Annotated in this window: 48 protein-coding genes and 1 tRNA gene (1 of these 49 cut by a window edge); 19 read left to right on the top strand and 30 right to left on the bottom strand. The window is 71.2% G+C overall.

Annotated elements, in window-relative coordinates; all coding sequences use genetic code 11:
- The 8 genes from tmk to bldG form a co-directional block, all read right to left on the bottom strand.
- A protein-coding gene (gene tmk, locus ACIDOF_RS29985) for a dTMP kinase (protein WP_409009289.1) crosses the window boundary here: on the bottom strand, positions 1–2,520 show its 5' portion. It extends 681 nt beyond the left edge of the window; only the first 2,520 of its 3,201 coding nucleotides appear in the window; its start codon is at positions 2,518–2,520; the stop codon falls past the left edge of the window.
- Positions 2,521–2,663: 143 nt separating this feature from the next.
- Positions 2,664–5,510 carry a type I DNA topoisomerase gene (gene topA / locus ACIDOF_RS29980; RefSeq protein WP_409009288.1) on the bottom strand — a complete coding sequence of 949 codons (2,847 nt, stop codon included), beginning with the start codon at positions 5,508–5,510 and terminating at the stop codon, positions 2,664–2,666.
- A gap of 341 nt (positions 5,511–5,851) precedes the next feature.
- Positions 5,852–6,049, bottom strand: coding sequence for a hypothetical protein (locus ACIDOF_RS29975; protein WP_409009287.1), 198 nt, complete (start codon positions 6,047–6,049; stop codon positions 5,852–5,854).
- A 173-nt stretch (positions 6,050–6,222) separates the two neighbouring features.
- Complete coding sequence (locus ACIDOF_RS29970) at positions 6,223–7,740, bottom strand: methyltransferase (RefSeq protein ID WP_409009286.1); 1,518 nt, start codon at positions 7,738–7,740, stop codon at positions 6,223–6,225.
- 167 nt (positions 7,741–7,907) lie between these two features.
- Complete coding sequence (locus tag ACIDOF_RS29965) at positions 7,908–8,492, bottom strand: small secreted protein (RefSeq protein WP_409009285.1); 585 nt, start codon at positions 8,490–8,492, stop codon at positions 7,908–7,910.
- A gap of 218 nt (positions 8,493–8,710) precedes the next feature.
- The gene (locus ACIDOF_RS29960; RefSeq protein WP_409009284.1) at positions 8,711–11,113 is read right to left on the bottom strand and encodes a sodium-translocating pyrophosphatase; all 2,403 of its coding nucleotides are present in this window, start codon (positions 11,111–11,113) and stop codon (positions 8,711–8,713) included.
- A gap of 353 nt (positions 11,114–11,466) precedes the next feature.
- Entirely contained in the window at positions 11,467–11,904 is a 438-nt protein-coding gene (locus ACIDOF_RS29955) for an ATP-binding protein (RefSeq protein WP_409009283.1), read from the bottom strand.
- 107 nt (positions 11,905–12,011) lie between these two features.
- Positions 12,012–12,353 carry an anti-sigma factor antagonist BldG gene (bldG, locus tag ACIDOF_RS29950; RefSeq protein WP_005475923.1) on the bottom strand — a complete coding sequence of 114 codons (342 nt, stop codon included), beginning with the start codon at positions 12,351–12,353 and terminating at the stop codon, positions 12,012–12,014.
- A gap of 77 nt (positions 12,354–12,430) precedes the next feature.
- Here bldG and ACIDOF_RS29945 point away from each other — a divergent pair, with 77 nt between their 5' ends.
- Complete coding sequence (locus ACIDOF_RS29945) at positions 12,431–14,884, top strand: DEAD/DEAH box helicase (RefSeq protein ID WP_409009282.1); 2,454 nt, start codon at positions 12,431–12,433, stop codon at positions 14,882–14,884.
- Here the strand turns inward: ACIDOF_RS29945 and ACIDOF_RS29940 are convergent.
- The 7 genes from ACIDOF_RS29940 to ssd form a co-directional block, all read right to left on the bottom strand.
- Complete coding sequence (locus ACIDOF_RS29940) at positions 14,881–15,414, bottom strand: Rv3654c family TadE-like protein (protein WP_409009281.1); 534 nt, start codon at positions 15,412–15,414, stop codon at positions 14,881–14,883. The genes ACIDOF_RS29945 and ACIDOF_RS29940 overlap by 4 nt on opposite strands.
- A complete protein-coding gene (locus ACIDOF_RS29935; RefSeq protein ID WP_409009280.1) occupies positions 15,399–15,815 on the bottom strand; it encodes a TadE family type IV pilus minor pilin in 417 nt (138 codons plus the stop codon). Before ACIDOF_RS29935 ends, ACIDOF_RS29940 begins: the two co-directional genes overlap by 16 nt.
- Entirely contained in the window at positions 15,802–16,047 is a 246-nt protein-coding gene (locus ACIDOF_RS29930) for a DUF4244 domain-containing protein (protein ID WP_409009279.1), read from the bottom strand. Before ACIDOF_RS29930 ends, ACIDOF_RS29935 begins: the two co-directional genes overlap by 14 nt.
- A 94-nt stretch (positions 16,048–16,141) precedes the next feature.
- On the bottom strand, positions 16,142–17,050 hold the full coding sequence (locus ACIDOF_RS29925) for a type II secretion system F family protein (protein WP_409009278.1): 909 nt from the start codon (positions 17,048–17,050) through the stop codon (positions 16,142–16,144).
- Between the two features lie 37 nt (positions 17,051–17,087).
- Entirely contained in the window at positions 17,088–17,966 is an 879-nt protein-coding gene (locus ACIDOF_RS29920; RefSeq protein WP_409009385.1) for a type II secretion system F family protein, read from the bottom strand.
- Positions 17,967–17,977: 11 nt separating this feature from the next.
- Positions 17,978–19,126: a TadA family conjugal transfer-associated ATPase gene (locus ACIDOF_RS29915; protein WP_409009277.1), complete on the bottom strand. Its 1,149-nt coding sequence runs from the start codon at positions 19,124–19,126 to the stop codon at positions 17,978–17,980.
- Entirely contained in the window at positions 19,123–20,208 is a 1,086-nt protein-coding gene (gene ssd, locus ACIDOF_RS29910) for a septum site-determining protein Ssd (RefSeq protein ID WP_409009276.1), read from the bottom strand. The genes ACIDOF_RS29915 and ssd overlap by 4 nt, the downstream gene beginning before the upstream one ends.
- Before the next feature lie 497 nt (positions 20,209–20,705).
- On the opposite strand from ssd, the gene ACIDOF_RS29905 reads away from it, so the two are divergent.
- Positions 20,706–21,539 carry an HAD family hydrolase gene (locus ACIDOF_RS29905; RefSeq protein WP_409009275.1) on the top strand — a complete coding sequence of 278 codons (834 nt, stop codon included), beginning with the start codon at positions 20,706–20,708 and terminating at the stop codon, positions 21,537–21,539.
- Positions 21,540–21,923: 384 nt separating this feature from the next.
- Here the strand turns inward: ACIDOF_RS29905 and ACIDOF_RS29900 are convergent, their stop codons facing one another.
- On the bottom strand, positions 21,924–22,739 hold the full coding sequence (locus ACIDOF_RS29900; protein WP_409009274.1) for an oxidoreductase: 816 nt from the start codon (positions 22,737–22,739) through the stop codon (positions 21,924–21,926).
- A gap of 102 nt (positions 22,740–22,841) precedes the next feature.
- Between ACIDOF_RS29900 and ACIDOF_RS29895 the strand changes: the two genes are divergently transcribed.
- Entirely contained in the window at positions 22,842–23,852 is a 1,011-nt protein-coding gene (locus ACIDOF_RS29895; RefSeq protein ID WP_409009273.1) for an ATP-binding protein, read from the top strand.
- Here the strand turns inward: ACIDOF_RS29895 and ACIDOF_RS29890 are convergent.
- Positions 23,821–25,110, bottom strand: a complete 1,290-nt coding sequence (locus ACIDOF_RS29890; RefSeq protein WP_409009272.1) for a hypothetical protein — start codon at positions 25,108–25,110, stop codon at positions 23,821–23,823. The genes ACIDOF_RS29895 and ACIDOF_RS29890 overlap by 32 nt on opposite strands.
- Before the next feature lie 387 nt (positions 25,111–25,497).
- Between ACIDOF_RS29890 and ACIDOF_RS29885 the strand changes: the two genes are divergently transcribed.
- The 6 genes from ACIDOF_RS29885 to ACIDOF_RS29860 all read left to right on the top strand — a co-directional run bounded on the left by ACIDOF_RS29885 (position 25,498) and on the right by ACIDOF_RS29860 (position 33,507).
- Complete coding sequence (locus ACIDOF_RS29885; RefSeq protein WP_409009271.1) at positions 25,498–27,837, top strand: bifunctional SulP family inorganic anion transporter/carbonic anhydrase; 2,340 nt, start codon at positions 25,498–25,500, stop codon at positions 27,835–27,837.
- 47 nt (positions 27,838–27,884) lie between these two features.
- Positions 27,885–29,900: an acetate--CoA ligase gene (gene acs, locus ACIDOF_RS29880; protein WP_409009270.1), complete on the top strand. Its 2,016-nt coding sequence runs from the start codon at positions 27,885–27,887 to the stop codon at positions 29,898–29,900.
- 248 nt (positions 29,901–30,148) lie between these two features.
- Entirely contained in the window at positions 30,149–31,576 is a 1,428-nt protein-coding gene (gene nhaA / locus ACIDOF_RS29875) for a Na+/H+ antiporter NhaA (RefSeq protein WP_409009269.1), read from the top strand.
- Positions 31,577–31,648: 72 nt separating this feature from the next.
- Positions 31,649–32,140: a phage holin family protein gene (locus ACIDOF_RS29870; protein ID WP_409009268.1), complete on the top strand. Its 492-nt coding sequence runs from the start codon at positions 31,649–31,651 to the stop codon at positions 32,138–32,140.
- On the top strand, positions 32,137–33,093 hold the full coding sequence (locus ACIDOF_RS29865) for an alpha/beta fold hydrolase (protein WP_409009267.1): 957 nt from the start codon (positions 32,137–32,139) through the stop codon (positions 33,091–33,093). Before ACIDOF_RS29870 ends, ACIDOF_RS29865 begins: the two co-directional genes overlap by 4 nt.
- A gap of 222 nt (positions 33,094–33,315) precedes the next feature.
- Positions 33,316–33,507: a hypothetical protein gene (locus ACIDOF_RS29860; RefSeq protein ID WP_409009266.1), complete on the top strand. Its 192-nt coding sequence runs from the start codon at positions 33,316–33,318 to the stop codon at positions 33,505–33,507.
- Between the two features lie 144 nt (positions 33,508–33,651).
- Here the strand turns inward: ACIDOF_RS29860 and ACIDOF_RS29855 are convergent, their stop codons facing one another.
- The 3 genes from ACIDOF_RS29855 to nth form a co-directional block, all read right to left on the bottom strand.
- Positions 33,652–34,851 (bottom strand): MarP family serine protease, encoded by a 1,200-nt coding sequence (locus tag ACIDOF_RS29855; RefSeq protein WP_409009265.1) that lies wholly within the window; start codon positions 34,849–34,851, stop codon positions 33,652–33,654.
- Positions 34,852–34,975: 124 nt separating this feature from the next.
- A complete protein-coding gene (locus ACIDOF_RS29850; protein WP_409009264.1) occupies positions 34,976–35,707 on the bottom strand; it encodes an NUDIX hydrolase in 732 nt (243 codons plus the stop codon).
- A 127-nt stretch (positions 35,708–35,834) separates the two neighbouring features.
- Positions 35,835–36,887: an endonuclease III gene (gene nth / locus ACIDOF_RS29845; protein WP_409009263.1), complete on the bottom strand. Its 1,053-nt coding sequence runs from the start codon at positions 36,885–36,887 to the stop codon at positions 35,835–35,837.
- A gap of 298 nt (positions 36,888–37,185) precedes the next feature.
- Here nth and ACIDOF_RS29840 point away from each other — a divergent pair, with 298 nt between their 5' ends.
- Positions 37,186–37,860, top strand: coding sequence for a Crp/Fnr family transcriptional regulator (locus ACIDOF_RS29840; protein ID WP_409009262.1), 675 nt, complete (start codon positions 37,186–37,188; stop codon positions 37,858–37,860).
- 176 nt (positions 37,861–38,036) lie between these two features.
- Here ACIDOF_RS29840 and ACIDOF_RS29835 read toward each other — a convergent pair whose 3' ends face one another.
- The 4 genes from ACIDOF_RS29835 to ACIDOF_RS29820 form a co-directional block, all read right to left on the bottom strand.
- Entirely contained in the window at positions 38,037–38,867 is an 831-nt protein-coding gene (locus tag ACIDOF_RS29835) for an MBL fold metallo-hydrolase (protein WP_409009261.1), read from the bottom strand.
- On the bottom strand, positions 38,864–39,757 hold the full coding sequence (locus ACIDOF_RS29830) for an NUDIX hydrolase (RefSeq protein ID WP_409009260.1): 894 nt from the start codon (positions 39,755–39,757) through the stop codon (positions 38,864–38,866). Before ACIDOF_RS29830 ends, ACIDOF_RS29835 begins: the two co-directional genes overlap by 4 nt.
- A 92-nt stretch (positions 39,758–39,849) precedes the next feature.
- Positions 39,850–40,317 carry a RidA family protein gene (locus ACIDOF_RS29825; RefSeq protein ID WP_409009259.1) on the bottom strand — a complete coding sequence of 156 codons (468 nt, stop codon included), beginning with the start codon at positions 40,315–40,317 and terminating at the stop codon, positions 39,850–39,852.
- On the bottom strand, positions 40,314–40,475 hold the full coding sequence (locus ACIDOF_RS29820; RefSeq protein WP_003975360.1) for a DUF4177 domain-containing protein: 162 nt from the start codon (positions 40,473–40,475) through the stop codon (positions 40,314–40,316). Before ACIDOF_RS29820 ends, ACIDOF_RS29825 begins: the two co-directional genes overlap by 4 nt.
- Positions 40,476–40,617: 142 nt before the next feature.
- Between ACIDOF_RS29820 and ACIDOF_RS29815 the strand changes: the two genes are divergently transcribed.
- A complete protein-coding gene (locus ACIDOF_RS29815; RefSeq protein ID WP_409009258.1) occupies positions 40,618–41,586 on the top strand; it encodes an ArsA-related P-loop ATPase in 969 nt (322 codons plus the stop codon).
- Complete coding sequence (locus tag ACIDOF_RS29810; RefSeq protein WP_409009257.1) at positions 41,583–42,851, top strand: ArsA family ATPase; 1,269 nt, start codon at positions 41,583–41,585, stop codon at positions 42,849–42,851. Before ACIDOF_RS29815 ends, ACIDOF_RS29810 begins: the two co-directional genes overlap by 4 nt.
- A gap of 36 nt (positions 42,852–42,887) precedes the next feature.
- Here the strand turns inward: ACIDOF_RS29810 and ACIDOF_RS29805 are convergent, their stop codons facing one another.
- A complete protein-coding gene (locus ACIDOF_RS29805) occupies positions 42,888–43,250 on the bottom strand; it encodes a WhiB family transcriptional regulator (protein WP_409009384.1) in 363 nt (120 codons plus the stop codon).
- Between the two features lie 476 nt (positions 43,251–43,726).
- Between ACIDOF_RS29805 and ACIDOF_RS29800 the strand changes: the two genes are divergently transcribed.
- Positions 43,727–45,961 (top strand): transglycosylase domain-containing protein, encoded by a 2,235-nt coding sequence (locus ACIDOF_RS29800; RefSeq protein ID WP_409009256.1) that lies wholly within the window; start codon positions 43,727–43,729, stop codon positions 45,959–45,961.
- A 159-nt stretch (positions 45,962–46,120) separates the two neighbouring features.
- Here the strand turns inward: ACIDOF_RS29800 and ACIDOF_RS29795 are convergent, their stop codons facing one another.
- A complete protein-coding gene (locus ACIDOF_RS29795) occupies positions 46,121–46,585 on the bottom strand; it encodes a GatB/YqeY domain-containing protein (RefSeq protein ID WP_409009255.1) in 465 nt (154 codons plus the stop codon).
- A gap of 76 nt (positions 46,586–46,661) precedes the next feature.
- Here ACIDOF_RS29795 and ACIDOF_RS29790 point away from each other — a divergent pair, with 76 nt between their 5' ends.
- The 3 genes from ACIDOF_RS29790 (at position 46,662) to ACIDOF_RS29780 (ending at position 48,771) form a co-directional block, all read left to right on the top strand.
- Positions 46,662–47,606, top strand: a complete 945-nt coding sequence (locus ACIDOF_RS29790) for a metallophosphoesterase (protein WP_409009254.1) — start codon at positions 46,662–46,664, stop codon at positions 47,604–47,606.
- 176 nt (positions 47,607–47,782) lie between these two features.
- A complete protein-coding gene (locus ACIDOF_RS29785) occupies positions 47,783–48,658 on the top strand; it encodes a Pr6Pr family membrane protein (protein WP_409009253.1) in 876 nt (291 codons plus the stop codon).
- 39 nt (positions 48,659–48,697) lie between these two features.
- Positions 48,698–48,771: transfer RNA gene (locus tag ACIDOF_RS29780), tRNA-Pro, on the top strand.
- Positions 48,772–48,911: 140 nt separating this feature from the next.
- On the opposite strand, the gene ACIDOF_RS29775 is transcribed toward ACIDOF_RS29780, so the two are convergent.
- The 3 genes from ACIDOF_RS29775 to ACIDOF_RS29765 are packed head-to-tail and all read right to left on the bottom strand — an operon-like array spanning position 48,912 to position 52,823.
- Complete coding sequence (locus tag ACIDOF_RS29775; protein ID WP_409009252.1) at positions 48,912–50,981, bottom strand: iron ABC transporter permease; 2,070 nt, start codon at positions 50,979–50,981, stop codon at positions 48,912–48,914.
- A 4-nt stretch (positions 50,982–50,985) separates the two neighbouring features.
- A complete protein-coding gene (locus tag ACIDOF_RS29770; RefSeq protein ID WP_409009251.1) occupies positions 50,986–51,966 on the bottom strand; it encodes an ABC transporter substrate-binding protein in 981 nt (326 codons plus the stop codon).
- Positions 51,963–52,823 carry an ABC transporter ATP-binding protein gene (locus ACIDOF_RS29765; protein WP_409009250.1) on the bottom strand — a complete coding sequence of 287 codons (861 nt, stop codon included), beginning with the start codon at positions 52,821–52,823 and terminating at the stop codon, positions 51,963–51,965. The genes ACIDOF_RS29770 and ACIDOF_RS29765 overlap by 4 nt, the downstream gene beginning before the upstream one ends.
- A gap of 539 nt (positions 52,824–53,362) precedes the next feature.
- Between ACIDOF_RS29765 and ACIDOF_RS29760 the strand changes: the two genes are divergently transcribed.
- Positions 53,363–53,800 carry a hypothetical protein gene (locus ACIDOF_RS29760; RefSeq protein ID WP_409009249.1) on the top strand — a complete coding sequence of 146 codons (438 nt, stop codon included), beginning with the start codon at positions 53,363–53,365 and terminating at the stop codon, positions 53,798–53,800.
- Positions 53,801–53,915: 115 nt separating this feature from the next.
- On the opposite strand, the gene ACIDOF_RS29755 is transcribed toward ACIDOF_RS29760, so the two are convergent.
- Positions 53,916–54,455 (bottom strand): flavoprotein, encoded by a 540-nt coding sequence (locus tag ACIDOF_RS29755; RefSeq protein ID WP_409009248.1) that lies wholly within the window; start codon positions 54,453–54,455, stop codon positions 53,916–53,918.
- Positions 54,456–54,569: 114 nt separating this feature from the next.
- On the opposite strand from ACIDOF_RS29755, the gene ACIDOF_RS29750 reads away from it, so the two are divergent.
- Positions 54,570–54,731 carry a hypothetical protein gene (locus ACIDOF_RS29750; protein ID WP_409009247.1) on the top strand — a complete coding sequence of 54 codons (162 nt, stop codon included), beginning with the start codon at positions 54,570–54,572 and terminating at the stop codon, positions 54,729–54,731.
- Between the two features lie 271 nt (positions 54,732–55,002).
- Positions 55,003–56,886: a S9 family peptidase gene (locus ACIDOF_RS29745; RefSeq protein ID WP_409009246.1), complete on the top strand. Its 1,884-nt coding sequence runs from the start codon at positions 55,003–55,005 to the stop codon at positions 56,884–56,886.
- Positions 56,887–56,899: the final 13 nt, after the last annotated feature.

Below are 56,899 nucleotides of genomic sequence, written 5' to 3'. Positions count from 1 at the left end.
CTTGCGCTGCTTCTCCAGGCGGCGCTCCTCGGCCTCGGCGCGCAGCCGGGCCTCCTCCTCGGCCTGCCTGCGGCGGCGCTCCTCCTCTGCGGCGCGCACCTTCTCCTCGGCCTCGCGCCGCTTGCGCTCCTCCTCGGCGAGGCGACGGGCCTCCTCCGCGCGCTGCCTGGCCTCCTCGGCCTGCCGCTCGGCCTCGCGCCGGCGGGCCTCCTCCAGCTCGCGGCGCTTGCGCTCCTCCTCCTCGGCGCGCAGCTTCGCCAGCTGCTCCTGCCGCTCGCGTTCGAGGCGCTCCTCCTCGGCCTTGCGGGCGGCCTCTTCCTCGGCCTTGCGTCGGGCCTCCTCCTCGGCCGCCCTGCGGGCCTCCTCCTGCGCCTTCACCTCGGCGTCGGAGAGCGGCAGCATCTGGTCGAGGCGGTGGCGTACGACGGTGGTGACCGCCTCCGGCTCCTGGCCGGCGTCCACCACCAGGTAGCGGCCGGGGTCGGCGGCGGCGAGGGTGAGGAAACCGGAGCGCACGCGCGCGTGGAACTCGGCGGGCTCCGACTCCAGGCGGTCCGGGGCCTCGGTGAACCGTTCCCGCGCGGTCTCCGGCGAGACGTCCAGCAGCACCGTCAGGTGCGGGACCAGGCCGTCCGTCGCCCAGCGCGAGATGCGGGCGATCTCGGTCGGCGACAGGTCGCGCCCGGCGCCCTGGTACGCCACCGACGAGTCGATGTACCGGTCCGTGATGACGACGGCGCCGCGCTCCAGGGCGGGGCGGACGACGGTGTCGACGTGCTCCGCGCGGTCCGCCGCGTACAGCAGGGCCTCCGCGCGGTGCGAGAGACCGGCGGACGAGACGTCGAGCAGGATCGAGCGGAGGCGCTTGCCGACCGGTGTCGCACCGGGCTCGCGGGTCAGGACGACCTCGTGGCCCTTGGCCCGGATCCACTCGGCGAGCGCCTCGGCCTGGGTGGACTTGCCCGCTCCGTCGCCGCCCTCCAGGGCGATGAAGAAGCCGGTGCTCGACGGCGCCTGCTCGGGCTCACCGCCGCGCAGGGCGTCGCTGAGGTCGCGCCGCAGCGGCACCCCGGAGCGGTCGTCGGTCTTCGCCAGGACGAGGGCGGCGACGGGCAGCAGCAGCGCGCCGACCAGCATCAGCGTGAACGCCGCCCCGCCGTGCGCGAAGACGAACTTGCCGCTCTCCAGGCGGTGTGGTCCGATCGCCGCGGCGAGCAGCGGAGCGGCGAGCGCCCCGAGCGCGACGAGGACGCGCACGACGGCCTGCAGATGCTCGGTCGTACGGACGCGGCGGTGGTCCTCGACCTCCAGGTCGAGCAGCGCGTGCCCGGTGTGGGCGGCGACTCCGGCCGCGTACCCGGCGAGCGTGACGATCAGCAGGACCGTCGTCGTGTCGGGGACGAGGCCCGCGGCGAGCAGGCCGACGCCCGTGACGGCGACGGCGAGCGCGAGCAGCCGGCGCCGCGACAGGGCGGGCAGCACGGCGGGGGCGGTGCGGATGCCGACGACCGTGCCGCCGGTCAGGCCGACGACCAGCAGGCCGAACAGCACCGGTCCGCCGTCGAGGTCCACGGCGTGCAGCACGGACACGGCGACGGCGGCCGAGATCGCCCCGGCTACGGCGGCGCAGGCGAGGACGAGCAGCGGGGCGGCGTTGGTGCGGCCCTTGTCCACGCCGGAGGCGGTCTTCGGGCGGCGCAGCCCCTCGAGCGGCGAGCGGGCGCGCGGCGTCTGCGCGTCCGGCAGCTCCAGGAAGTACACGACGGAGAGGGAGGCGGCGAAGAGTCCGGCCGCCACGTACGAGGCGAGGGCCGCCTGGTGCAGCGCGAACCAGTCGACGCCCGCGCCGATCATGTTGCCGATCAGCGTGACCGCGATCAGGGCGAGCGCGGCGAGCGGCAGCGCGACGAAACCGGTGCGCAGCGAGAGGCGGCGCAGCGCCTCCAGGTGGTCCGGCAGCGGCCGGACCGTGGCCCCTTCGGGCGGCGGCGCGGGCAGCAGGGCGGGGGCGGCGCTCTCCCGGGACACGGTCCAGAAGCGCTCGGCGACGCCGATGACGAAGCCGCTGACGAGCAGCGCCGCCAGGGCGTTGTCCGGCGTCCAGTCGATCCACAGCGGCGCGATGATCAGCAGCACGGCGCGCAGGCCGTCGGCCGCGATCATCGTCCAGCGGCGGTCGAGCGGGCCGGAGGCGGAGGTCAGCGACGTGAGCGGGCCGAGCAGGACCGCGCCGAACAGCAGCGTGGCGAGGACGCGCACGCCGAAGACCGCCGCGACGGCGAAGGCCGCCCCGCGGTATCCGGTCCCGAACGCGCCTTCCGCGACCGCCGCCTGCAGTGCCAGGACGACGAGGACGAGAAGCGCGAGTGCGTCGCCGACACTGCCCACGAGATGTGCGCTCCACAGCCGCTTGAGCGGCGGGTTGCGCAGGAGTGCGCGGACGGCGCGTTCTCGGGAGTCGGCGACCAGGGCGTCGTCGGGGTCGTGGCTCACGACCGTTGGCTGCTCGGCACGCGTCATCCCGTCAGCCTATCGGGAACGACTGACATCCCGAGGGTCCGGCCGAACATACGGCCGTATGCGACCGCGGGGCGGACCGAACATGTCGGCCCGCCCCGCGGTTGTGGATCTTCCGGTTCCCCGACGGGGCCCCCGGTCTGCGCTCAGTCCTCGGAAGGCACCTTCGCGGACGCCGTCTTCTTGGCCGGGGCCTTCTTCGCGGCGGCGGTCTTGGCCGCGGCCTTCTTCGCCGTCGTCTTCTTGGCCGCGGTCTTCTTGGCGGTCGTCGTCTTCTTGGCCGCCGTCTTCTTCGCGGCGGTCTTCTTGGCCGGGGCCTTCTTGGCGGTCTTCTTCTTCGCCGGGCCCTTGGCACGCTTCTCGGCGAGCAGCTCGAAGCCGCGCTCCGCGGTGATCTCCTCGACGGAGTCGGCCGCGCGCAGCGTCGCGTTGGTCTCGCCGTCCGTGACGTACGGGCCGAAGCGGCCGTCCTTCACGACCACCGGCTTGCCGCTCACCGGGTCCTCGCCGAGCTCCTTCAGCGGCGGCTTGGCGGCGGCGCGGCCGCGCTGCTTCGGCTTGGAGTAGATCTCCAGGGCTTCTTCGAGCGTGATGGTGAAGAGCTGCTCCTCGGTCTCCAGGGAGCGCGAGTCGGTGCCCTTCTTGAGGTACGGGCCGTACCGGCCGTTCTGCGCGGTGATCTCCACGCCCTCGGCGTCGGTGCCGACCACGCGCGGCAGCGACATCAGCCGCAGCGCGTCGTCGAGCGTCACCGTGTCCAGGGACATCGACTTGAACAGCGAGGCCGTGCGCGGCTTGACGGCGTTCTTGCCGGTCTTCGGGGTGCCCTCGGGGAGCACCTCCGTGACGTACGGGCCGTACCGGCCGTCCTTCGCGACGATCTCGTTGCCGCTGACCGGGTCCTTGCCGAGCGCGAAGTCGCCGCTGGGCTTGGCGAGCAGCTCCTCCGCGTACGCCACCGTCAGCTCGTCCGGAGCGAGGTCGTCCGGGACGTCCGCGCGCTGGTGGTTCTCCTCGCCCTTCTCACCGCGCTCGATGTACGGGCCGTACCGGCCGACGCGGAGCAGAATGCCCTCCCCTACCGGGAAGGAGGAGATTTCGCGGGCGTCGATCGCGCCGAGGTCGGTGACGAGCTCCTTGAGGCCGCCGAGGTGGTCGCCGTCGCCGTTCCCGGCGTCGGAGGCCGAGCCCGCGGCGTCGCCCTCGCCGAAGTAGAAACGCTTCAGCCACGGCACGGACTGGGCCTCGCCGCGCGCGATGCGGTCGAGGTCGTCCTCCATCTTGGCGGTGAAGTCGTAGTCGACGAGCCGCCCGAAGTGCTTCTCCAGGAGGTTGACCACGGCGAACGACAGGAAGGACGGGACGAGCGCCGTGCCCTTCTTGAAGACATAGCCGCGGTCGAGGATCGTGCCGATGATCGACGCGTACGTCGACGGGCGGCCGATCTCGCGCTCTTCGAGCTCCTTGACCAGGCTGGCCTCGGTGTACCGGGCCGGCGGCTTGGTGGCGTGGCCGTCGACGGACATGTCGTCGGCGGACAGCGCGTCGCCCTCGCTGACCTGCGGGAGGCGGCGCTCGCGGTCGTCCAGCTCGGCGTTCGGGTCGTCCGCGCCCTCGACGTACGCCTTGAGGAAGCCGTGGAAGGTGATGGTCTTGCCGGACGCGCTGAACTCGGCGTCGCGACCGTCGGAGGCGGTGCCGCCGATCTTGACGGTGACGGAGTTACCGGTCGCGTCCTTCATCTGGGAGGCGACGGTCCGCTTCCAGATGAGCTCGTAGAGCCGGAACTGGTCGCCGGTCAGGCCGGTCTCGGCGGGCGTGCGGAAGCGGTCGCCGGAGGGGCGGATCGCCTCGTGCGCCTCCTGCGCGTTCTTGACCTTGCCGGCGTACGTGCGCGGCTTCTCCGGCAGGTAGTCGCTGCCGTAGAGCTGCGTGACCTGCGCACGGGCCGCGGACACGGCGGTGTCCGACAGCGTCGTGGAGTCCGTACGCATATAGGTGATGAAGCCGTTCTCGTACAGCTTCTGCGCGATCTGCATCGTCGCCTTCGCGCCGAAGCCGAGCTTGCGCGAGGCCTCCTGCTGCATCGTCGTCGTACGGAACGGGGCGTACGGCGAGCGGCGGTACGGCTTGGACTCGACCGAGCGGACCGCGAACTGCGCGTTCTCCAGGGCGGCGGCGAGCGCGCGGGCGTTCGCCTCGTCCAGGTGCAGGGTGTCGGACTTGAGCTGCCCGACGGAGTTGAAGTCGCGGCCCTGCGCGATGCGCTTGCCGTCGACGGTGGTCAGCTTGGCGACCAGCTGCGCGGGGTCGGAGGCGTCCCCGCCGCGACCGGTGCCGAACGTTCCGGTCAGGTCCCAGTACTCGGCGGAGCGGAAGGCGATGCGCTCGCGCTCGCGCTCGACGACGAGGCGGGTGGCGACGGACTGCACACGGCCCGCCGAGAGCCGCGGCATGACCTTCTTCCACAGCACCGGCGAGACCTCGTAGCCGTAGAGGCGGTCGAGGATGCGGCGGGTCTCCTGGGCGTCGACCATGCGCTTGTTGAGCTCGCGCGGGTTGCGCACGGCGCCCTGGATGGCGTCCTTGGTGATCTCGTGGAACACCATGCGCTTGACCGGGACCTTGGGCTTGAGCACTTCGAGGAGGTGCCACGCGATGGCTTCGCCCTCGCGGTCCTCATCGGTCGCGAGGAAGAGTTCGTCGGACTCCTTCAGGAGGTCCTTGAGCTTCTTGACCTGCGCCTTCTTGTCGGCGTTGACGACGTAGATCGGCTGGAAGTCGTGCTCGACGTCCACGCCGAGGCGGCGCACCTCGCCGGTGTACTTGTCGGGCACCTCGGCGGCGCCGTTGGGGAGGTCGCGGATGTGCCCGACGCTCGCTTCGACGACATAACCAGGGCCGAGGTAGCCCTTGATCGTCTTCGCCTTGGCAGGCGACTCGACGATGACGAGTCGGCGGCCGCCGTGTGCGGTCTCGCTGGTCGGGGACAACGTTGGCTCTTCTCTCCGGTCGACGCTCGGTGGCTCTGCGGTGGCTCCGCGGTGGCGCTCTTCGATCCGTACGGCCTCGCACGGGCTCGTCCACCGTCCTGCGGTGACGCCGTACGCGTTCATACGGTGACGCTGCGGAGTGTGACGGTACAGCCCGCCCCCGTGTCAAACGGGGAAAGCCCGCAACGGCCACTCGAACGGTAACCCGACTACCGCCATTCCTGCCGCCCGGAGTGTCCACCTGCCCTTTCGGCAATATCCGGAATCGTGCCTCCCAGATTCCACCCGGCGGTCACCGGAAGTCCACCCCCGGATCAGGCCCAGGGCGCGTCCGGTGCCGGTCAAAGGCGCGTGAAGCACCAGACCCCGAGCGCGAGCGAGGCCACGCCGACCGTGGTCGTGACCGCCACCGATGCGACCGGGCTCACACCCTGCGCGACCGGCGCGCGGTGCCGCACCCGGACTCCCGTCCACATCAGCAGCGCGGTTCCGAACAGTGTGAACACCGCTCCCGCGAAGATCGCCGGTCCGCTCTCCATGTCCGCATCCTCCCGCCCCGGGTCCCCAGGGCTCGGACGCTGACACGTCCGGAACACGCCATGAACACGTGTGGGCGTCCCCCACGCGAACCGCGTGTGAAAACGGGGCACCGCGCGGGTACCGATCTCCGCCCGCGCGGTGCCCCTCAGCCACAGATGCCGCTGCCGCCGCCCTACTCGCCCGGCTGTCGCACCGGCTCCAGGAAACCCTGCTCCACGAGGAGGCGGATCTGCTGCGGCGTGCGGTCCCGCAGCAGCACCGGGTCCTCGCCGACCAGCTGCGCGATGGCGTCCAGGATCCGGCCCGCGCTGAGCGACCCGTCGCACACCCCGGCGAAGCCTGCGCCGACCGTGTCGACCTTGGTGGCCCGGCGCATCCCACGGTGGGCGCGCAGCACCACGTGCTCCGGGTCCTCGGCGCCGGGCATGCCGACCTGCTCCTGCACGACGCCCTCGGCCAGCTTGAAGTGCCCGGCGAGCAGTTCCGCGTCGTCGGTGCCGCGCAGGTAGGCCTGCCGCTCGAAGTGGGCCCGTACCTCGTCGCCGAGCGGCTGCTCGACCGGGTGCGGCCACTCCTCCACGGTCACCGACGGGTTCTCGGCGCCGGTCTTCCTGAGCGTGATCCAGCCGAAGCCGACGGCCTTGGTCTTGCGCGCCTCGAACTCGTCCAGCCACGCCTCGTACCGCTCGGCGTACGCGGCCGGGTCCTGGCGGTGGTCGCCCGCGTCGCGCAGCCACAGCTCCGCGTACTGCGTGACGTCCTGCACCTCGCGCTGCACGATCCAGGCGTCGCAGCCGCGCGGCACCCAGGAGCGGAGCCGGTCCTGCCAGTCCTCGCCCTCCACGTGCTGCCAGTTGGCGAGGAACTGCGCGTACCCGCCGTCGTTCAGGCGCTCCCCGGCCTCCTGCACGAGCGTGCGGCACAGGTCGTCCCCGCCCATCCCGCCGTCCCGGTACGTGAGGCGCGCGCCGGGCGAGATGACGAACGGCGGGTTGGACACGATCAGGTCGTACGTCTCGTTCCCGACCGGCTCGAAGAGCGAGCCCTCCTTCAACTCCGCGGCCGGGGCGCCGGAGAGCGCGAGGGTGAGGCGGGTGAAGCCGAGGGCGCGCGGGTTGAGGTCGGTGGCGGTCACGCGCGTGGCGTGCTGGGCGGCGTGCAGGGCCTGGATTCCGGAGCCGGCGCCGAGGTCGAGCGCGGAGCCGACCGGTGTGCGCACGGTGATCCCGGCGAGCGTCGTGGAGGCGCCGCCGACGCCGAGCACGACCCCTTCGTCCCGGCTCCCGATCCCGCCGGCGCCGCCCACCGCGCAGCCCAGGTCGGAGACGATGAACCAGTCCTCGCCGTCGGGCCCGCCGTACGGCCGGACGTCGACCGTGGCGCGCAACTCGTCGCCGTCCAGGGTCAGCCAGCCGTCGGCGAGGCACTCCTCGACGGGCAGAACCGTCGCCACGCGCGCGTGCGGGACGCTCTGCTGGAGCAGGAAGAGCCGGACGAGCGCCGCCAGCGGTCCGTCCTCCCGGGTGGCGCGCAGCGCGGGCACCGTCTCGCTCCGGGCGAGCGCGGCGTACGCCGGGGCGCCGAGGAGTTCGAGCAGTCCGTCGGCGGTGAAGTCGGCGTCGAGCAGGGCCTTTCTGAGGCGGGCGGCGACTTCGGGGCGGTCGGTCGTGGGCAGCGTTGTCGTACTCACCCGTCCATTGTCCTCTTACCGGGCAGTTGCTTCGCGCGCGCCTACGCCGACCGGCCCGCCCCGCACGAGGGCAGCGAAAAGGCCCGGCACGCGTGTGTGCCGGGCCTTTTCGAAAACCGCGCCCTTATAGGGGGCGAAACAGGGGCGGTGGCGGGGGTGCTTCGGGCTCAGGCGCCGGACCCTCCGGGGGCCTTGGACGGGCTGGCCTTGCAGCCGTCCTGCTTCTTGATGGCCGTGCCCACTTCGCCCTCGAGCAGCGTCTGCAGGGCGCCGTCGCCCTGCTGCTGGATCTTGCCCAGGTCGTCGGCGACCTTCTGCAGGCCCTCCGAGAACGCCTTCAGGCCCTCCGGCGACTGGTCCTTGGCGTCGAGCCCGTCGACGTCCTTCTTCAGCTTCTCGTACGCCTTCGACGCCTCGTTGAGGTCCTTGATGGCGTCCTTCTGGATCTTCTCGCCGTTGTCGACGGGCGGCGCGCCCGCCTTCTCCAGGGCTCCGGCGATCGCCTTGTCGGCGTCGGCGATGGCCTTGAAGGCCTCCGAGTCGGCCTTCTGGATCTCCTCCGGCTTGCCGTCGGCCGCCGTCGAGACGATGGTCTGCTGCGCCTTCACGCTCTTCTCGAGCTGCGGCTGGATCTGGCCGCACAGCGACTTGGCCCAGTTGTCGAGCTTCTCTTCGTCGCTGTCACCGCATCCCGACAAGGCCAGTACCAGTACCGCACCGCCGGACAGTGCGGCTGCGAGCTTCTTGTTCACCGGATTGGTCCCTTCCATGGCTCTCGGCCCCGGAACATACACGCCATGTGGGCGACAACCGCGGGGCGGTAGTCCGATTCAACACCCATTGCAGCCATTTGCACCAAGGGAGAGGAGAGTCACTGCAACAAAAAATCGGCGCATGGCGCAACAAGGCGGGCGGACGAGGTATCAACACACCTCGTCCGCCCGCCTGTTGAGCGTTCTGTGACCTCCTGTCAGGACACCACCGCGGCATCGCCGGACTTCGCGACCCGGTCGGCTTCGCTCTCGTCCCCGACGGCGATCCCGCGCCGCTTGGAGACGTAGACCGCCACGACGATCACGAGGATCGCGAGCAGCGCGATACCCATGCGTACGCCGAGACTCGCGTCGTCGCCGTAGCTGAACTGGACGACCGCGGGCGCGATGAGCAGCGCCACCAGGTTCATCACCTTCAGGAGCGGGTTGATCGCCGGGCCCGCGGTGTCCTTGAACGGGTCGCCGACGGTGTCGCCGATGACCGTCGCCGCGTGCGCCTCGGAGCCCTTGCCGCCGTGGTGGCCGTCCTCGACGAGCTTCTTGGCGTTGTCCCACGCGCCACCGGAGTTGGCGAGGAAGACCGCCATCAGCGTGCCGGTGCCGATGGCGCCCGCGAGGAACGAGCCGAGCGCGCCGACGCCGAGTGTGAAGCCGACGGCGATCGGCGTGAGCACGGCGAGCAGACCGGGCGTCGCGAGTTCGCGCAGCGCGTCCTTGGTGCAGATGTCGACGACGCGTCCGTACTCCGGCTTCTCCGTGTAGTCCATGATCCCGGGGTGCTCGCGAAACTGCCGCCGCACCTCGAAGACCACCGAACCCGCCGACCGCGAGACCGCGTTGATCGCGAGCCCGGAGAAGAGGAACACGACGGCGGCGCCGAGGATGAGGCCCACCAGGTTGTTCGGCTGCGAGATGTCCATCACGAGGTTCATCGGCGCACCGTCGCCGAGCTTCTCGCCGACGTCCCTGGCCGCGGCCGCGATGGCGTCGCGGTACGAGCCGAACAGCGCCGAGGCGGCGAGCACCGCGGTGGCGATGGCGATGCCCTTGGTGATGGCCTTGGTGGTGTTGCCGACGGCGTCCAGGTCGGTGAGCACCTGCGCGCCCGCGCCCTCCACGTCGCCGGACATCTCGGCGATGCCCTGCGCGTTGTCGGAGACGGGCCCGAAGGTGTCCATCGCGACGATCACGCCGACGGTGGTGAGCAGCCCCGTGCCGGCCAGGGCCACCGCGAACAGGGCGAGCATGATCGACGCACCGCCGAGCAGGAACGCCCCGTACACGCCGAGGCCGATCAACAGGGCGGTGTAGACGGCCGATTCGAGACCGATGGAGATACCGGCGAGGACCACAGTGGCCGGTCCGGTCAGGGAGGTCTTGCCGATGTCCTTGACCGGGCGCCGGTTGGTCTCCGTGAAGTAGCCGGTGAGCTGCTGGATCAGCGCGGCGAGCACGATGCCGATGGCCACGGCGACGACGGCGAGCACGCGCGGGTCCCCGCCCTTCGCCTGGATCGCCGCGTCGGTGACGCCCTTCAACTCGGCGTACGTGGACGGCAGATACACCCAGACCGCCGCGGCGACCAGGGCGAGCGAGATCACCGCGGAGATGAAGAAGCCGCGGTTGATGGCGCTCATCCCGCTGCGGTCGGAGCGACGCGGGGCCACGGCGAAGATGCCGATCATGGCGGTGATCACGCCGATCGCGGGCACGATCAGCGGGAACGCGAGCCCGGCGTCGCCGAACGCCGCCTTGCCGAGGATCAGCGCGGCGACCAGTGTCACGGCGTACGACTCGAAGAGGTCGGCGGCCATGCCCGCGCAGTCGCCGACGTTGTCGCCCACGTTGTCGGCGATGGTCGCGGCATTGCGCGGATCGTCCTCCGGAATGCCCTGCTCGACCTTGCCGACCAGGTCGGCGCCGACGTCGGCGGCCTTGGTGAAGATGCCGCCGCCGACACGCATGAACATCGCGATCAGCGCGGCCCCGAGGCCGAACCCTTCGAGCACCTTCGGCGCGTCGGCCGCGTACACGAGAACCACGCAGGCGGCGCCGAACAGGCCGAGCCCGACCGTGAACATGCCGACGACGCCACCGGTACGGAAAGCGATCTTCATGGCCTTGTGAGAAACGGCCGTAAGATCCTTTGCCGGTTCTCCTTCGGCCGGTGTCGCCTCCCGAGCGGCAGCCGCGACGCGCACATTGCTGCGTACGGCGAGCCACATGCCGATATAGCCCGTGGCCGCCGAGAAGAGCGCGCCGATCAAGAAGAAGATCGAACGTCCGGCGCGCTGATTCCAATCGTCCGCGGGCAGCAGCATGAGCAGGAAGAACACCACGACGGCGAATACGCCGAGGGTGCGCAACTGCCGTGCCAGATAGGCGTTTGCGCCTTCCTGGACCGCACCCGCGATCCGCTTCATGCTGTCGGTGCCCTCGCCCGCAGCGAGCACTTGGCGCACCAGGACCCCGGCGACCGCGAGCGCCGCGAGCGCGACGACGCCGATGGCCATCACGATCAGGCGGTTGTCGGAGGTGAGTACCGCGGCTGCGAAGGTTGAGGTCTGATCAATCTGATGAGGGGTAGAAAGCCCCGCCATTCGTCCTCCTTGACGCTTGGGCTGAGCTCAAGATGTGGACGGATTGTAGGGAGCGGGACCTGATCAAAACAGTGCGCGACAAACGGAATTGGCCTGCACTCGCTCATCAGCAAATGATCGCGTCCTACGATTGCCCTCGAAAGTGGTAATGCGTCAGGGGCATTGACGTGCCGGGACGCCGGGGCGATGCGTACGCGGTGATCGATAAACGTCGGAAACCAAGATATTCGGGCACGTACGACAACGGCGCCGCCCCCTCGCTCGGGGGCGGCGCCGTTGTTCGGATCTGGGTCGGGCGGTGGCCGGGTGGCCGGTGGCCCGGCCTCCGGCCCAGGGACCGAGGTCGCCAAGGCCTAGGGAAGCGTCGCCGGGGCCGTGGGCCAGCTCATCTTGATGAGCCCGCCTTCCGGTCCGGCCGTCACCTCGACGTCGTCGACCAGGCCGCTGATGACGGCGAGGCCCATGTCGTCCTCGCCCTCGGCGTCCGAGTCGTCCGCCCCGGGCTCGCCCGCGGACGAGGCACCGGCCGAGGTGTCGGGATGCGCCACCTCGTCACCGACCTCGATGGAGAACTGCTTCTCCTCCTCGATGAGGGCCACCCGCACCGGCGCGGTGACGCCGGCACTCTGATGCAGCCCGACGGCGCGCGAACATGCCTCGCCGACGGCGAGCCGCACCTCGTCGAGTACGGCCTCGTCCACTCCGGCCCTGCGCGCCACGGCGGCCGCCACGAGTCTGGCGGTCCGGACGTGCTCGGGCAGCGCGCTGAAGCGGAGCTCAACGGTGGCCATGCATCCCCCTCGGACGTGTGAGCGTGATGTTCAAGGGGCCGGGCACTGTGGCCCGGCACCCCCTGCTCCTACCGCCCCGGACCGCCGGCCCGGGGCACCGGCCGCCCTCAGTCGGTGGCCGCCACCGCTTCGTCGACCGAGGTGTGGATCGGGAACACCTTGGTCAGACCGGTGATGCGGAAGATCTTCAGAATGCGCTCCTGGTTGCACACCAGGCGCAGCGAACCCTCATGGGCCCGCACTCGCTTGAGACCGCCAACCAGCACGCCGAGACCGGTGGAGTCGAGGAAGTCCACGCCCTCCATGTCGACGACAAGGTGGAAACTGCCGTCGTTCACCAGCTCGACCAGCTGCTCGCGCAGCTTGGGCGCGGTATATACATCGATTTCGCCACCGACCTCGACGACCGTACGATCGCCGACGGTACGGGTCGACAGGGACAGGTCCACGGATCCTCCAGCACCTTGCTATCGAGCGCTCGCCCCTCGGACACCTGACGTCAGGCCTGGGACGGTCGCCAGCCGCGATGGCATTCAATCACTTACCGGCGGGCGTGCACGACGCCTTCGGACCATTGTCCGTCACGCCAGTGACACACTCGGTGCCGATGGCCAAGAATCACCGACCCGATCTCCCCTCTGCGAGCAGCCGGGAGCGACCCTCTCCGCGTGCGGTCCTCGACCGCCTCGCCGCCGGGGAAAGCCGGGCTGCGCGCATCACTCATAGGGAGCACTTGCCCCCGAGAGAGGGCCGCCATGCCGTCTGGCCCGATCGCATCCGGACAGAAGTGATCGCAGCCGTTCAGCAGGCGGGCATCGAGCATCCCTGGGCCCACCAGGCAGAAGCCGCCAAGCACGCCCTCGACGGCCAGTCGGTGGTCGTCGCCACCGGCACCGCCTCCGGCAAGTCCCTCGCCTATCTGGCGCCCACCCTTTCGGCGCTCCTGGACGGCTCCGAAGCCCCGAACGGGCGGGGCGCGACCGCCCTGTACCTCGCCCCCACCAAGGCCCTCGCCGCCGACCAGTGCCGGGCCGTGAAGGAGCTGGCGGCCCCGCTCGGCAACGCCGTCCGCCCCGCGGTCTACGACGGCGACACCCCCGTCGAGGAACGCGAGTGGGTGCGGCAGTACGCCAACTACGTCCTCACCAACCCCGACATGCTGCACCGCGGCATGCTGCCCTCCCACCCCCGCTGGTCCTCCTTCCTGCGCGCCCTGCGCTATGTCGTCATCGACGAGTGCCACACGTACCGCGGCGTCTTCGGCTCGCACGTCGCCCAGGTCCTGCGGCGGCTGCGCCGGCTCTGCGCGCGCTACGGCTCCGACCCGGTCTTCCTGCTCGCCTCCGCCACCGCCGCCGACCCGTCCATAGCCGCGGGCCGGCTCACCGGCCTGCCCGTGAAGGAGGTCGCCGACGACGCCTCGCCGCGCGGCGAACTCGTCTTCGCCCTGTGGGAGCCCCCGCTCACCGAGCTGCACGGCGAGAAGGGCGCCCCCGTCCGCCGCACCGCCACCGCCGAGACCGCCGACCTGCTCACCGACCTCACCGTCCAGGGCGTCCGCTCGGTCGCCTTCGTACGGTCCCGGCGCGGCGCCGAGCTGATCTCCGTGATCGCGCAGGAGCGGCTCGCCGAGGTCGACCGCTCGCTGGTCGGGCGCGTCGCCGCCTACCGGGGCGGCTATCTGCCCCACGAGCGGCGCGCCCTTGAGCGTGCCCTGCACTCCGGCGAGCTCCTCGGGCTCGCCGCCACCACCGCCCTCGAACTCGGCGTCGACATCTCCGGCCTGGACGCGGTCGTCATCGCCGGCTACCCCGGGACCCGCGCCTCCCTCTGGCAGCAGGCGGGCCGCGCCGGGCGCTCGGGCCAGGGCGCGCTCGCGGTCCTCGTCGCCCGGGACGACCCGCTGGACACGTATCTCGTCCACCACCCCGAGGCTCTCTTCCGCCAGCCGGTCGAGTCGACCGTCCTCGACCCCGACAACCCGTACGTCCTCGCGCCCCACCTGTGCGCCGCCGCCGCAGAACTTCCGCTCACGGACGACGACTTGAAGCTGTTCGGCCCGACCACCGAGGAGCTGCTGCCCCAGCTGGAGGCGGCCAAGCTGCTGCGCCGCCGTACGCGGGCCTGGCACTGGACGCGCCGCGAACGCGCCGCCGACCTCACCGACATCCGCGGCGAGGGCGGCACCCCCGTCCAGGTCGTGGAGGCGGGCACCGGCACGCTGCTCGGCACCGTCGACGCCTCTTCCGCCCACACCGCCGTGCACACCGGGGCCGTCCACCTCCACCAGGGGCGCACATACGTGGTGCGCGATCTGGACCTGGAGGAGTCGGTGGCCCTGGTCGAGCAGGCCAACCCCTCGTACTCGACCACCGCCCGCGACACCACCGCCATCTCCGTCCTGGAGACGGACGTGGAGATCCCGTGGGGCGCGGCCCGCCTCTGCTACGGCTCCGTCGAAGTCACCAACCAGGTCGTCTCCTTCCTCCGCCGGCGCCTGATCACCGGCGAGGTCCTGGGCGAGACCAAGCTCGACCTCCCTCCTCGTACGCTGCGCACCCGCGCGGTGTGGTGGACGGTCACCGAGGACCAGCTGGACGCGGCCCGGATCAACCCGGAGATCCTCGGCGGCGCCCTGCACGCCGCGGAGCACGCGTCCATCGGCATGCTGCCGCTCTTCGCCACCTGCGACCGCTGGGACATCGGCGGCGTGTCCGTACCGCTCCACCCCGACACCCTCCTGCCGACCGTCTTCGTCTACGACGGCCACCCGGGCGGCGCGGGCTTCGCCGAGCGGGCCTTCCACACCGCGCGGGAGTGGCTCGCGGCGACCCGGCAGGCCATCGCGTCCTGCGAGTGCGAGGCGGGCTGCCCGTCCTGCGTCCAGTCCCCCAAGTGCGGCAACGGCAACGACCCGCTCCACAAGCGCGGCGCGGTCCGCCTCCTCACCGAACTGCTCAGGGCGGCGCCTGGCTCTTAGGGACGTACGCCTGATCGCCAGGGCTGTATTCGGGCCGGGGCACTGGGCCGGTCGGGTGACGCCGTCGGGCCCGCATCCGGTGGCCCCGCGTCCGGTGGCCCCGCATCCGGTGGTCCCGCGCGGGCGCGGAGCTCGGGCCGGAAACCGCCCGCCCGTACGCGGACCGTCACATCGGCGATCTCCCCGCGCACCGCGCACCGCACCACCTCGGCCCCTTGCGCCGCCGCGACACGCTCCGCCCCGGCGCAGGCCTCAGCCCGGCCCCGCAGCGCACGGTCCGCCGCGGCCAGGGCCGCCAGGTCGGCGGCCCCGCCTGCCCGGTGCCGCGCCAAGACGGCCTGCGCCAGCAGCAGTACGGCCCCGAAGACCACGCACAGCGCCCCCGCGACCATCACCACCCACACGGTCGCCGACCCCCGCTCACCGCCCCGGCTGCCCTGGCTGGCCCGACTGCCCTGGCTGCCCCGGCCGCCCCGGCCGCCTCGGTCACGCTCCGGGTCGCCCCGGCCACCTCTCACTGCTCCGGCCATGACCGACCCGCCGTCTCTTCCGCCCCTGCCCGGCCCACCGTCTCCTCCGCCAGCGCGACCGACTCGGCCTCCATCTCCAACGTGAGCGCCTTCGGCCCCGGCGCGTGCGCCGCGACGGTCACCCGGACCAGATCGCCCTCTCTCCTCACCTCCACCTCCGCCCCTTCCGGCGCGGCCTCCTTCGCCGCGGCGACGGTCTCGCGCTGCGGCTCCTGCCGGGCGGCCGCCCGCGCCCCGACCCGGGCCGCGTCCACGCACTGGATCTGCGCGACGGCCGCCATCAGGCCCCACAGCAGCGCCACCCCCAGCAGTACGAGCACCGGGATCACCGTGGCCGCCTCCGCGGTCACATATCCGCCGTCCCTCGGCCGCACCCGCTCGCCGCGCTCAGACCTGGACACCGAGCGCCTTCCCGACGATCGACTCCAGCGCCGCCTGCACCGCGTCCGACGTCACGACCTTGTAGAGCACCGCCGCGAAAGCGCACGCCCCGACCGTCCCCACCGCGTACTCCGACGTCGTTATCCCCGCGTCACCCGCAGCCCTGTTCCGGTCGCGCACCCGCCGCAGCACCCGCCGCCACCGGCCGAGCCCCACAACGCCGCTCGGCTTCCTCCCGTACTGCACACCCATGTGAACCCCCATGTCCGACAACGCACTTGGCCTGCTTCGACAAGCCACCTGGGACGACTCGACCGATGCCGTCGAATCAGCCGATGTCGTCTGATCAATCGATGTTCAGGACCCCTCCGGCCAGCCCGATCACCACCGGCACCACTCCGACCGCGAGGAACGCCGGCAGCAGGCACAGGCCCACCGGGGCCGAGATGAGAACGCCCGCCCTGTGCGCCTTCGACGCCGCCGCACGGCTCCAGGCCGCGCGGCAGTCGGCGGCGATCAAGGACAGTTCCTCGGCCGCCGGCGCCCCCGCGTCGCAGGCCCGCGCGAGGCAGCGCGCCAGGGGCCGAGCGCCGGGTATCGACCCCAACCGGCCCCACACCTGGGCCGATTCACCGCCGAGCCGCAGCTCCACGGCCGCCCGAGCCAGCCGGTCGCCCACCGGCCCGCCGAGCGACTCCCCCACCGCCTCCGCCGCGACGGCCGGACCCGCGCCCGCGGTGACGCAGGCCGCCACCAGGTCTGCCGCCAGCGGGAGTTGGCGCTCCGCCTCGGCGAGTTCCGTCGCGCTCACGGCGCCCTCGGACCCGCCGGTGCCGTCCCGGCGCGGGCCGTCCGAGGACCGCTCGCGCCGCCGCAGCCACCGCCCTACGCCGTACCCGCCCAGGCCACCGAGGCCTACGCCGAGCAGACCGCCCACGATCACGAACCCTGCGCATGCCGCGCCCAACACCGGCACCCACCCGGGCAGTTCGCCCGGGCGCGAACCCCTTCGCCTCGCCATCGAGGTCAATCTCGTCCGCAGCCTCGGCCTCGATAGCTCGGTGTAGCCCAGGAGTTGGCGCACCCGCCGCCGCGCTCGTCGTTCGCCGTGTTCCGTGAGGACCGTCCACAGGAGGGCGAACAGCACCACCGCCAGCAGCACCGTCACCCCCAGCCTGTGGATGACGTCCGCACCCAGCCGGATCCCGCCCGTCGACGCGAGCCAGGCGCCCGCGCCTGTGTCCATGCCCGTCATGCTCACCTCCCTCATCGCCCCGCTTCACAGCCCCTCCTCATAGCCCCTCCGCGCCGCGCACGATCCGTGCCGCCCACCAGATCCCGGCGCCTTCCAACGCGGCGCCGACCATCAGGCAGCCGTTGCCGGCCGGGGTGTGCAGCAGTACGCGCAAGGGGTCCGCGCCCAGCCCCGTCCCCATCAGGAGGCCGACCACCGGCAATCCCGCGAGCAGCACGGCCGTGGACCGCGCGGTGGACAACCGGACGCGCAGGTCGGCCCGTTGGTCCCGCTCCGCCCGCAACGCGCCCTCCAGCCGCGCGAGTCCGGCCGCGAGCCCGCCGCCCTGGTCGACCGCCACCCGCCAGCACGCGGCGAGCCCGAGCAGCCCCTCCGCGCCCGGCTCCGCCGAGGCCTCCCGCAGCGCCCGCGGCACGTCACCGCCGAACCGCGCCGCGGCAAGCACCGCCGCTTCCGCCGCACCGAGCCCCGACTCGCCGTCCATGGACCGGACAGCCGCAGGCATCGCCTCCCCCGGCTGCCGCCCTGCCCGCACCTCTGCGGCCAGCGCACCGCACAAGGCGATCACCGCATCGGCCCGCGCCTCCTTCTCCTTACGTCGCCGCCGACCGCTCAACACCCGCTTCAGCAAAGGCACTCCGAGCGCCCCAGCCGCCAACGGAAGCAGCGACTCCCCGACGACCGCCAGCACAAGCCCGACCGCCAGACACCACCACTCCGGCCCGACCCGCCCCCGCACACGCGCAAGCCACGGCTCCCACGGCGGCTCGGACGCCGGCTCCTGCTCCGCCGCCCCCGCGAGGACCAGCCGAGCCCGGCGCAGCTCACGGTCGTGCCCGACGGACAGCCACGCCGCCGCCCCCACGCACAACGCCGCCGCGTACACCGGAGCGATCGGCCCGCCCACGGCGACCATCCCGAACTCGCTCACCCGGCACCGCCCAACATCCGCTGCAGCCGCGGCCAGCCCTGCTCGTACGTGAACGCCTCCGGGCCCCACCGCAGTGCGGGCTCCGCCACCACGAGCCCGGCGGCGTCGCGCTCCAGCACGCACACCTCGGCGATCCGCCGCCGCCCCGCACGGTCACGTACGAGATGGAGGACGACCTGGACGGCGGCCGCCAACTGGCTGTGCAGCGCCGCCCGGTCGAGCCCCGCGGCCGTGCCGAGCGCTTCGAGGCGGGCCGGCACGTCGGTCGCGGCGTTGGCGTGGAGCGTGCCCGAGCCGCCTTCGTGGCCGGTGTTCAGAGCCGCCAGCAGGTGCACGACCTCCGCTCCGCGCACCTCCCCGACGACCAGCCGGTCGGGGCGCATCCGCAGCGCCTGGCGGACCAGGTCCCGCAGACTGACCAGACCCGCGCCCTCCTGGTTGGCCGGCCGGGTCTCCAGGCGGACCACATGCGGGTGGTCGGGCCGGAGCTCGGCGGAGTCCTCGGCCAGCACGATCCGCTCGGTCGGTTCGACCAGCCCGAGCAGGGCCGACAGCAACGTGGTCTTGCCCGACCCGGTGCCGCCGCTGATCAGGAACGACAACCGGGCGTCGACCAGCGCCCGCAGGATCCGGTCACCGCCGGGCGGAACCGTCCCCGCCGCGACCAACTCGCCCAGCGAGAAGGCCTTCGGCCGCACCACCCGCAGCGACAGGCACGTGGACCCCACGGCCACGGGCGGCAGCACCGCATGCAGCCGCGTCCCGTCCGGAAGCCGCGCGTCCACCCACGGGCGGGCGTCGTCGAGCCGCCGTCCCGCGACCGCCGCGAGCCGCTGGGCGAGCCGCCGCACCGCACCCGCGTCCGCGAAGGAGACCCCCGTGAGCTCGAGCCCGCGACCGCGGTCGACCCAGACCTGCTCGGGCCCGGTGACCAGCACGTCGGTCACCTCGGGGTCGGCGAGCAACGGCTCCAACGGCCCGGTGCCGACCAGTTCGGAGCGCAAGTCCCGCACCACACGCAGCAGTTCGGCGTCACCGAGCACCCGTCCCTGTTCCCGCAGCGCCCGCGCCACCCCGGCCGGTGTCGGCTCGGCGCCGGACGCGGCGAGCCACCGCCGTACGCCGTCGAGCAGTTCGGCCGTCATGACGCGCCCTCCGCCGCAACCCGCGTCCAGAAGGCGCTGCAGAACCGGGAGAGCGCACCGCGCGTGTCCGTGCCCGGCGCCCGGCCCCCGGTCGCGAGCCCCGTCTCGGTCGGCAGCTCGCCGGCCAGCGGCAGCCCGAGCAGCCGGGCCACCTCGTCGCTGCTGAGCCCCGCCGTGCCGGGCCCGCGCACCACCGCGCGTACGTCCCGCAGCACCATCCCCGCGGCCGCCGCGACCCGGCCGGCCGCCGCCACCGCACGCAGCTCGGCCGGCACGACGAGGAGCCCGAGGTCCACCTGGGCCAGCGCCTCCACGACGCTGTCGTCCACCCGGCGCGGCAGGTCCACCACGACCGCCCCGCCCCGGCGCCGTGCGGCCGCGAGGACGGCCCGCATCGCACCCGGCGGCACCGCCACGGTGTCCCCGCGGTCCCAGCTCAGCACCCGCAGGTCGTGCAGGCGCGGCAGCGACTCCTCCAGGGCGCCGGACCCGACCCTGCCCGTGGACTCGACGAACGCGGGCCAGCGCAGTCCCACAGCCGTCTCGCCGCCGAGCAGCACGTCCAGGCCGCCGCCGAGCGGATCCGCGTCGACGAGCATCGTGCGCCGGCCGGAGCGGGCCGATGTCAGGGCGAGGGCGCACGCGAGCGTCGACGCCCCTGCTCCGCCCCTGCCGCCGAGCACACCTACGGTGAGGGCCGGACGGCCCACTCCCTCCGCCACGTCCGCGATCCGATCGACGAGCCACTCCTCGGCGTCCGGCAGTCGCAGCACATGGTCGGCGCCGATCTCCACAGCCCGCTGCCAGACCATCGGGTCGTCCTGGTCGTGCCCGACGAGGCACACCCCTCGCCTGCGCGTGGCCCCGCGCACCCGGTGCACGGCGTCGTCCCCGACGAGGACCAGCGGCGCCGCGTCCCAGCCGTGCCGGGGAAGTCCGTGGCGGACTTCGGGCTTCGCGCCCGCCGCGGCGCACAGGCGCAACAAGTCGTCGAGCAACTCCGCGTCCTCGGTGACGATCAGCGGCCCGGCGCGCTCTTCTTCGTCGGCCGACCCCCGGTCATGCGCGATCGAACCCGTCATGACTCGGCCCCCTCTCACTTGTGTACGTGTGAAGTCGTGAATCCCGCAGGCCGCGATCGAGTCGATGAACGGGTCTCGGACTTCGCGGCTGGAATCACGATGGGCGGAGCCTGGAAATCGTGTGGATCTTGGTCGAAAACTGTGGACAACTCAGCGGTTGTGAATAACTCCGTCACCCAAACCGGTGACGGCCGGAAAACTGCCGCAGAGCAGCCTGGCCGCTACGCACGGTGACGGATCTTGGGATGCGGCGCGCGGGCGCCGGACGGGCGCCGAGCGGCGTGACGCGGACATGAAGAAGGGCCCAAAACGGGCCCGGACATGCGACGACCCCCGCCGGGGGGGAGAGCGGGGGTCGTCCCCACGGTCCGACTCGGGGGGGGGAGGAGCCAGACCGGGTTAGCACGGTCGCGAACGATCCGTGACTTCCATGGTGTACCCGAGAGCCTTCTCAGGCAAACCCACGCGCCCCAGCTTACGCCGAATGGTTGGCCCCTATGCTCAGGCATGTGGAAAACCACTCCTTGCCTCGCACAGCTGCCTTCTTTGACCTGGACAAGACGGTCATTGCGAAGTCGAGCACGCTCACGTTCAGCAAGTCCTTCTACCAAGGGGGACTGATCAACCGCAGGGCCGTGCTGCGTACCGCATATGCCCAGTTCGTCTTTCTCGCGGGCGGCGCCGATCACGACCAGATGGAGCGCATGCGCGAATATCTCTCGGCGCTCTGCCGGGGATGGAACGTGCAACAGGTCAAGGAGATCGTCGCCGAGACGCTGCACGACCTGATCGACCCGATCATCTACGACGAGGCCGCGTCCCTCATCGAGGAGCACCACACGGCCGGCCGGGACGTCGTGATCGTCTCCACCTCGGGCGCCGAGGTCGTCGAGCCGATCGGCGAACTCCTGGGCGCGGACCGGGTGGTGGCCACGCGCATGGTCGTCGGGGACGACGGCTGCTTCACCGGCGAGGTGGAGTACTACGCGTACGGACCGACGAAGGCCGAGGCCATCAGGGAGCTGGCCAAGTCCGAGGGGTACGACCTGGAGCGCTGTTTCGCGTACAGCGACTCTGCGACGGATGTGCCGATGCTGGAGGCGGTCGGGCACCCGCACGCGGTCAACCCGGATCGTGCACTGCGCCGCGAAGCGCTCTCCCGTGAGTGGCCGATTCTGGACTTCCATCGGCCGGTGCGTCTGAAGCAGCGGGTGCCGTCACTGTCGGCCCCGCCGCGGCCGGCGCTCGTCGCGGCAGCGGCTGTCGGTGCCGCGGCGGCCACGGCCGGGCTCGTCTGGTTCGCGAGCAAGCGGCGCGCGATCGCCTCCTAGAGAGGCTCACGAGGACCGCACATCGAAGCCGATTCGCCCGTATTTGAACCTAAAAGTAAAGAAGTGGGCCCACCACTTTCGCATCCCCCATGACTGGAGTACAAAGGAGTCAACGGCCCGCGAGACCAAGGACATCCGAGAGGATCACCTTTAACGCAACCGATGGCCCCACGGACCGAAGCATGGTCGTCAAGCACCCACGCGACGTCGACCCGTCGATTACGGGCCAGCCGCACCAGGAATCGGGCAAAGTTCTCCGACCTGATGGGCAACACTTCGAGGACGCTTGGTAACTGGACGGACATGCCAGCGGCGGTACCAGGACTGGTACCGCCGCAACCCTGTTCAGGGGGAAAACCGGCTCTCCAAGAGCCGGTTTTCGTGTCAGGCCGCTCCGCGCTGCAGCGCCTCACAGACAGCGGTCGATTCACGCGCCCCGAGCTCAACCGCCTTGCCGCAGTGGGCGATCCACGCCGCCATGCCTTCCGGCGTACCGGCCGCGTAGCCGTCCAGTGCCGCCACATAGGCAGCCCGCCCCAACTCCGCGTGGCCCGTTTCCGCCGGGCAGATCGACTTCGGGTCGAGGCCGCTGCCGATCAGCACCAGCCGCTCCGCCGCGCGCGCGACGAGCCCGTTGTACGAGCCGAAGGGGCGCAGCGCGAGCAGCTCGCCGTGCACCACGGCGGCCGTCACGAGCGCCGGGGCCGAACTGCCCTTGATGATCAGCTGGGAAAGCCCTTCGAGCCGCCCGGACACCTCGTCCGCGGACGGAAGCGGAAGCTCCACCACGGGCTCGTCGACGGGTTCGCCCGCGAGCCGCGGCCGCCCCACCGTGTCGTCCTGCACTCCGGCCGCGACCAGGTGCAGACGCGCGAGGACGCGCAGCGGCGACTGGCGCCAGATGGAGAGCAGCTGCCCGGCCTCAGCCGTCAACCGGAGGGCGGCGCCGACCGTGCGGGACTCGTCGTCCCCGCTGAAGTCACTGCGCCTGCGCACCTCTTCGAGGGCCCAGTCGGCACCGGAGAGCGCCGCGGAACCGCGCGCTCCACGGAGTGCGGCCTCGGAGGTGATCTCGTTGCTGCGGCGGCGCATGACGCGGTGCCCGTAGACCCGGTCGACGCTCTTGCGCACGGACTCCACGGACTCGGCGACGCCCGGCAGCGAGCCGAGCACGGCGAGCGGATCGGCTGTCGTACTCATAAGTAAGCAGCCTACGCACTTCGGCGGGCCGCCCCACGAAGGAGTGGTCTTCTTCACGCAGCGCGACCTCGCACAGCGATCACGGCACTACCCTTCGTGAACATGAAGATCGCTTTCGTGGGGAAGGGCGGCAGCGGCAAGACCACGCTGTCCTCGCTCTTCATCCGTCATCTCGCCGCCACCGGTTCGCCCGTCGTCGCGGTCGACGCCGACATCAACCAGCACCTGGGCGCCGCCCTCGGACTGACCGACGAGGAGGCCGCGGCGCTGCCCGCGATGGGGGCGCAGCTGCCGCTCATCAAGGAGTACCTGCGCGGCGCCAATCCGCGGATCGCCTCCGCCGAGACGATGATCAAGACCACGCCGCCCGGCGGCGGTTCGCGCCTGCTGCGGGTGCGCGAGGAGAACCCGGTCTACGACGCGTGCGCGCGCCCGCTGGAACTCGACGGCAACGCCATCCGTTTGATGGCCACAGGCCCCTTCACCGAGTCCGACCTCGGCGTCGCCTGCTACCACTCCAAGGTGGGCGCCGTGGAGCTGTGCCTCAACCACCTGGTGGACGGGCGCGACGAGTTCGTCGTGGTCGACATGACGGCGGGCTCCGACTCGTTCGCCTCCGGCATGTTCACCCGCTTCGACATGACCTTCCTGGTGGCCGAGCCGACCCGCAAGGGCGTCTCGGTCTACCGCCAGTACAAGGAGTACGCGCGGGACTTCGGCGTCGCCCTGTGCGTCGTCGGCAACAAGGTCCAGGGCCAGGACGACGTCGACTTCCTGCGCCAGGAAGTGGGCGACGACCTGCTGGTGACCGTCGGGCACTCGGACTGGGTGCGGGCGATGGAGAAGGGCAGGCCGCCGCGGTTCGAGCTCCTGGAGTCGGCCAACCGCGAGGCTCTGACGACGATGTTCACGGCCGCGGACGCGTCGTACAAACGCCGTGACTGGGAGCGGTACACGCGGCAGATGGTGCACTTCCACCTGAAGAACGCGGCGAGTTGGGGCAACGAACGGACCGGGGCCGACCTGGCGGACCAGGTCGACCCCGACTTCGTACTGCGCGAGAACCCCGAGTCCGCGCAGGTCAGTGCTTCGAGTGCTCCTCAGCCGGCTTGACGGCCGGGGCGCCCGGCACGCCCTTGGGCGCCGGGGCGGGCTTGCCGGAGAGGAAGTCCGGCCAGCCCTGCTTCGGCGCCTTGCCGACGGGGAGGGTGCCGAGCTGCTTCAGGACCTTCGGGTCCTGGGCGTCCAGCCAGTCGACGAGCTGGCGGAAGGAGACGCAGCGGACCTCCTTCTTGGTGCAGACCCGCTCGACGGTCTCCTCGATGGCGCGCATGTAGGTGCCGCCGTTCCAGGACTCGAAGTGGTTGCCGATGATCAGCGGGGCGCGGTTGCCCTTGTAGGCGCGCTCGAAGCCCTTGAGCAGGCCGTCGCGCATCTGGTCGCCCCAGTACTCGTGCTTGGACGGGTCGCCCTGTGAGTCGGTGCCGGACTGGTTGACCATGAAGTTGTAGTCCATGGTCAGCGTCTCGAAGTTCCGGCCGGGCACCGGGACGAGCTGCAGGGACAGGTCCCAGAGGCCGTCCTTCTTCTTGGGCCAGACCTGGTTGTTGACGCCGCTCGTGTCGTACCGGAAGCCGAGGTCGCGGGCGGCCTTGGTGAAGTTCTTCTGGCCCTCCAGGCAGGGGGTGCGGGCGCCGATGAGCTCCTTGTCGTAGTCGAAGGGCAGCGCGGCCGCCTGCCGGTCGCCGGTGTTGGTCTTCCAGCGCTTCACGAAGTTCTTGGCCTGGCGGATCTCCGACTTCCACTCCTCCACCGACCACTCGCCGACGCCGCCGCCCTTGCCGCAGAAGTGGCCGTTGAAGTGCGTACCGATCTCGTTGCCCTCGAGCCACGCGGAGCGCAGCTGGGTCACGGTGTTGCGGATGCCCTCGGCGTCGTTGAAGCCGATGTCGGAGCGTCCCGCGGAGTGCTGCGGCGGCTCGTAGAGCTCCTTCTTGTCCTCGGGGAGCATGTACACGCCGCTCAGGAAGTACGTCATGGTGGCGTTGTTCTCCTTCGCCACCTTGCGGAAGTGCGAGAACAGCTTCTGGCTGTCCTCGCCCGCGCCGTCCCAGGAGAACACCACGAACTGCGGGGGCTTCTGACCCGGCTTCAGGCGCTCCGGCTTCGGCAGGTTGGGCTGCGCCCCGGTGTACGCGGTGGACCCGTCGCCGATGAGCCGGACCGCGCTCTTGGGGGCGGGCGCGGGCTGTGCCTTCTTCGGGCCCTGGGCGCCTTCCTTGGTGCCGGATTCACCGCTTCCGCAACCGGCGAGTGCTACGGCGCAGGCCGCGACGACGGCGCCCGCGGCGAGCTTCTTGGTGGCGGCCATCCGCCCACCTCTTCCTTCGGGTCGTGATTCTTCGGCGCGTGAAATGGCCGGGCGCGGTCGCCGTCACCAGGAATTCCGACATGAAGACAGAAACGCCCAAACACAGAAAATGCGCCCTAAAAGCGACGGCGCCGCCAAAGTCGCACGCCCACCCGAAGTCGAGGACACGACAAGCCGTACAAAACGACTAATCACTCCTCGGAGTGAACACTTACCCCATTTGCCCCGAAAATTCGGTCGAAGCCTTTACTCTCCATTACGATTCATTTACCGAGAGTTGATAGATCCCGCCGCTGTACGCCGTGACCCACGGCCGCGTCCCCACATGCCCCCGGCATTCGCTCGGGGCAGTTCCAAGCGACCGCGTAGCCCGGAGGAGACGGGAACATGTCTGCCTGCGTCCCCACCCGCACCGACGACCTCTCAGAACCCGCCGACGCCCGCCGGCCGCACGGCCCGCCGCACGGCAAGGGCCGGTTCCGTATCGCCGGTGCCGACGTCTCCGCGTCGATCGCCGTCTTCCTGATCGCGCTGCCGCTGTCCCTCGGCATCGCTCTCGCCACCGGGGCGCCGCTGCAGGCCGGGCTCGTCGCCGCGGCCGTCGGCGGAATCGTCGCGGGGCGCTTCGGCGGCGCCCCGCTGCAGGTGAGCGGTCCCGCCGCCGGTCTCACCGTGGTCACCGCCGACCTCATCCAGACGTACGGGTGGCGCACCACCTGCGCCATCACCGTGATCGCCGGGCTCGCCCAACTCGCCCTGGCGTACCTGCGGGTGGCCCGCTCGGCGCTCGCCGTCAGCCCGGCGATCGTGCACGGCATGCTCGCGGGCATCGGCGTCACCATCGCGGTCGCGCAGCTGCACATCGTGCTCGGCGGCAATCCGCACAGCTCCGTGGTCGACAACGTGCAGCAGCTGCCCGCGCAGCTGGCCGACGTCCACCCCGTCGCGCTGTCGGTCAGCGCGCTGACCCTGGTGGTCCTGCTGGGCTGGCCGCGCCTTCCCGGGAGACTCGGCCGGGTCGCGCGGGTCGTGCCCGCCGCGCTGGCCGCGGTCGCCGCCGCCACGGCGGTCGCGGCGTTCGGGGGGCTTCGGCTGGCGCGGGTCGACCTGCCGTCGTGGGAGAGCCACGCGCTGGCCGGGCTGCCCGAGGGCCCGGTGCTCGGTCTGATCGCCGCGGTGCTCACGATCACGCTGGTCGGCAGCGTCGAGTCGCTGCTCTCCGCCGTCGCCGTGGACAAGCTGGCCACCGCGCGCAAGGGCCCGCCCGTGCCGCGCGCCGACCTGGACCGGGAGCTGCGCGGCCAGGGCGCGGCGAACATCGTCTCCGGCGCGCTCGGCGGACTGCCCGTCACCGGTGTCGCGGTGCGCAGTTCGGCCAACGTGCGCGCGGGCGCGGTGAGCCGCAACTCCGCGATGCTGCACGGACTCTGGGTGGTCCTCGCGGCGCTGCTGCTTGTGCCGGTGCTCGACCTGATCCCGCTGGCGGCGCTGGCCGCGCTGGTCATGGCGGTCGGCGTGCAGATGGTCTCGATCAACCACATCCGTACGGTCACCCGCCACCGCGAGGTGCTGGTGTACGTGGCGACGACGCTCGGCGTGATCTTCCTCGGCGTGCTCGAAGGCGTGGCCATCGGGGTCGCCGTGGCCGTCGGGGTCGCCCTGCAACGCCTCGCTCGTACGCGGATCACGCACGAGGTGCGCGACGGCGTGCACCACGTGCGCGTGCGGGGGCAGTTGACGTTCCTCGCCGTGCCGCGGCTGAGCAGGGCACTGCATCTGATCCCTCAAGGTGCCGACGCCGTAGTGGAGTTGGACGGGTCGTTCATGGACCACGCGGCGTTCGAGACGCTGCAGGACTGGGAGGACGCGCACACCACGCACGGCGGGAGAGTCGAGCGGACCGGCAGGAACGGCGGCCGGATCGCCGAACCCGCGTCCGCGGCGCACTCCTGCTGCCGGCCCTGGACGCCGTGGCGCAACCACAGCTGCCACGAGTCGACCGAGGTGGCGGGCAGCGGACGGCGCCTCTCCGACGGCATCAGCTCGTTCCAGCGCAACACCGCTCCCCTGGTGCGCGGCGAGCTGGCGCGGCTTGCGCGGGAAGGCCAGAAGCCGTCCCAGCTCTTCCTGACCTGCGCGGACTCACGTCTGGTGACGTCGATGATCACGTCGAGCGGCCCCGGCGACCTGTTCGTGGTGCGCAACGTCGGCAACCTGGTGCCCCTGCCGGGCGAGGAGAGCGGGGACGACTCGGTGGCGGCGGCGATCGAGTACGCGGTGGATGTGCTGCAGGTCGAGTCGATCACCGTGTGCGGGCACTCCGGGTGCGGGGCGATGCAGGCGCTGCTCAACTCCCCCGCGGAGGGCGGGCAGACGCCGCTGCGGCGCTGGCTGCAGCACGGCCGGCCGAGCCTGGAGCGGATGGCCGACGAGGGACACGCGTGGGCGCGGCTCGCCGGGCGGGCGCCGGCCGACGCGGCGGAGCAGCTGTGCCTGACGAACGTCGTCCAGCAGCTGGAGCACCTGCGGCAGCACGAGTCGGTGCGGCGCGGGGTCGCGGAAGGGCGGCTCAGCCTGCACGGCATGTACTTCCACGTGGGTGAGGCGCAGGCCTATCTCCTGGCGGACGCCGAGCAGCTCTTCGACCGTGTGGCGCCCGGGAGTTCGGCCCCGGTGGCCTCGGTGACGCCCGGAGCGACGGAGACCCCGGACCCGACCCCCGCATAGGTCTAAACCACTTTTCCACAGGCCTTGTCACCAGCAGGGCCCGTCTGATGAGCTGTGGCTTGGAACACAACGGTCGCCCCCAGGCAAAGCACCGTAAGGGAGATGTCGTGAGCAACGAATCCTTGGCCAACCTGCTCAAGGAAGAGCGCAGGTTCGCGCCGCCCGCCGATCTGGCCGCAAACGCCAACGTGACGGCGGAGGCGTACGAACAGGCCAAGGCCGACCGGCTCGGGTTCTGGGCCGAGCAGGCGCGGCGCCTCACGTGGGCGACCGAGCCGACCGAGACACTCGACTGGTCCAACCCGCCCTTCGCGAAGTGGTTCGCCGACGGCAAGCTCAACGTGGCGTACAACTGCGTGGACCGGCACGTCGAGGCCGGCAACGGCGACCGGGTCGCCATCCACTTCGAGGGCGAGCCGGGCGACAGCCGCGCGATCACCTACGCCGAGCTGAAGGACGAGGTCTCGCGGGCCGCAAACGCCCTGCTCGAGCTGGGAGTTCAAAAGGGCGACCGGGTCGCGGTCTACATGCCGATGATCCCGGAGACGGCCATCGCGATGCTGGCCTGCGCCCGGATCGGCGCCGCGCACTCCGTGGTCTTCGGCGGCTTCTCCTCGGACGCGCTCGCGACGCGCATCAAGGACGCCGACGCCAAGGTGGTCATCACCTCGGACGGCGGTTACCGACGCGGCAAGCCCGCCGCCCTCAAGCCGGCCGTCGACGAGGCGGTCACGCGCGTGGACAACGTCGAGCACGTCCTCGTCGTCCGCCGCACCGGCCAGGACGTCGACTGGACCGAGGGCCGTGACGTCTGGTGGCACGACGCGGTGGGGCGGCAGAGCGCCGAGCACACGCCCGAGGCGTTCGACGCCGAGCAGCCGCTGTTCATCCTCTACACCTCGGGGACGACGGGTAAGCCGAAGGGCATCCTGCACACCTCGGGCGGCTACCTCACCCAGGCCGCGTACACCCACCACGCCGTCTTCGACCTCAAGCCTTCGACCGACGTCTACTGGTGCACGGCCGACGTCGGCTGGGTCACCGGCCACTCGTACATCGTGTACGGACCGCTGGCCAACGGCGCAACGCAGGTCATGTACGAGGGCACGCCGGACACCCCGCACCAGGGCCGCTTCTGGGAGATCGTGCAGAAGTACGGCGTCACGATCCTCTACACGGCGCCCACCGCGATCCGTACGTTCATGAAGTGGGGCGACGACATCCCCGCGAAGTTCGACCTGTCCTCGCTGCGGGTCCTCGGTTCGGTGGGCGAGCCCATCAACCCGGAGGCCTGGGTCTGGTACCGGAAGCACATCGGCGCCGACAAGTGCCCCATCGTGGACACCTGGTGGCAGACCGAGACCGGCGCGATGATGATCTCGCCGCTGCCGGGCGTCACCGAGACCAAGCCCGGCTCGGCCCAGCGCCCGCTGCCCGGCATCTCGGCGACGGTCGTGGACGATGAGGCGAACGAGGTGCCGAACGGCGGCGGTGGCTATCTCATCCTGACCGAGCCGTGGCCGTCGATGCTGCGCACGATCTGGGGCGACGACCAGCGCTTCCTCGACACGTACTGGTCGCGTTTCGAGGGCAAGTACTTCGCCGGTGACGGGGCGAAGAAGGACGAGGACGGAGACGTCTGGCTGCTCGGCCGGGTGGACGACGTGATGCTGGTGTCCGGCCACAACATCTCGACCACCGAGGTGGAGTCGGCGCTCGTCTCGCACGAGGCCGTCGCCGAGGCGGCCGTGGTCGGCGCCGCGGACGAGACCACCGGTCAGGCCATCGTGGCGTTCGTGATCCTGCGCGGCGGCGCCGCCGAGTCCGAGGACCTGGTCGGAGAGCTGCGCAACCACGTCGGCGCCACCCTCGGCCCGATCGCCAAGCCCAAGCGGATCCTGCCGGTGGCCGAGCTGCCCAAGACCCGCTCCGGCAAGATCATGCGGCGCCTGCTCCGGGACGTCGCGGAGAACCGTGAGCTCGGGGACGTCACCACCCTGACCGACTCGTCGGTGATGGACCTGATCCAGACGAAGCTCCCCTCGGCGGGCTCCGAGGACTGACCCGCCCGCGCCGGCCCCGCCGAAGAAGGGGTCGCCGCGCACATCCCCCGAAGGGCACTCGGCGACGAGCCGGGTGCCCTTCGCGCGCCTAGGGTGAAGATCGCCGGACGCACCTTCGAAGCCGCCGGGTACAGTGGGTCGAGCGTCAAGAACACGACAACGCAGACGCAATAGGTGCGCCGGGAAGTCTGGTCGGCAACTGCTTCAACGACCCCAAGTTGCCGCACGAAGACCGGAGGTTCCCGCCTGTGTCCGCGCCTTCCCCGAACCAGAACAAGACCCAGCCTCAGCCCCAGAACCGCCGCAAGGCATTCGGCCGGCTCTCGCTCCCGGAGCGGAACTATGTGGCCGACGCCCTGCGCACGGAGACCGTCGGCGGTGTGCTGCTCCTCGTCGCCGCGGTCACCGCGCTGGTCTGGGCGAACAGCCCCTTGAGCGGCAGCTACGAAGCGGTCAGCGACTTCCACATCGGCCCCGCCGCGCTCGGCCTCGACCTGAGCGTCCAGCACTGGGCGGCGGACGGACTGCTCGCGATCTTCTTCTTCGTCGCCGGCATAGAACTCAAGCGCGAGCTGGTCGCCGGTGACCTGCGCGACCCGAAGGCCGCCGTCCTGCCGGTTGTCGCCGCGCTCTGCGGCATGGCGACCCCGGCCCTGGTGTACGTACTGACGAACGTCGCCGGGAACGGATCGATGGACGGCTGGGCCGTGCCGACGGCCACCGACATCGCGTTCGCGCTCGCCGTGCTCGCGGTCCTCGGCACCTCGCTGCCGTCGGCCCTGCGGGCGTTCCTGCTCACGCTGGCCGTGGTCGACGACCTGTTCGCGATCGTCATCATCGCCGTGTTCTTCACGCACCAGCTGAACTTCGCCGCGCTCGGCGGCGCCTTCGTCGGCCTGGTCGTCTTCTGGGTGCTGCTCCGCAAGGGCGTCCGCGGCTGGTACGTGTACGTACCGCTGGCGCTGGTCATCTGGGCGCTGATGTACAACAGCGGGGTCCACGCCACGATCGCCGGTGTCGCCATGGGTCTGATGCTGCGCTGCAGCCGGAAGGACGACGAGGCGCACTCCCCCGGCGAGCACATCGAGCACCTGGTGCGGCCGCTCTCCGCAGGCCTGGCGGTGCCGCTGTTCGCCCTGTTCTCCGCCGGAGTGGCCGTGTCCGGCGACGCGCTCGCCGATGTGTTCACCCAGCCGGAGACTCTCGGCGTGGTCCTCGGCCTGGTCGTCGGCAAGACCGTCGGCATCTTCGGCGGCACCTGGCTCACCACCCGCTTCACCCGCGCCGAGCTCAGCGACGAGCTGTCCTGGCCCGACGTCTTCGCGGTCTCCACGCTCGCCGGCATCGGCTTCACCGTCTCGCTGCTCATCGGCGAACTCGCCTTCGAGGGCGACCCGGCCATGACGGACGAGGTGAAGGCCGCCGTCCTCGCCGGCTCCGTGATCGCCACGCTCCTCGCGGGCGTCCTGCTCAAGCTGCGCAACGCCAAGTACCGCAAGCTGTGGGAGGAAGAGGAGCGCGACGAGGACCTCTCCGGCATCCCCGACGTCTACGAGCGGGACACCCCCGAGTACCACCTCCGCATGGCCGAGATCTACGAGAAGAAGGCCGCGGAGCACCGGCGTATCGCCGAACTGACCACCGGGGGAAGCGAGCACGACGACAGTCCGGCATGATCTGACACAGGCGCTGTGCGAACAGGCCGCCGGTACAGACCGCCACCGTCGAGAAAGCAGAAGGAGACAGCGATGAGCGCAGCCGATGGCGCCGACCGCAGCCTCGGGCAGCTGGTCGCCTCGGCGACCGCCGAGATGTCCGCGCTGGTGCACGACGAGATCGCCCTGGCCAAGGCCCAGTTGCGACAGGACGTCAAGCGGGCCGGGATGGGCAGCGGTGCGTTCATCGCGGCCGTCGCTGTGCTGATCTTCTCGCTGCCGATGCTGAGCTTCGCCCTCGCCTACGGCATCCAGGCGTGGAGCGGCTGGCACCTGTCGGTCTGCTTCCTGCTGTCCTTCGCGGCGAATGTGCTCGTGGCGGTGCTGCTGGCGCTCATCGGGCTCGTCATGTTCAAGAAGGCGAAGAAGGGCAAGGGCCCGCAGAAGGCGGTCGCTTCGGCCAAGGAGACGGCTGCCGTACTGCAGAACGTCAAGCCGCATCCGCGCCCCGTCCCCGCTTCGAGCACCGGCCCGAGCCTCGACAAGCCGGCGGACGCGCAGCCTGTGGCACGCTCGTCCTCATGACGGAACCCGCCACACCCGCCGCATCCTCCCCTCCGCCCTCGGTCGTACGGATCGACCTGCCCGGCGACCGGGAGGTGATCCACCGGGACGTGGCCGCCAACGGCGCGCGATTCCACATCGCGGAGGTGGGCGACGGACCGCTGGTGCTGCTGCTGCACGGCTTCCCGCAGTTCTGGTGGACGTGGCGGCACCAGATGACGGCCCTGGCCGATGCGGGTTTCCGGGCCGTCGCGATGGACCTGCGCGGGGTCGGCGGCAGCGACCGCACCCCGCGCGGCTACGACCCGGCGAACCTCGCGCTCGACATCACCGGAGTGGTCCGCTCGCTCGGTGAACCGGACGCGGCGCTGGTCGGCCATGACCTGGGCGGCTATCTGGCGTGGACGGCGGCCGTGATGCGGCCCAAGCTGGTGCGCCGGCTCGCGGTGTCCTCGATGCCGCATCCGCGCCGCTGGCGCTCGGCGATGCTCTCCGACTTCAAGCAGACCGCCGCCGGTTCGTACGTGTGGGGCTTCCAGCGGCCGTGGCTGCCGGAGCGTCAACTGGTCGCGGACGACGGCGCGTTGGTGGGCCGGCTGATCCGGGACTGGTCGGGTCCGCGGCTGCCGGAGGACGACGCGGTGGAGACGTACCGGCGGGCGATGTGCATTCCGTCGACGGCGCACTGCTCGATCGAGCCGTACCGCTGGATGGTGCGCTCGCTCGCGCGGCCGGACGGGATCCAGTTCAACCGGCGGATGAAGCGGCCGGTGCGGGTGCCGACGCTGCATCTGCACGGCTCGCTCGACCCGGTCATGCGCACACGCAGCGCGGCGGGCTCCGGCGAGTACGTCGAGGCGCCGTACCGTTGGCGGCTGTTCGACGGGCTCGGGCACTTTCCGCACGAGGAGGACCCGGTCGCGTTCTCCACGGAGCTGGTGAACTGGCTGAAGGACCCGGAGCCGGACCGGTAGCCGCTGGACCAGCCGCCGCCGGACCGGTAACCGTGAGACCGGTAATCGTGGGACCGGCGACAGCCGTGCCGGTCGCAGCCGTCCCGGCCCGTTCGGCGGCTCGGCGGCTGTCGGAGCGCGGAGCCGAACTACCGTACGTCGAACGCCACTTGCCCCGCGCATAGGCCAATTGGGGGCGGCCGGTGCGGTTACCGACCATGAGGCCCGGGCAGACGTCCCGGTATGGGCTGGACGCACGACTACAGTGACGCAGCACGCAATCGCCGCTCGGCCGCAGCGCTGAGCTCGCTCCGGAAGGGCGGCCCGTCGGGCCGGCCCGAGCATCCCGCGCAGGCGGGCATGGGGATTCCCCGCATCCTTCGCCGCAGGGCCCGCTGGGTCTCGGCGCGGCTGCGGCACACCGCCAGGGACTGACCGCGGCACACCGCCAGAGACTGGCCGCGGCACACCGTCAGGGACTGACCGCCGGCTGCCGGGCCCGCGAGGGCCCGGCCCTCACCTACGCGAGGACGGCAGAGGTCGCAGCGGCCTCAGAGGTCTCAGACGTCTCAGAGGGCCTCAGAGCGCGCAGCCCTCCGTGTCGACCTGCTGGTTCGCGGTGCGGCCGAGCTTGATGTCCGTACGGACCTCGTCGGCGGTCAGCGCGTACCCGGTCTCCGGGTCGTCGAGGGACTTGGCGAAGACCACGCCGTAGACCTTGCCGTCCGGGGTGAGCAGCGGGCCGCCGGAGTTGCCCTGGCGGACGGTCGCGTACAGCGAGTAGACGTCGCGGCGGACGGTGTCCCGGTGGTAGATGTCCGGGCCGTTGGCGTTGATGCGGCCGCGGACGCGCGCGGAGCGGACGTCGTACGCGCCGTTCTCCGGGAAGCCCGCGACGATCGCGCTGTCGCCGCTCACCGCGTCCTCGTCGGTGAACTGCAGCGGCCTGGCCTGCAGGTCCGGCACGTCCAGTACGGCGATGTCGCGCTCCCAGTCGTAGAGCACGACCGTCGCGTCGTACCGCCGGCCCTCGCCGCCGATCTGGACCGTGGGCTCGTCGACTCCGCCGACCACGTGCGCGTTGGTCATGACGCGGCGCTCGTCGAAGACGAAGCCGGTGCCTTCCAGGACCTTGTTGCAGCTCGTGGCCGTGCCCATCACCTTGACGATGGACTGCTTGGCGCGGTCCGCGACCGGGCTGTTGCGCAGCTTCGGGTCGGGGGCCTGGACCTCGGTGATCGGCTCGTTGGAGAACGGGCTGAAGACCTGCGGGAAGCCGTTCTGTGCGAGGACCGAGGAGAAGTCCGCGAACCAGGTGCTGGCCTGGCTGGGCAGCGCGGCGGAGACGCCCTGCAGCACCTTGGAGTTGCGCACCTCCTTGCCGAGCGTCGGCAGCGTCGTGCCCGCGAGGGCGGAGCCGATCAGCCAGGCGACGAGGAGCATCGCGACGACGTTGACCAGGGCGCCGCCGGTGGCGTCCAGCGCGCGGGCCGGGGACCACGTGATGTATCTGCGGAGCTTGTTGCCGAGGTGCGTCGTGAAGGCCTGGCCGACGGAGGCGCAGACGATCACGACGACGACGGCGACGACCGCGGCCGTGGTGCTCACTTCCTGCTCGTCGGTGAGGGCGTCCCAGATCACCGGCAGTACGTACACGGCGACGAGGCCGCCGCCGAGGAAGCCGATCACCGAGAGGATGCCGACGACGAAGCCCTGGCGGTACCCGACGATCGCGAACCACACGGCGGCGACGAGCAGCAGTATGTCCAGCACGTTCACCGAATTCAGTCCTCGCCTCGCATCTGTTCGTCCTCGTCCCGTGCCGGGGTGGTGCACGTCCGCCCGGTGCGGGTGCGCCGGCCCGGCACGAGGGCCAAGCCTGTCACGCGTGCCGGTCGGCCTGTCATGCGTGCCAGTCGAGCGGGACCTCGTTCGAGCGGTCCCAGGGTCTCTCCCAGCCGGCGAAGTGCAGCAGGCGGTCGATGATCCCGGCGGTGAAACCCCAGACCAGGGCCGGTCCGACGAGGAACGCGGGCCCCTTGTGGCCGCGCGGGTGCACGGACGTCACGCGGTTCGCCGGGTCCGTGAGATGGGACACGGGGACCGTGAAGACCCGCGCGGTCTCGGCCGGGTCGACCACGCCGACCGGGCTCGGTTCGCGCCACCAGGCGAGGACGGGCGTGACGACGAAGCCGCTCACCGGGATGTAGAGCTTCGGCAGCACGCCGAAGATCTGCACGCCCGCCGGGTCGAGGCCGGTCTCCTCCTCGGCCTCACGGAGCGCGGCGCGCAGCGGGCCGTCGCCCTGCGGATCGCCGTCCTCCGGGTCGAGGGAGCCGCCGGGGAAGGACGGCTGGCCGGCGTGCGAGCGCAGCGCGCTGGAGCGCTCCATCAGGAGCAGCTCGGGGCCCGTCTCGGGGCTGCCGGCGCCGAAGAGGATCAGCACGGCGGACTGCCGCCCCTCGCCGTTCTCCGGCGGCAGGAAGCGGCTGAGCTCGGTGGGCCGGACCGTGGCGGCAGCGCGCGCCACCGGCTCCAGCCACTCGGGCAAGCCGTCGGCGCTGACCTTCACCTCGGTGTCGTACGCCTGCACCTCGGTGTCGTACGTATGGCTTGCGTGTCGCCCGTGCGTCATGGGCACCCCCGTCCGTCCATGGCTGCACAACGTCGTGGAGCGCCCCGTTCGTTCCGCCCCCGGGGCGCGATTCTGTCCGCGGGCCCGGTTCGCGGGCCCTTCGGCGTCCTGTCGGTTCGCGTACGCGTCATCCGGCCGCCAGCGGGGGTGCGGGCTTGCCCGGGTAGTCCGGCGGGGGCTTGAGGCGCTGGCCGGGGAGGCCGCCCTTCTCGTACTTCAGGAGCTTCTGGGCCTTCTCCGGGTCCGTCTCGCCCTCGCCGTACGCCGGGCAGAGGTGGGCGATGGGGCAGGCTCCGCAGGCGGGCTTGCGGGCGTGGCAGATGCGGCGGCCGTGGAAGATGATCCGGTGCGACAGCATCGTCCAGTCGCTCTTCGGGAAGATGTCGCAGACCAGGGCCTCGATCTTCTCCGGGTCGTCGGAGTCGGTCCATTTCCAGCGGCGGACGAGCCGGCCGAAGTGCGTGTCGACGGTGATGCCGGGGACGCCGAAGGCGTTGCCCAGGACGACGTTGGCCGTCTTGCGGCCGACGCCGGGGAGCTTGACGAGGTCCTCCAGGCGGCCGGGCACCTCGCCGCCGTGCTCGTCCCGCAGGGCGGTCGCCAGGCCCATGATCGACTTGGTCTTCGCGCGGAAGAAGCCGGTGGGCCTGATCAGCTCCTCGACGTCCTCGGGGTTGGCCGCGGCCAGGTCCTCGGGGGTCGGGTACGCCGCGAACAGGCGCGGTGTCGTCTGGTTCACCCTCAGGTCGGTGGTCTGCGCGGACAGCACCGTGGCGACGAGCAGCTGGAACGGGTTCTCGAAGTCCAGCTCCGGGTGGGCGTACGGATAGACCTCGGCGAGCTCGCGGTTGATGCGGCGGGCGCGGCGGACGAGGGAGAGGCGGGACTCGTGCTGAGGGACCTTCAGGGCGGGCTTCGGCGTCTGCTTCCGGGTCTGGGTCTGCTGCTGCTTCTGCTTCGCGGTGGCGGGCTTGGTGGTGGTCGACGTCTTCTTGGCCGTGGCCTTCTTCGCGACCGTCGCCTTCTTGGGAGTTGGCGATGCGGTCTTCTTCGTCGCCGTTTGCTTCTTCGCCGGTGTCGTCTTCTTCGCCGGTGCCGTCTGCTTCGCTGGTGCCGTCTGCTTCGTCGGTGTCGGCTTCTTGGGTGCTTCTGGCACTCTCTCCGCACCCTTCCCGTTCATCCGTTTTGCGGCTATCTTTGCGGTTGCTGAACGCTGTTCGCCCACAGCGGAATAGGCGCGCTCCGCCAACGTCCCAGCCCCCTCGTCCTGCGCTCTCACCGGCGTATTGGACACTCGGCCAGAGTAAAGCCAGGCACTGACATCCGCCGGTGACCCGGGTGAACAGACCCCGATTGGGCCCCCTGTCGCACGGGACGCCGCGCCGGTACGGCAAACTTGTGACTGATCACACTGTTTGGACCGTCCGGCATCATGGGGACCACGGACCCCTGTAGCAGGTCGACATAGGAGAGAACTCGTGGACGACGTTCTGCGGCGCGCCCCGCTCTTCGCGGCGCTCGATGACGAGCAGGCGGCGGAGCTGCGCGCCTCCATGAGTGAGGTGACCCTCGCACGCAGCGAAGCGCTGTTCCACGAGGGCGACCCCGGTGACCGTCTGTACGTGGTCACCGAGGGCAAGGTGAAGCTGCACCGCACCTCGCCCGACGGACGCGAGAACATGCTCGCCGTCCTCGGCCCCGGCGAGCTGATCGGCGAACTGTCGCTGTTCGACCCGGGCCCGCGTACCGCCACCGCATCCGCGCTCACCGAGGTCAAGCTGCTCGGCCTCGGCCACGGCGACCTGCAGCCCTGGCTGAACGCCCGCCCCGAGGTGGCCGCCGCGCTGCTGCGTGCCGTCGCCCGGCGCCTGCGCAAGACCAACGACCAGATGTCCGACCTGGTCTTCTCGGACGTGCCCGGCCGTGTGGCCCGCGCGCTGCTCGACCTGTCGCGCCGCTTCGGCGTGCAGTCCGAGGAGGGCATCCACGTGGTGCACGACCTCACGCAGGAGGAGCTGGCCCAGCTGGTCGGCGCGTCCCGCGAGACGGTCAACAAGGCGCTGGCGGACTTCGCCGGTCGTGGGTGGCTGCGGCTCGAGGCGCGTGCGGTGATTCTGCTGGACGTGGAGCGGCTCGCGAAGCGGTCCCGCTAGCCGCGGTCCCGCTGGTCGCGGGGCTTGCCCGGACGTTGCGGTGCGGGGTTCCACCGGTTGCGGCCGGTGGGCCCCGCTTCTGCTTGTCGGGCCTGTGCGCGGTCGTTGTGGCTGAGGTCTTTGCGCCGTTCCCCGCGCCCCCATCAACAGGCCCCGCCGCGCCCCTGTCGGCGGGCTCAGATCAGCCCGTGCTCCCGCAGATACTCCAGCTGGGCTCTGACCGAGAGTTCTGCTGCGGGCCAGAGGGAGCGGTCGACGTCCGCGTAGACGTGGGCGACCACCTCGGACGGGGTGCGGTGGCCGTTCTCGACCGCTGTTTCCACCTGGGCGAGGCGGTGCGCGCGGTGGGCGAGGTAGAAGTCGACGGCGCCCTGGGCGTCCTCCAGGACCGGGCCGTGGCCGGGAAGCACCGTGTGCACGCCGTCGTCCACCGTCAGGGACCGCAGCCGGCGCAGTGAGTCCAGGTAGTCGCCGAGGCGGCCGTCGGGGTGCGCCACGACCGTCGTACCGCGGCCCAGGATCGTGTCGCCCGTCAACACCGCCCGGTCGGCGGGGAGATGGAAGCTCAGCGAGTCCTCGGTGTGGCCGGGCGTGGGGACGACACGGAGTTCGATGCCGCCGGTCGTGACGACGTCGCCCGCGCCGAGCCCCTCGTCGCCGAGGCGGAGCGCCGGGTCGAGGGCCCGGACCTTCGTACGGGTGAGCTGCGCGAAGCGGGACGCGCCCTCCGCGTGGTCCGGGTGACCGTGTGTCAGGAGCGTGAGGGCGATCCGCTTGCCCGCCTGCTCGGCCACGCCGATGACCTGGCGCAGGTGGTCGTCGTCGAGCGGGCCGGGATCGATGACGACAGCGAGGTCGGAGTCCGGTTCGGCGACGATCCAGGTGTTGGTGCCGTCCAGGGTCATCGCCGACGGGTTGGGCGCGAGGACGTTGATCGTACGGGCGGTGGCGGGGCCGGTGAGGACCCCGCCGCGCGGCTGTCCGGGGAGGGCGGCGGCGTCGGTCATGCGGAGGGTCCCTCGGCGTTCGGGCCGTCGTGCGCGGCCGGGAGGTGCTTGGTGAACTCTTCGTGCCCCGGCCAGGCGAGCACCAACTCGCCGTTCTCCAGGCGGGCCTGGGCCAGGACGGGGGTCAGGTCGCGGTCGTCGGCGGCGCCGAGAGCGGTGCCGGCCTTGTCGTACGCGTCGAGCTGGCGGAGCGTGGCGACCGTCGGCGGCATCATCAGGAGGTCGCCGCGGCCGTACCCGGCGAGGGCCTCCGCGGGCCGTACCCACAGCGTGCGGTCGGCCTCCGTGGACACGTTGCGGGTGCGCTGGCCCTCGGGGAGCGCGGCGACGAAGAACCACGTGTCGTAGCGCCGGGGCTCGAACTCGGGGGTGATCCAGCGGGTCCAGGCGCCGAGCAGGTCGCTGCGCAGCACCAGGCCGCGGCGGTCGAGGAACTCGGCGAAGGAGAGGTCGCGGGCGACGAGCGCCTCGCGGTCGGCCTCCCAGCCGGCGCCCGTGGTGTCGGAGACGACCGAGTTCCCGTTCGGTCCGGCGAGCAGCACGCCCGCCTCCTCGTACGTCTCGCGGACGGCGGCGCAGACGATCGCCTGGGCCTCCGTCTCCGAGGTGACGCCGAGCCGCCGAGCCCACTCGGCCCGGCCCGGTCCCGCCCAGGCGACGAGCCGCTCGTGGTCGCGCGGGTCGACGCCGCCGCCCGGATAGGCGTACGCGCCTCCGGCGAAGGCCATGGAGGCGCGTCTGCGCAGCATGTGGACGGCGATGCCGTCGGCGGTGTCCTTGAGGAGCATGACCGTGGCCGCCCGGCGCGGCCGCACCGGGGTCAGGGTGCCGTCCGCGAGTGCGCGAATACGGTCCGGCCACTCGGGGGGATACCACTGCCCATTCGCCATGGCCGGAGGCTATCCGCTGTGGCGCGGATGTTCGAGGGGCGGCCGTGGATCACGGCCGCCCCTCGTCCCGTACTGCTCGTACTGCGGATGTGTCAGTCCTCGAGCTCGACCTGCAGCTCGACCTCGACCGGCGCGTCCAGCGGCAGGACCGCCACGCCGACGGCGCTGCGCGCGTGCACGCCCTTGTCGCCGAGGACCTCGCCGAGCAGCTCGCTGGCGCCGTTGAGCACCGCGGGCTGGCCGGTGAAGTCGGTCGCCGAGGCCACGAAGCCGACGACCTTCACGACGCGCTTGATCCGGTCCAGGTCACCGGCGACCGACTTGACCGCCGCGAGGGCGTTCAGGGCGCAGGTGCGGGCCAGCTCCTTGGCGTCCTCCGGGGTGACCTCTCCGCCGACCTTGCCGACCTGCGGAAGCTTGCCGTCCACCATGGGCAGCTGCCCGGCGGTGTACACGTACGCCCCGGACTGCACCGCCGGCTGGTACGCGGCGAGCGGCGGGACGACCTCCGGCAGGGTCAGGCCGAGTTCGGCGAGCTTCGCCTCCACCGCCCCGCTCATGCCTGCTTCTCCCGCTTCAGGTAGGCCACCAGCTGCTCGGGGTTGTTGGGGCCGGGGACGACCTGGACGAGCTCCCAGCCGTCCTCGCCCCAGGTGTCCAGAATCTGCTTCGTCGCGTGCACGAGAAGGGGCACGGTCGCGTATTCCCACTTGGTCATACGGCCGACTGTAATGCCTGCCGCAGACGCGCCGGGGACGGGCTCCTGGCCGCCTTAAACCTGCCGGCGACGTAACCGACCTCACCGTGGTGATCGGACCCGGAGCCGCCGACGGGCGGGCCGAGGAATTAGGCTCGAATACGTGAGCAGGCTCCAGGTCGTCAGTGGCAAGGGCGGTACCGGTAAGACCACGGTGGCCGCCGCGCTCGCGCTCGCGCTCGCTACCGAGGGCAAGCGGACGCTCCTCGTCGAGGTCGAGGGCAGGCAGGGCATCGCGCAGCTCTTCGAGGCGGAGGCCCTGCCGTACGAGGAGCGGAAGATCGCGGTCGCGCCGGGCGGCGGCGAGGTGTTCGCGCTGGCCATCGACGCCGAGTTGGCGCTGCTCGACTACCTCCAGATGTTCTACCGCCTGGGCAGCGCGGGCCGCGCCCTGAAGAAGCTCGGCGCGGTCGACTTCGCGACGACGATCGCCCCGGGCGTACGGGACGTGCTACTGACCGGCAAGGCCTGCGAGGCCGTCCGCCGCAAGGACAAGCAGGGGCGGTACGTCTACGACCACGTGGTGATGGACGCGCCCCCGACCGGCCGGATCACGCGGTTCCTGAACGTCAACGACGAGGTGGCGGGCCTCGCCAAGATCGGCCCGATACACAATCAGGCGCAGGCGGTGATGCGGGTCCTCAAGTCCCCCGAGACCGCTGTGCACTTGGTGACACTGCTCGAGGAGATGCCGGTCCAGGAGACCGTCGACGGCATCGCCGAGCTGCGGTCCGCGGGCCTGCCGGTGGGCCGGATCCTGGTGAACATGGTGCGGCCCGCGGTGGTGGACGTGCCGGTGCCGAAGGACGTGCGCCGCGCGGACCTCGCGAAGGCGCTGTCCGGCGTGGGGCTCGGCGGGGCGCGCAAGGGCGGCCTCGCGGAGCAGCTGGTCGACCCGCTGCTCGCGCAGGCCGCGGAGTACGAGGAGCGGGTCGCCCTGGAGCGGGGGCAGCGCGGGCTGCTGACCGAACTGGGCCTTCCCGTGCACGAGTTGGAGCTGCTCACCGAGGGCATCGATCTGGCCGGGCTGTATCGGCTGGCCACGGACTTGCGCGAGCAGGGGGTCGCATGACGCTGGATCAGGCACCGTCCCTGGAGGTCGATCCGCTGATCGACGACCCGAGGACGCGGATCATCGTGTGCTGCGGCGCGGGCGGCGTCGGCAAGACGACGACGGCGGCGGCGCTCGGCCTGCGGGCGGCGGAGCGGGGCCGGAAGGTCGTGGTGCTGACCATCGACCCGGCGCGCAGGCTCGCCCAGTCCATGGGCATCGACTCGCTGGACAACACTCCGCGCCAGGTGAAGGACGTGGACGGCGGCGGCGAGCTGCACGCCATGATGCTGGACATGAAGCGCACGTTCGACGAGATCGTCGAGGCGCACGCGGACCCGGAGCGGGCCGAGGCCATCCTCAACAACCCCTTCTACCAGTCGCTTTCGGCGGGCTTCGCGGGCACGCAGGAGTACATGGCGATGGAGAAGCTGGGGCAGCTGCGGGCCCGGGACGAGTGGGACCTGATCGTCGTCGACACTCCCCCGTCGCGTTCGGCGCTCGACTTCCTGGACGCGCCGAAGAACCTGGGCTCGTTCCTGGACGGCAAGTTCATCCGCGTCCTGATGGCGCCGGCGAAGGTCGGCGGGCGGGCCGGGATGAAGTTCCTGAACGTCGGCATGTCCGTGATGACGGGCACGCTCGGCAAGCTGCTCGGCGGCCAGTTCCTGAAGGACGTGCAGACGTTCGTGGCAGCGATGGACACGATGTTCGGCGGTTTCCGCACGCGCGCGGACGCGACGTACCGGCTGCTGCAGGCGCCGGGCACGGCGTTCCTGGTGGTGGCGGCGCCGGAGCGGGACGCGCTGCGGGAGGCCGCGTACTTCGTGGAGCGGCTGGCCGCGGAGGAGATGCCGCTCGCGGGCCTCGTCCTCAACCGGGTGCACGGCAGTGGCGCCGCGCGGCTGTCGGCCGAGCGGGCACTGGCCGCGGCGGAAAATCTTGACGAGCCTCGCATTGTGGATCAGGAGGCCGGGAAAGAACTGCGTAACTCTCCCGATTCCACGGCCACTTCAGGCGCTACGACCACTCCGGAAGTGACCGCCGCACAACAACCGGAAGCGACCGCCGCACAACAACTCGCCGCCGGGCTCCTGCGGTTGCACGCCGAACGCATGCAGCTGCTCGCTCGTGAACAGCGCACGCGCGATCGCTTCACCGCGCTGCACCCGGAGGTCCCGGTCACCGAAGTGGCCGCCCTGCCGGGCGATGTCCATGACCTCGCCGGCCTGCGCGACATCGGCGACCGTCTGGCGTCCGCCAACGGTCCGGCCGGGGCGACCTGAGCCGGTGCCCAGGCCTGCCCCCGCTCGTCCGGCCGGCTATCCCACTGCGGCGTACGTCTCGTAGTGCTCCTGCTCGTGGACTTCGTCGAGCTCGTCGACGTCCACGGGGAGGATTCCCGCGCTGCGTTCGTACTCCGTACGCGCGGTCTCCAGGAGCCGGCGCCAGGAGGTCACCGTGGGACGCCTGCGCAGCAGCGCGCGGCGTTCCCGCTCCGTCATTCCACCCCACACGCCGAATTCGACGCGATTGTCCAGCGCATCGGCCAGGCACTCCGTGCGCACCGGACATCCGGTGCACACCGCCTTGGCCCGGTTCTGCGCTGCTCCTTGAACGAACAGTTCATCCGGATCGGTAGTGCGGCAGGCCGCCTGCGCACTCCAGTCGGTTACCCAGCCCATACCGGCGCCGTCCTCTCCCGAATCGAGGCTCCCCCACGGCGGCAGCGGCATATTCACCGCCGCCAGTTGAGGACGTTACGGAAGGTGGGCACAGCGCAACACCCCCTTCGGGCCCAATCTTGAATGGCCCGAACGGACTATGCGTAGGCGGCAGATCACCCGACGGAGTGAGCCGGAGACATGCGCGACTATCCCCGGCGAAACGGGACAACTCTCTTGAGTCACAACGGACATCCGCAGATGGATGCGGCGGATTCGGGCACCGCTACCGCCGGATTCGGGAACGGCGGGGTACGGATGCGCTGCTGATGCGGAACCGCGCTGTTGTGACAGCGACAACCAGCTTAGGCCAAGGCGTTACGCCTGTCCGGCGATTCGGAACGTAGGCCTTTGACCAGTGCTTTCGCTCCCGCCGTAGGTGTGCTTAGCGGGTGTGCTTACGGGAACAGCCTTGACCACGGATTAGGCTGCCTCCCATGGGAAACAAGCGCTCGGGCGGAGGCCTGTCCCCGGCCCAGCAGGCAGCCAAGTTCCTCGGTGTCAGCGCCCTCGCGGGAGCTGTGCTCGCCGGCATCGCCCTGCCCGCGGCAGGCGCGCTCGGCCTGGCGGCGAAGGGCTCGGTCGAGGAGTTCGACGAGATCCCGGCCAACATGAAGCGGCCACCGCTCAGTCAGCGCACGACGATCCTGGACAGCCAGGGCGGCACGATCGCCACGGTCTTCTCGCGCGACCGCACCCTGGTCGACCTCAAGGACATCTCGCCGTACATGCAGAAGGCGATCGTCGCGATCGAGGACTCGCGGTTCTACGAGCACGGCGCCGTCGACATGAAGGGCATCCTGCGCGCGGTCAACGAGAACGCCCAGTCGGGCAGCGTCTCGCAGGGCGCGTCCACGCTCACGCAGCAGTACGTGAAGAACGTCTTCGTCGAGGAGGCGGGCGACGACCCGACGAAGGTCGCCCAGGCCACCCAGCAGACCCTCGGCCGCAAGATCCGCGAGCTGAAGTACGCGATCCAGGTCGAGCAGGAGCTGGGCAAGAAGAAGATCCTGGAGAACTACCTCAACATCACGTTCTTCGGGCAGCAGGCGTACGGCATCGAGTCCGCCTCCCAGCGCTACTTCTCCAAGTCCGCGAAGGACCTGAAGCTGGAGGAGGCCGCGCTGCTCGCCGGAATCGTCCAGTCCCCGAGCCGGTACGACCCGGTCAACGACTCGGAGGAGGCCAAGAAGCGGCGCAACGTCGTGCTGCAGCGCATGGTCGCCACCCGGGACATCACGCAGGAGGAGGCCGACGCGGCGAAGAAGAAGCCGGTCGCGCTCGAGGTCAGCCGCCCACGGCAGGGCTGCATCACGGCCACGCGCGGCGCCGGGTTCTTCTGCGACTACATCAAGAAGGCGTTCCTGAACGAGCCGTCGTTCGGCGACACCCGCGAGGACCGGGCCGACCTGTGGGCCAAGGGCGGGCTGAAGATCCGTACGACGCTCGACCCGCAGGCGCAGGAATCGGTGCAGGCGGCCATAAAGGACAACGTCCGCCAGAACGACCAGGTCGCGACGGCGGTCTCGATCGTCGAGCCCGGCACCGGCAAGATCCTCGGCATGGGCCAGTCCCGCCCGTACGGCTCGGACGTCAACAAGAACGAGACGGTCCTCAACCTCTCCGTGGACGAGCGGATGGGCGGCGGCGCGGGCTACCAGCCGGGCTCCACGTTCAAGCCGATCGTCGCCGCGGCCGCCATCGAGCAGGGCAAGTCGCCGACGCAGAAGTACCGTTCGCCGTACGAGATGCCGTACCCGAGCCCGGTGACGACCTGTTCCGGGAACTGGACGAACACGCAGAACGAGAAGCTGGCCAACGAGAACGAGTCGGAGGTCGGCCCGTACGGCATGAAGGAGGCGACCGCGAAGTCGGTCAACACCTACTTCGTGGAGCTGATCAGCGAGATCGGCATCTGCCCGGTGACGTCGATGGCCGAGAAGATGGGCGTCAACCGCGCGGACGGGCAGCAGATGGCGCAGGCCCCGTCGATCGCGCTGGGCACGCAGGAGATGTCGCCGCTGACGATGGCCGCGGCGTACGCGACGTTCGCCAGCCGGGGCACGTACTGCACGCCGATCGCGATCGAGGCCGTCACCGACGCGGACGGCAAGTCCCTGCCGGTGCCGAAGTCCAAGTGCAACCGGGCCATGTCGCCGAAGACCGCCGACACCGTCAACACGCTCCTCAAGGGCGTGGTCGAGGACGGCACGGGCAAGCAGGCCGGCCTCGGCAGCCGCCCCAGCGCGGGCAAGACGGGTACGACGGACTTCCGTTACGCGGCCTGGTTCGTGGGCTACACGCCGAACATGTCCGGCGCGGTCTGGGTCGGCGACCCGGACCACAAGCGCCAGATGACCGACATCATCATCGGCGGCAGCTACTACGACAAGGTCTACGGCGGTGAAGTCCCCGGCCCCATCTGGAAGGCGGCGATGGCGGGCGCCCTGACCGGCAAGCCCGCACCGGACTTCAACCTCGTCGACATCCCCAAGGACAAGCCGAAGGACGGGGAAGAGGAGGAGCACGAGGACGACCAGAAGCCGGGCAAGCCGAAGCCGGACGAGGACAACCCCTGGCCGGACTTCACGCTTCCGCCGGACGTCCTCGGCGGCGGGGGCAACGGCGGCGGGAACGGCGGCGGCAACGGGCGGTGGCCGCAGGCGCGTTGAGGTTCCGCTGCCGCTGACGCGCTTCTGACGGAAAGTCCGACGGAAAGAGGGCGCCCCCTGGAGGTGATTCCAGGGGGCGCCCTCTTCGTGCGTGCCGCCGCCTCGGTGGCTTCGCGCGTGCCGCCCGGGCGGCGGCGTACCTGCGTACCGTGGGTGCGGTCAGCCCGCGAGGAGCTGCTTGACGACCGCGGCGACGCGGCCGCCCTCGGCCTGGCCGGCGACCTTCGGGTTCACGATCTTCATGACCTGGCCCATCGCGCGCGGCCCCTCGGCGCCGGCGGCCTTCGCCTCCTCGACGGCCTGGGCGACGATGTCCCTCAGCTCGTCGTCACTCAGCTGCTTCGGCAGGTACGCCGCGAGGACGTCGCCCTCGGCCTTCTCGCGCTCGGCCTGCTCGGCACGCCCGCCCTTGGCGAAGGCGTCCGCGGCCTCGCGGCGCTTCTTCGCCTCGCGGGTGATCACCTTCTGCACCTCGTCGTCGGAGAGCTCGCGGGCGGACTTGCCCGAGACCTCCTCCTTCGTGATGGCCGCCAGGGTCAGCCGGAGAGTGGAGGAGCGCAGCTCGTCGCGCTCCCTGATCGCCGCGGTGAGGTCTTCCTGCAGCTTGGACTTGAGCGTGGTCATGACTCAAGTGTCGCAGGTGCGCGGTACGTGACGCCCACTGATTTCTCGGCGGTGCCGCTTCTGCGACGATGGGCGCATGCGCGCGCGATACGGAGTACCTCTGGGAATCACCGCGGCCACGGCCGCCGGTCTGGTGTACGCGGCCGGGTTCGAGGCCCGCTCCTTCCGGCTCCGACGGGTCACGGTGCCGGTGCTTCCGGACGGGATGCGTCCGCTGCGGGTGCTGCAGGTCTCCGACATCCACATGGTCAGCGGGCAGCGCAAGAAGCAGCGCTGGCTGCAGTCCCTCGCCGGCCTGCGCCCCGACTTCGTCATCAACACCGGCGACAACCTCTCCGACCCGGACGGCGTGCCCGAGGCCCTGGACGCGCTCGGCCCGCTGATGGAGTTCCCCGGCGCATACGTCTTCGGCTCCAACGACTACTACGGCCCCAAACTCCGCAACCCCGCCCGGTACTTGATCGAGAAGCTGCAGGGCCGGCACGGCCTGAACGGCAACGCGCCCGCCGTCGGCGTCATCCACAACCCGTGGGAGGAGCTGCGCGACGCCTTCGACGCGGCGGGCTGGGTCGGCCTCAACAACGCCCGCGGGACGCTGAAGATCGACGGGTACGAGATCGGCCTCACCGGCGTGGACGACCCGCACATCAAGCGCGACCGGTACGCGCGGGTGGCCGGCGGTCCCGAGTCGGGCGCGGACTTCTCCATCGGCGTCGTGCACGCCCCGTACATCCGCTCCCTCGACGCCTTCACCGCCGACGGCTACCCGCTGATCCTCGCCGGGCACACCCACGGCGGGCAGCTCTGCATCCCGTTCTACGGCGCGCTCGTCACCAACTGCGACCTGGACACCGACCGGGTCAAGGGCCTCTCGCGGCACTCGGCCGGCGGCCACGACTCGTATCTGCACGTCTCGGCGGGCTGCGGCACGAACCGATACACCCCGGTCCGCTTCGCCTGCCCCCCGGAGGCGACGCTGCTGACGCTGACGCCTCGGTCGTCCGACTGGCATCGGGGTTGAGGGGTCCGCTGGCGGCGCCGGTTGAGGGTTTCGGCCGCGTCGCGGTTGAGGGGGCTTGGGCTGGCGCCGCGGTTGAGGGGGCCTCGGCCGGCGTCGCCGCCGTGGGTTGCGGCCGGCGTCGCGGTTGAGGGTGCGGTGAGGGCCTCGGTCCGCGGGGCCACGCTTACCGTTGGGGCATGAATGTGCCTTTTGCGGGGGATCGGTCGGAGGCTGCTGAGGACGGGGCGGGGCGGGAGCCGGTGGCGGAGCCGGTGGCGGAGCCGGTGGCGGAGCCGGTGGCGGCAGCCCCCGGGCCGGGTCCGAGGGGCGCCTTCGGCGCAGGCCCCGCTGACCTCGCTGAGGCCGACCTCGCAGGGGCCGACGCTCGCCGCCCGCTTACCGCCTCCGCCTGCGCACTGATCGCCCTCGCCGCCCTGACCGGCATCGTCATCTACCTCTTCCTCGGCAGTCCGCTGCGCGTGCTCTCCTACTTCACGGTGCAGAGCAACATCGCCGTGGCCGCGGTGCTCGCCGGCACGGCCGCCCGCGCGTGGGCCGGACGCCCGCCCCTACCCGCCTGGGCCCTCGGCGGCACGACCCTCTTCATCTCGATCACCGGCCTCGTCTACCACCTGGTCCTCGCCGACGCGGACAGCCGCTTCTCCATGACCAACGGCGCCGGAGTCGAACCCTCCGGCCCCTGGCACACCGCCGCGAACGACCTCTTGCACACGGTCACGCCCATCGGCACGGCCCTGATCTGGCTGCTCCTGACCCGCCCCGGCGCCTTGCGCCTCCGCCACGCGGGCCTGTGGATGCTCTACCCGCTGGCCTACCTGCTCTTCGCCCTCACCCGCGGCGCCCTCCTGCCCCCGGGCTCCCCGGCGCGTTACCCGTACCCCTTCGTCGACGTCGAGCAGCACGGGTACGCAGGCGCCCTCGGCAACTCCGTGATCTTCGGCCTGCTCTTCTACGCCCTGGCCCTCACCCTGGTCGCCGTGGACCGGATCCGCCCCGACCTGAGCCCTCGCAAGAACCGGATTTCGTCTACGGGCGCCGGTCCGCTAAAGTAATCGATGTCGCCGCGACGTGGTCAAACACAGCAGCGACATCGGGGTGTAGCGCAGCTTGGCAGCGCGCTTCGTTCGGGACGAAGAGGTCGTGGGTTCAAATCCCGCCACCCCGACAGCCGTAACAGCAGGCAAGGGCCTGATCCGCTTCGCGGGTCGGGCCCTTTCTGTATTTGGTACGCGGGTGCACCGGGGGGGGGCAGATGGGTCGGTTGCCCGCAGCCCATGGCGGGTGGTGCGGGCAACCGAAGACGCGCTAGCGGCGGCTACGGACCAGCAAGTACAGGAAGTACGGCGTGCCGATCGTCGCCGTCATCAGGCCCGCGCCGAGCTGGCCGGGGGCTATCGCCGTACGGCCGATGAGGTCCGCCGTGCAGACCAGGAGCGCGCCCAGCAGGATCGCGACCGGAACCACGCGGGCGTGCTGCCGGCCGACCAGGGCGCGGGCCGCGTGCGGGGCGACCAGGCCGACGAAGCCGATCGTGCCCGCCGCGGCCACGGCGGTCGCGCTCAGCAGGACGGCGACGACCAGGAAACCCAGGCGACCGCGGCCCAGATCGAGGCCGAGGAGCCGTGGCGTGTCCTCGTCGAGCGACACCAGGTCGAGTTCGGTGCGGCGCGACACCGCGACGGCCACGCCGACCGCGAGGACGACCGCGAGGGGCGCCGCGTCGGCGAACGTACGGCCGTAGGTGGAGCCGGAAAGCCAGGTCAGGGCCTTCGTGGCGTTGAACGGGTCGGTGAGGATGATCAGCATGCTGGTCAGCGCGGACGCGCCGGTCGCCATGCCGAAGCCGACGAGGACCAGTCTGTTCTGCCGGAAGCCGCCGCGCGCTGCGAGCCCGAAGACCAGCACCGAGCTGATCGCGGCGCCGACGAACGCCCCGGCCGCCACACTCCACGAACCCGCCAGCGGCACCGTCGTCACGAGCAGCACCGCCCCCAGGGCCGCACCGTTCGTGACGCCCAACACCCCTGGTTCCGCAAGGGGGTTGCGGGTCACGGCCTGGATCAGCGTGCCCGCGAGGGCGAGGGCCGCGCCCGCGAGCAGGGCGGCGACGACGCGGGGCACGCGGGTGTCGAGCACGAAGGAGACGGTCTGACCCGCCCTGCCCTGAGCCCAGTTGAGGACATCGCCGAGGAGGAGCTTGCTGTCGCCGAGGAGGACCGAGGCGATGGTCACGCCGACGAGCAGGGCGACCAGGACGGCCGTCGTGACGAGGAAGACGGTTCTGCTGCGGATCCGCAGCCGCTCCGCCGACGCCGCTTCGGCCGTGTCCTTGATCCGCGCGGCCATGACGATCAGGAAGGTCGCGCCGACGAGGCTCGTGACCACGCCGGTCGGCACGGCCACCGAGGTCTCCGCGGACACGGCGGCCCGCAGCAGCACATCGGAGCCGAGCACGAGGGCAGCGCCCGTCAGCCCCGCGAGCGGCAGCCGCACACGCGACTTCGTGAACGCGTGAAACCTGCGCGCCAGGAACCGTACGAGCGCCGGGGCGCAGAGGCCGACGAAGCCGATGGGGCCGACGAGCGTGACAGCCGCCGTCGACATCAGGGCCGCCAGGACCACCGCGACGATGCGGGTCGAGCGCACGGAGACGCCGACACCGCGCGCCGCGTCGTCCCCCAGCGCGAGGGCGTCGACTCGGCGGGATATGAGGATCAGGCCGACGAGTCCGAGCGCGCCGATCGGGGCCATCTGCAGCACGCCGTCGAAACCGTTCTGGGCGATGCTGCCCTGGTTCCACTTGTAGATGCCCTCGGTCTGTTCCGGGAACAGCAGGAGCAGCCCCTCGGTGACAGCGGTGAGTCCGAGGGTGAGGGCGCTGCCCGCGAGGACCAGCCGTACGGTGCCCGCGCCGAGGCCGGAGAGACCGAGCACGACGGCGGCCGCCGCCAGCCCGCCGATGAACGCCACGCCGGAGGAGGCGAACAGCGGCAGGGAGATTCCGGTTGCGGCGGCGAGGGCGAGCGCGAAGTACGAGCCCGCGTTGACGGCGAGGGTGTCGGGCGAGGCCAGGACGTTGCGGCTGACCGCCTGGAGGGCGGCGCCCGCCATGCCGAGCACGGCGCCGACGAGCAGGCCCGCGGTCATTCTCGGCAGCCGGGACGCGATGACGACGGCTGCGTCGCTCGCGTCCGCGCGGCCGGTGAGCGCCTTGACGACATCGGAAGCGCCGACCGCCGCGGTGCCCTGGGTGATGTCCACGACCGCCAGCGCGGCGACGAGGACGAGAAGGGCGGCCGTCACCGCAACCGCGCCCGCCCGGGAGGGGGTTGCGGCTGTCGACGGACGGGTCGGGGTGGTTGCGGTGACGGCCATGGTGCTACTTCGTCAGCGCCTCGACGACGGAGTCGACGTACTGGTTCATCGACTCGGGACCGCCGAACATCCAGATGCCGTCGGGCAGTCGGTGGACGTTGTCCTTCTTCACGAACGGCAGCGAGGTCCACACCTTGTCCTTGGCGAGCTTGCCGGTGAACGGCGTGCTGGCCTTGTCGCCGTCGTTGCCGATGTACGCGAAGTGGGTGTCGTCGCTGAGCTCGGTGAGGCCCTCGACGTCGGTGGCGCCGAGGCCGTACGCCTTGTCGCCCTTGACCTTCCAGGCGTTCTTCAGGCCGAGCTCCTCGTTGACGGCGCCGACGAGGGAGCCGCTCGTGAAGGGCCGGATGGAGACCTGGTTGGAGGTCACGTACCCGTCGGCGAAGGCGAAGTCGGCGCCCTTGAGGTCGGCCTTCGCGAGCTTCTTCCTGCCCTCGGCGAGCTTCGCCTCGAAGTCCTTCTTGAGCTCGGCGGACTTCTCGGTGGTGCCCGTGGCCTCGGCGATGAGGTCGAGGTTCTTCGTCATCTGCCCGATCGGGTCCGCGGCGTCGGCGGGCTTGACCGCGAGCACCGGGGCGACCTTGCGCAGCTGCTTCACGGCGGCCTCGGGGAGGTCCGTGGTCGCCACGATGAGGTCGGGCTTGACGGACGCGACGGTGTCCATGCTGGGCTCGCCGCGCGTGCCGATGTCCTTGGGGCTGTTCTTCAGCGGTACGGCGGTGTCCCAGGTCTTGTAGCCCTTGACGTCGGCGACGCCGGCCGGGTCGACGCCGAGCGAGATCAGGCTCTCGACGACGTTCCACTCCGTGCCGACGACCTTCTTCGCCGGGCCGTCCAGCTTCACCTTCGCGCCGGTGGCGTCGGTGAGCGTGATGGGCTCGGCGCCCTTCTTCGCGTCGTCGGCGGCCGGCTCGGTGGTGCCGCAGGAGGTCAGGGTGAGCGCCGCGGCGGAGGCCACGGCGGCGGTCAGGAGGAGGCGTCTCATGAGGGGACGTTCAGCCTTTCGGTTCGGGTGTGATGCCGGCCGATCGCACGAGTGCGCAGCCGTCCTGTGAGGGGGTCTGTGTCGACTTCGATACGGATGCCGTACGTGTCGGTGAGGCGCTCGGCCGTCAGGACCTGCTCGGGGACGTCGTCGGCGACGATGCGTCCCTGGCGGAGCAGCACGATCCGGTCGGCCACGGCGGCGGCCTGGTCCAGGTCGTGCAGGACCACGCCGACGGCGATGCCGTGGTCGTCCGCCAAGTCCCGCATGAGGTCGAGCAGTTCGACCTGGTAGCGCAGGTCGAGGTAGGTGGTCGGTTCGTCGAGGAGCAGGACGCCGGTCTCCTGGGCGAGGCAGCCGGCGAGCCAGACTCGCTGCAGCTGTCCGCCGGAGAGGTGTTCGGCGCCGCGGTCCGCGTACTCCGCGACGCCGGTCAGGGCGAGCGCGCGGTCCACGGCTTCCCGCCCGCCGGGGTCCGCCTTGCCCCAGCGTCCGCGGTACGGGTAGCGGCCGAACTCGACGACGTCACGCACCGTCAACCCGCTGGGCGTGGGGCGGGCCTGGGTCAGCAGGGCCACGTAGCGGGAGAACTCACGGGTCGTCAGGGCGAGGCCGTCGGTGTCGGAGTCGAGGGTCAGTTGCGCGTTCCGCGGGCGCTGGAGCCGGGCCATGGTGCGCAGCAGCGTCGACTTCCCGCTGCCGTTCGGGCCCACCAGCACGGTCACTTCGCCCGGGCGCAGGCTCACCGACGCGTCGTGCAGGACATCGGCACCGTCGTACGCCACGGTGACGCCCGTCGCCGACAGCGCGTGGCCGCGTACAGGGGTGGCCTCGGAGGTCTCTTCACCAACTCTCACGACGCGAAGGTTAGCCTAACCTAATGAACGGTTGAAGAGGGGTAGTCGGTTCTACGCAAGAGGGGTTCTCGCCAAGTTCACGGCTCCCAAGATCCGGATTCCGGCCACTCGGCGATTACGAGCCGTCGAATTCTCGCCTTCGCCAGATCTTCACATGCGGGCGTTTCAGCCCCACTTCGTGCGGGTGTGTAACACCCCGGCCCCTAGTGCCGCTGAACGGAATGCGGCACGTCCACGAAACGGCCGTGAGCGGCACAACCGGGGTCTTCTCCTGTGGGGGGTGGCGGCCCCGGTTGTGCGCATTTCGCAACCGAGCCGCGAACGATCTGTGCCGCGGAGTACCTCTCCCAGTTGCGTACGCCCCGGAATACAGGCGCATCCGTGTAACGCACCGGCCGCTTATCGGCGCTGAGGGCAGTGCGGGCGGCGCCCCGCGAAACGAGCCACGGCAGCCGGCTTCTGACGGAACTCCCGGACGAAGACGCCGGCCGTGGTTCCTCTCTGTATCCGAGGCGTGCATACGCCGGATTGGTAACCCCGTGAGTGACACCGAACCCATGCCCCGGCAGCCGCACAACGGCCCCGCCCCGTACGGTCACGCACCCGCACCCGCACCCGGCCACGGGCCGTACCCCGCGCCCGCTCCGGCTCCGGCCCCGCAGCCGGCCTACGGCGGCCGCCGCGAACGCCCCCGTGACGGCTCCGGACAGCGCCGCACGGCTCTCGTGGTCCAGGCGATCGGCGACATCGCCGCCGGTTTTCTCGCGCTCTGGATCGTGCTGTACCTGCTCGACGCCAACCGAGCGAACCCCTTCGTGGAATTCGTGCAGGGCACGGCCGAGTGGTTCGGCTGGTGGGCCCAGGACATCTTCACGATGGAAGTCGAATGGCTTCGCATTCTGCTCAACTACGGCCTCCCGGCTGTGATTTACCTGGCGCTGGGCCACGGCATAGCCACGTGGCTGCGCCGCCTCTGAACCCGGCTGCGCCGCCGCTTCCGAAATAGGCCCCTTCCGTGGGGCGTCAACTTCCCGGCGCGGGCGAGGAATTACCGCCCGCGCCGGTCCCTTCATCGCGCCACCGCGGAACCGATCACCGCGCCCTCGCGGAAGGAAGGGCGTCGAGCACGCGCTCCCAGGGGAACGCGTCGGCGCCCGGCAGCGGAGTGCCGTCGGCTATCGCCACGCCCATCCCCCGCAGTCTCTCCAGGCTCGCCGCGTACGCGGGATGCGCTGCCAACTGCGCGTTCACACACGGCAGTACGGCTGTGGGGACGCCGCTTCCGTACGCCTCGCACAGGGTGGCCACGGCCAGGGTGTCGGCCATGCCGGCCGCCCACTTGTTGACCGTGTTGAACGTGGCCGGGGCGACCGCGATCGCGTCCGGGTCCGGCAGCGGCCTGGGGTCGCCCGGGGCGCGCCAGGCCGAGCGGATCGGCCAACCCGTCTGCGCCTCGACGGCTTCCGCGTCTATGAAGCCGAGGCCCTGCGGGGTGGCGATCACGCCCACGTCCCACTGCCGTTCCTGGGCAGCGGTGATCAACTTGCCGATGTCGGCGGCGACTCCGGCCGCGCAGACGACGACGTACAGGAAGGGTTTGTCAGTCACGGTTCGCGTCTTTCGTGAGGGCATCAGTGCAGGTCAGCGTTGCGCGTGTGGGCTTGGACCAAGGTCGAGATGCCGATGGGGGCGGCCGGGGGGACAGTGGGTTAGGTATGACGCTCCGATGCGAGGAGGAGAGTGGACATGCCCAAGAACGCCCACGGGCATCCGAAGGACCCCCAGCACTCGAAGCTCTCCGCACAGCAGGCGCGGGAGAAGGGCACGCGGCCCGAGATGAAGTCGATCTCGGCGAAGACGCGGGGGATGCAGCAGAAGTCCCAGGCGCGCCGCCAGGGCAACCGCTGAGAGGCCGCCGCCCGCCCGAGCTCGAACCCTCGAACCACGGTCGTCGCGAATGATCACCGCCAGGGGCCTGACCCGCACGCCGGGTCGGGCCCCCGGCCATGTCGTATGCACTCAGTTCCGAAGTCATGCTGCGAGTCTGCAGCCGGGGGCCGACATTCCGGTTCGGCGGTGGGGAGTTGTCCACAGCCGGTGTGATTAGTTGCCCGCAGAGTTATCCACAGGCTGAGGGCCTCGGCGGCGCTCTGTCGGTCGGGCCAGGCAGTATGGGGCCATGACTGCGGAGATGCCGGACTGGCCGGACTGGGAGAAGCGCTTCAGGGCGCCGCGTGTGTCGCTGCCCGAGTGGGCGGAGGACGCGCCGGACCGCTCGCTGTTCGTCTCGAACGCGACGGGGACATTCGAGCTGTACGCATGGGACCGGGCCACGGGCGAGCAACGCCAGGTCACGGACCGGCCGAACGGTACGACGGACGGCGTCCTGAGCCCGGACGGCCAGTGGATCTGGTGGTTCTCGGACACGGACGGGGACGAGTTCGGCGTGTGGATGCGCCAGCCCTTTGCGGGCGCAGCGGGCGATAGGTCGGGCGCGGCCGGGCAGACGTCGGGAGACGGGGCCGGCGAGGCCGACGGTTCGGACGTGGGCGGGGCGGACGAGCCGGCGACCCCGGGACTTGAGCCCTCGTATCCGGCGGGCCTGGCCATCGGCCGGGACGGCAGAACGGCCGTCGTGGGCCGGTCCACGGACGAGGACGGCTCCACGATCCATGTCGTGCGCGCGGGCGAGGCGCCGGTGGAGATCTACCGTCACCGCGAGTCGGCGGGCGTCGGGGACCTGTCGTACGACGGGACGCTGATCGCCGTCGAGCACACCGAGCACGGGGACGCGATGCACTCGGCGCTGCGCGTGGTCCGGCTCGACGGCAGCACGGTCGCCGAGCTCGACGACTCGAAGGGCGGCGTGGAGGAGCTGGGCCTCGAGGTGCTGGGCTTCGCTCCCGTCGAGGGGGACACCCGCCTGCTCGTCGGGCACCAGCGGCGCGGGCGCTGGGAGCCGATGATCTGGGACGTCGCCACCGGCGAGGAGCTGGACCTGGCCCTCGAACTGCCCGGTGACGTGGCGGCCGAGTGGTATCCGGACGGTTCGGCGCTGCTCGTCGTGCACAGCTTCGAGGCGCGCAGCGAGATGTTCCGGTTCGACCTGGCGGAGCGCGAGCTGATCGAGGTGCCCACGCCGAAGGGCTCGGTGTCGGCGGCGACGGCACGGCCGGACGGCACGGTGGAGTACCTGTGGTCGTCCGCTGCGGAGCCGCCGCAGGTGCGGTCGACGACGGGTGCGGTGGTGCTCGACCCGCCCGGCATGAAGGCTCCGGGCTCGGTCCCGGTGACGGATGTGTGGGTCGAGGGCCCGGGCGGCCGGGTGCACGCGCTGGTGCAGCGGCCGGAGGGCGAGGGCCCGTTCCCGACGATCTTCGAGGTCCACGGCGGTCCGACCTGGCACGACAGCGACGCGTTCGCGGCGGGCCCGGCGGCCTGGGTGGACCACGGGTATGCGGTGGTGCGGGTCAACTACCGCGGTTCGACGGGCTACGGCAGGGAGTGGACGGACGCGCTCAAGCACCGCGTCGGGCTCATCGAGCTGGAGGACATCGCGGTCGTCCGGGAGTGGGCCGTCTCCTCCGGTCTGGCGGACCCGGAGAAGCTGGTGCTGTCCGGCGGTTCGTGGGGCGGGTACCTGACGCTGCTCGGCCTCGGCACGCAGCCGGACGCGTGGGCGCTCGGCCTGTCGGCGGTGCCGGTCGCGGACTACGTGACGGCGTACCACGACGAGATGGAGGCCCTGAAGTCGATGGACCGCACACTGATGGGCGGTACGCCCGAGGAGGTCCCCGAGCGGTACGAGGCGTCGTCGCCCCTGACGTATGTGGACCGCGTCCGGGCGCCGCTCTACATCTCGGCCGGCGTGAACGACCCGCGCTGCCCGATCCGCCAGGTCGAGAACTACGTGGACCGGCTGGCGGCGAGGGACGCGGTGCATGAGGTGTACCGGTACGACGCGGGGCACGGCTCGCTGGTCGTGGAGGAACGGATCAAGCAGGTCCGCCTGGAGCTGGACTTCGCGACGAGACACCTGGGGGTCAGCCCTTACCGGGCCTGAGGAGGGCGTGGGG

It is taken from the genome of Streptomyces sp. Da 82-17 (genome assembly GCF_046098215.1).
Classification (GTDB): domain Bacteria; phylum Actinomycetota; class Actinomycetes; order Streptomycetales; family Streptomycetaceae; genus Streptomyces.
Note: the sequence above shows the minus strand (reverse complement) of the source record. Positions and strands in the feature narration are given on the sequence as shown.

Bases quoted from the DNA above. Each gene is read 5' to 3' on its own strand.
- ACIDOF_RS29860 (WP_409009266.1), top strand. From the start codon at position 33,316: ATGGGCTGGACGCACGACTACAGTGACGCAGCACGCAATCGCCGCTCG.
- ACIDOF_RS29775 (WP_409009252.1), bottom strand. From the start codon at position 50,981: ATGGCCGTCACCGCAACCACCCCGACCCGTCCGTCGACAGCCGCAACC.
- ACIDOF_RS29900 (WP_409009274.1), bottom strand. From the start codon at position 22,739: ATGAGTACGACAGCCGATCCGCTCGCCGTGCTCGGCTCGCTGCCGGGC.
- ACIDOF_RS29920 (WP_409009385.1), bottom strand. From the start codon at position 17,966: ATGGTCGCCGTGGGCGGGCCGATCGCTCCGGTGTACGCGGCGGCGTTG.
- ACIDOF_RS29925 (WP_409009278.1), bottom strand. From the start codon at position 17,050: ATGACGGGCATGGACACAGGCGCGGGCGCCTGGCTCGCGTCGACGGGC.
- ACIDOF_RS29770 (WP_409009251.1), bottom strand. From the start codon at position 51,966: ATGAGACGCCTCCTCCTGACCGCCGCCGTGGCCTCCGCCGCGGCGCTC.
- ssd (WP_409009276.1), bottom strand. From the start codon at position 20,208: ATGACGGGTTCGATCGCGCATGACCGGGGGTCGGCCGACGAAGAAGAG.
- ACIDOF_RS29800 (WP_409009256.1), top strand. From the start codon at position 43,727: ATGGGAAACAAGCGCTCGGGCGGAGGCCTGTCCCCGGCCCAGCAGGCA.
- ACIDOF_RS29750 (WP_409009247.1), top strand. From the start codon at position 54,570: ATGCCCAAGAACGCCCACGGGCATCCGAAGGACCCCCAGCACTCGAAG.
- ACIDOF_RS29835 (WP_409009261.1), bottom strand. From the start codon at position 38,867: ATGACCGACGCCGCCGCCCTCCCCGGACAGCCGCGCGGCGGGGTCCTC.
- ACIDOF_RS29975 (WP_409009287.1), bottom strand. From the start codon at position 6,049: ATGGAGAGCGGACCGGCGATCTTCGCGGGAGCGGTGTTCACACTGTTC.
- ACIDOF_RS29960 (WP_409009284.1), bottom strand. From the start codon at position 11,113: ATGGCGGGGCTTTCTACCCCTCATCAGATTGATCAGACCTCAACCTTC.
- acs (WP_409009270.1), top strand. From the start codon at position 27,885: ATGAGCTGTGGCTTGGAACACAACGGTCGCCCCCAGGCAAAGCACCGT.
- ACIDOF_RS29890 (WP_409009272.1), bottom strand. From the start codon at position 25,110: ATGGCCGCCACCAAGAAGCTCGCCGCGGGCGCCGTCGTCGCGGCCTGC.
- ACIDOF_RS29795 (WP_409009255.1), bottom strand. From the start codon at position 46,585: ATGACCACGCTCAAGTCCAAGCTGCAGGAAGACCTCACCGCGGCGATC.
- ACIDOF_RS29940 (WP_409009281.1), bottom strand. From the start codon at position 15,414: ATGGCCGGAGCAGTGAGAGGTGGCCGGGGCGACCCGGAGCGTGACCGA.
- ACIDOF_RS29785 (WP_409009253.1), top strand. From the start codon at position 47,783: ATGAATGTGCCTTTTGCGGGGGATCGGTCGGAGGCTGCTGAGGACGGG.
- ACIDOF_RS29895 (WP_409009273.1), top strand. From the start codon at position 22,842: ATGAAGATCGCTTTCGTGGGGAAGGGCGGCAGCGGCAAGACCACGCTG.
- ACIDOF_RS29820 (WP_003975360.1), bottom strand. From the start codon at position 40,475: ATGACCAAGTGGGAATACGCGACCGTGCCCCTTCTCGTGCACGCGACG.
- ACIDOF_RS29755 (WP_409009248.1), bottom strand. From the start codon at position 54,455: ATGCCCTCACGAAAGACGCGAACCGTGACTGACAAACCCTTCCTGTAC.
- ACIDOF_RS29810 (WP_409009257.1), top strand. From the start codon at position 41,583: ATGACGCTGGATCAGGCACCGTCCCTGGAGGTCGATCCGCTGATCGAC.
- ACIDOF_RS29945 (WP_409009282.1), top strand. From the start codon at position 12,431: ATGGCATTCAATCACTTACCGGCGGGCGTGCACGACGCCTTCGGACCA.
- ACIDOF_RS29830 (WP_409009260.1), bottom strand. From the start codon at position 39,757: ATGGCGAATGGGCAGTGGTATCCCCCCGAGTGGCCGGACCGTATTCGC.
- ACIDOF_RS29885 (WP_409009271.1), top strand. From the start codon at position 25,498: ATGTCTGCCTGCGTCCCCACCCGCACCGACGACCTCTCAGAACCCGCC.
- ACIDOF_RS29850 (WP_409009264.1), bottom strand. From the start codon at position 35,707: ATGACGCACGGGCGACACGCAAGCCATACGTACGACACCGAGGTGCAG.
- ACIDOF_RS29905 (WP_409009275.1), top strand. From the start codon at position 20,706: ATGCTCAGGCATGTGGAAAACCACTCCTTGCCTCGCACAGCTGCCTTC.
- ACIDOF_RS29865 (WP_409009267.1), top strand. From the start codon at position 32,137: ATGACGGAACCCGCCACACCCGCCGCATCCTCCCCTCCGCCCTCGGTC.
- ACIDOF_RS29930 (WP_409009279.1), bottom strand. From the start codon at position 16,047: ATGGGTGTGCAGTACGGGAGGAAGCCGAGCGGCGTTGTGGGGCTCGGC.
- nth (WP_409009263.1), bottom strand. From the start codon at position 36,887: ATGAACGGGAAGGGTGCGGAGAGAGTGCCAGAAGCACCCAAGAAGCCG.
- ACIDOF_RS29805 (WP_409009384.1), bottom strand. From the start codon at position 43,250: ATGGGCTGGGTAACCGACTGGAGTGCGCAGGCGGCCTGCCGCACTACC.
- ACIDOF_RS29915 (WP_409009277.1), bottom strand. From the start codon at position 19,126: ATGACGGCCGAACTGCTCGACGGCGTACGGCGGTGGCTCGCCGCGTCC.
- ACIDOF_RS29955 (WP_409009283.1), bottom strand. From the start codon at position 11,904: ATGGCCACCGTTGAGCTCCGCTTCAGCGCGCTGCCCGAGCACGTCCGG.
- ACIDOF_RS29870 (WP_409009268.1), top strand. From the start codon at position 31,649: ATGAGCGCAGCCGATGGCGCCGACCGCAGCCTCGGGCAGCTGGTCGCC.
- ACIDOF_RS29825 (WP_409009259.1), bottom strand. From the start codon at position 40,317: ATGAGCGGGGCGGTGGAGGCGAAGCTCGCCGAACTCGGCCTGACCCTG.
- ACIDOF_RS29790 (WP_409009254.1), top strand. From the start codon at position 46,662: ATGCGCGCGCGATACGGAGTACCTCTGGGAATCACCGCGGCCACGGCC.
- ACIDOF_RS29745 (WP_409009246.1), top strand. From the start codon at position 55,003: ATGACTGCGGAGATGCCGGACTGGCCGGACTGGGAGAAGCGCTTCAGG.